Source organism: Microbacterium cucumeris (genome assembly GCF_058349845.2).
In genome coordinates, this window is record NZ_JBYRIZ020000002.1 from 446,121 (window position 1) to 501,313 (window position 55,193).

Below are 55,193 nucleotides of genomic sequence, written 5' to 3' on the forward strand. Positions count from 1 at the left end.
CGCCGAACGACGCGTGCGATGCGCCGGCGATCTCCACGAGGTCGGCGTCCGCCGGCAGCAGATGACGGGCGTCGGCGATCTTCTCCGGGGTGGACAGGCCGTCCTTGCTGCCCGCGAGGCTCAGCACCGGCACGTCCGACGCCGAGATGTCCGACGAGCAGTACGAGGCGAACAGCACCAGCGCCTCGGCATCCGGTGCCAGCTGGCAGGCACGGACGCCGCCCAGGGAGTGCCCGCCCACCGCCCAGGCGTCCACCTCCGGCGCCGCCGAGGTGAATGCGTCCAGGCCGCGCGGATCGAAGAACGCCAGGTTCAGCCACGGCCGGGTGATCACGACGGTGACGTCATCCTCGGCGACGATGCCCTGCAGGATCGCGGCATAGGCCCAGGGGTCGACCTTCGCGCCGGGGATGAACACCAGCCCGACGTCGCCTGCGCCGTCCGCGGGGGAGAGCACGATGCCCTCCGGAGCGTCCTCGACCACGATGTCCGGGTTCTCCCGCACCGCGGCGAGCGGCTCGGGCTCGGCCGCCATGACGCCGACCTGGCTCCAGACGAGGATGCCGACGACGCCGAGCACGAGGAGGGCCACCAGCCCCCACAGGATCCCGATGACGACCTTCCGGCCGCGACTTCTCCGCACCCTCCTACGCTATCGGCCCGGTCCAGTGCGGATGCCGCGCTGCCGTGCCGCGACTGCGTCGCGCACGGCCTGGAAGAGCGGATGCCCTGGCTCTAGCCCGGTGACGGACGTCGTGAAGGCCTCCGGGTCCTCTTCGGCCAGTCGCCGCTGCAGCTCGACGGACTGCTCGTCCTCGGGATCCTCGAAGGCCAGCGCCGCAGCGACGGCGGCGACGAGGGCGCCCGTGGCCAGACCACGCTCCGCCGCGGCGGCGGCCGGTCCGATGAACCGTTCGTTCCGGGACAGCTTGCGCAGCGGCTGGCGTCCCACGCGCTGCACCGTGTCGATGAGTTCGGGGTTGCGGAAGCGGTCCAGGATCGTCGCGCGGTACGCGGCGAGCTCGGTCGGATCGAGCCCGTGCACGGCGGAGAGCATGGCCGAGGTCTCCTCGAGCGCCTCGCCGACGGCCGAGGAGACCGCGGGATCCGTGAGGGCGTCCGAGATCCGCTCGTGGCCGGCCAGCGCACCGAGGTATGCCGTGGCGGCGTGCCCCGTGTTCACCGTGAACAGCTTGCGCTCGATGTAAGGAGCGAGGTCGTCGACGAAATGCGCGCCAGGGATGCTCGGCCGATCCGCGCCGAAGGGACCCGCCTCGATCGCCCACTCGAAGTACGGCTCGACCGTCACATCGATCCCGGCGCCCTCCGGCTGCGCCGGGACGATACGGTCCACGGCCGTGTTCGCGAACGCCGCGCGGGCCGTGATCGCGGCGGGGTCCTCTCCGGCCTCTTCGGCGAGGCGTTCGATCTCGCCGCGCAGCTGGTCGGTCGCCCCGATCGCGTTCTCGCAGGCCATCACGGCCAGCGGCGCGGCATCCGGCGATCGTCTTCGCAGTCCCTCGAGGATCACGGGGGCGATGAAGCGCAGCACCGTGGGACCGACGGCGCACGTGACGACGTCGGCGGTCGCCACCGCGGCGATGACGGATTCCGGGTCCGTCCGGCTGTTGACAGCTCGGAATCCGGTCACGATCCGGTTGACACCGCCGGGACCGGCCTCGCGGACGGTGTATCGGTCGGCCGCGTTCAAGGCGTCCACGAGGGCCTCGGCGACGTCCGAGAAGACGACCTCGTACCCGCCCTCGTGCAGCAGCAGCCCCACGAAGCCGCGCCCGATGTTGCCGGCGCCGAAGTGGACGGCGGTGCTCATTCCTCGTTCACCTCCGCCAGCAGCGCGTACAGATCCTCCGGCGTCTGCGCGGCCGAGAGCCGGGCGACGTCGTCCTCCTCCGAGAACAGGATCGCGATGCGGGACAGGATCTCCAGGTGCTCGTCGCCGACGCCGGCGATCCCGATCACGAACGTGACCGGGTCCCCGGCCCAGTCGACCCCGCCGTCGTAGCGCACGACCGACAGCGCCGACGCCAGGATCGCGTCCTTCGCGTCATTGGTGCCGTGCGGGATCGCCAGGCCGTTGCCCATGAACGTCGACACGGTCTGCTCGCGCTGACGCATCGCGTCGAGATAGGCGGGGGTCACGGCTCCCGCCGCCACGAGCAGGTCGGTCGCCTCATGGAGGGCCGCGTCCTGGGTAGCCGTGCCGGCGTGGATGCGGACACGCTCCGGGGTGAGAACGCCCATCATGATTCCTTTCGCTGGTCGCGGACCATCTCCACGACCTCGTCGTACTTCGGCGAGTTCATGAAGTTGTCCACGGAGATGTGGATCGACTCGGGGGACTTGGCCTGCGCGCGATCGGTCAGCTGCTGCTGGGTGATCACGACGTCGGCGGTGCCGTCGAGGTTCGCGATGGCCTGGTTGACCACGGTGATGCCGTCGATGCCGGCCTTCTTGAACTTGTTGCGCAGCACGCTCGCTCCCATGGCGGACGAGCCCATGCCGGCGTCGCACGCGAACACGATGTCGGTGATCGTGCGCGTGGTCACGGTGCCGCCGTCGGCGGCACCGCCCGTCTCAGCCTGGGTCTCCAGCTTGTCCACGACCTCCTCGGCCGCGGCGACGGACGCGGCATCGCCGCTGACCCGCAGGGCGTCCATGGCGGCGGACTTGCGGCCCTTGTTCGCCTCGGTCTGCGCGATCGCGGCTCCGAAGGTGTCCGCCTCGGCGAGCAGGTCGCGCTTGCGCGAGGCGCGCAGGATGACGGCGGTGATGAGGAACGTCACGGTCGCAGCCAGGAGGACGGACAGGTACACCACGAGGAGGTTCGCGACGCCGCCAGCAGCGGGGCTGACCGCTGCGGCGGTGACGGCGATGATGCTGCCGGGAGCCGCCGGGAAGGCGAGGCCGCCGCCGAGGATCATGTTCGTGGTGACGCCCGTGGCGCCGCCGGCGATCAGGGCGAGGATCGTCATCGGCTTGCTCAGCGCATACGGGAAGTAGATCTCGTGGATGCCGCCGAAGAACTGGATGATCGCGGCTCCGGGCGCCGAGGCCTTCGCCGCGCCGATGCCGAAGAACGTGAAGGCGAGGAGCAGTCCGATGCCCGGACCAGGGTTGGCCTCGATGAGGAACAGGATCGACTTGCCGGTCTCCTGAGCCTGCTCGATCCCGAGGGGTGTGAACACGCCGTGATTGATGGCGTTGTTCAGGAACAGCACCTTGGCCGGCTCGACGATGATCGACACGAGCGGAAGGAGGTTGTAGGCGACGAGCCATCCGACCGCCAATCCGAGGACGTCGCTGACCCACAGGATGGCCGGACCGAACACGAAGAATCCGAGGATCGCGAGGAGCATGCCCAGGATGCCGGCGGAGAAGTTGTTGATGAGCATCTCGAAGCCCGGCTTGATCTTGCCGTCCCAGATCCTGTCCATCCACTTCGTCATGAGTGCCGCGAACGGCCCCATGATCATCGCGCCCAGGAACATCGGGATGTTCGTGCCGACGATCACGCCCATCGTCGCGATCGAGGCGACGACGCCGCCGCGTTCGCCGTAGACCATACGACCGCCCGTGTTGGCGATGAGCAGCGGCAGCAGATAGGTGATCGAGGGACCGACGAGTCCGACGAACTGGTTGAAGGGATCGCCGTTGTCGTCGAGCGCCACGGCTGTCATCGCACCGGGCCAGTTGATGGCGTCAGCATCGCCGAAGCCTCCGAGCAGTGGTGCGACAGGAGTCCACCACCCCAACCAGCCCACCGCGATGAAGAGCATCGTGATGAAGCCCCAGGCGATGAAGGCGGCGATGTTCGGCATGATCATGCCGGACAGGAACGTGCCGAAGCGCTGAACGCCCACGCGGAGTCCGCTCTGCTTCGGTGTCGGTGACGTCGTCGTCATGATGTCGTCTCTTTCTGCTGTGTGTTCGGGTGGGGGGTGAGGTCTTCGGCCGCCGCGGCGACGGCGGCGCGAGCGCCGGCGGCGTCGTCGGCAGTGAGCGCCATCTCGGCGAGGCGGCGCGCGTCGTCGAGAGTGCGCTGTGCGAGCGCGAGACGGACGTCGGCCAGCGCGGCGGGAGCCATCGACAGGCTGGTCGCGCCGAGGCCGACGAGGACGACGGCGAGCAGCGGGTCGGCAGCGGCTTCGCCGCAGATGCCGACCGGCTTGCCGGCGCGCGCCCCGGCGGCTCCGACCTCGCCGACCAGCCGGAGGACGGCGGGGTGCCAGGGGTCCTGGAAATCCGCGACCGAGCCGAGCAGCCGATCCGCGGCCATCGTGTACTGGGTCAGGTCGTTGGTGCCGATCGACGCGAAGTCCGCGTGGGCGAGGACGCGATCCGCGAGCAGCGCGCTCGCCGGCACCTCGACCATGACGCCGGCCGTCCTGAGGCCGTACTCGCGGGCGAGGTCGGTGAAGTAGCGGGTCTCCTCGACGGTCGTGACCATGGGAGCCATGACCCAGAGGTCGGCGCCGGTGTCGGCATCCGCCTCGGCGAGGGCGGTCAACTGTTCGCGCAGGATGTCCTCGCTCGCGCGCAGCGCGCGCAGTCCGCGCAGACCGAGCGCCGGATTCTCCTCGTGCGCGTCGTTGAGGAAGGCGAGTGGCTTGTCCGCCCCGGCGTCCAGCAGCCGCACGACGACCTTGCGGCCGTCGAACGCCGCGAGCAGCTCGCGGTACGCCTCTCGCTGCTGAGCGACAGTGGGCGCCTGCGAGGCCGACAGGAACAGGAACTCGGTGCGGAAGAGCCCGACGCCCTCCGCGCCCCGCGCCACCGCGTCGGCCGCGTCGGCCGGCTTGCCCAGGTTCGCCAGCAGCGCGATCGGGGTGCCGTCGGCGAGGGCGCCGGGGGAGGGAGGCAGCGCCTCGGCGCTGAGCCGGGCGGACGCCCGCTCCTCGGCGCGCGTGCGTTCGTCGGCGGATGGATCCGTCGTGACCGCGCTCGCCGCGGCGTCCACGATCACCGTCTCGCCGTCTGCGAGCCGAGCGGCTTCGGCGACCCCGACAACGGCGACGATGCCCTTCTCCCTGGCGAGGATCGCCGTGTGCGAGGTGGGACCGCCGTCCGAGGTGACCAGGGCCAGCACCTGATCGAGGTTCAGCAGCGCGGTGTCGGCCGGGGCCAGGTCGCGCGCCACGAGGACGAACGGGTGACCCGGGTCCGGGATGCCGGGAGCCGGCACTCCACTCAGCCGTGCGAGCACGCGCTGCGCGATGTCGTCGAGGTCGGCGGCGCGCTCCCCGAGGTACCCGCCCACGGCCTCGAGGGTCGCGCGGAACCCGGCGAACGCGTCATGCACGGCCCACTCGGCGGTGCTGCCGGTGTCGATGCGCGCATCCACCTCGTCGAGCAGGGTCGGGTCCTCGGCGATCATCGCCTGGGCCTCGAGGACCTCCTGTGCCGAGCCGCCTGCCGCTTCGGCCCTGGCGGTCAGCTCGGCTGCGACGGCGGCGATCGCCTCGCGCACGCGGACGCGCTCGGCATCCGCACCGGCACCGCTGGGGGCGTTCTCCGGAGCGGGCAGGGGCTCCGCCATCCGGACGACCGGGCCGGTGGCGACGCCGGATCCGATCCCGACACCGCGCAGGACGCCCATCAGGCCGGGTCCTCGTCGTGATCCGTCGTGAGCAGTTCGGACAGGGTGTCCAGCACCGCGTCGGCGCCGTCGCCGTCGGCCGTGAGCGTGACGTAGTCGCCGTGCTCCACGCCGAGCGCGATGACGCCGAGGATGCTCGCGGCGTTGACGGGCTTGCCCGAATCCTTGGCGATCGTGACGGGGATGCCGGCATCCTTCGCGGCCTGTGCGAAGAGCTTGGCCGGTCGGGCGTGCAGCCCGTGCGAGGATCCGATGCGGACGGTACGGGAGACGGCGGTCATGATGTTCCTTTCTCGGCGGTGAGGGCGGACCGCGCGAGCGCGAGCGTGCGCGTCCCGTCGCGGTCGGCGAAGACGTCGTCGGGCAGATGCAGGACCGGGCACCCCGCCGCTGCGCGGACGGCATCCATCCGGTCGGCCAGGTGCGGCCCGACGAGGACGAGATCGGCGGCGTGGGCCGAGACGGACGTCTCGGTACCCGCGGATGCCTGCCAGGAGAGCCCTGCGACCGAAGCCGCGCGTTGCAGGCGCTGTGCGACGAACGTGCTCGACGCACCCGCCCCGCACACCACGAGGATCCTCTTCGATGCCATGACTCCATTCTGGGAACCGGCTGAGAACCGCACCACCAGGGTTCTTTCCGCCCCCGCGGAACCGACGGCGGGGTCCTGCCGCCCGTCGCCTGCTGACATCATGGGAGGCGACGAAGCGCACTCGGGATTCGGAGGGACCATGACGCGTCAGCGCCAGGACCAGCTCCTGTCCGTTCTGCTGCGCCAGGACGGCTGGGCCACGGCGGCGAGCCTCGCCGACCAGCTGGGGGTCACGCCGCGCAGCGTCCGTTCGTACGTCGCGGCGCTGAACGCCAGGGTCGACGAGGCGGACGCCGTGGAATCCGGGCCGGCCGGGTATCGCGCCGCGGCCGGCGCCCGCGCGGCGCTGCGCGCCCGAGCGGACGAGTCCGCGCCGCGGGATCGGCTGCACGCCGTGGTCCGGCTGCTCCTGGACGAGCCCGGCGGGGTCGACCTCTACGAGACGGCGGACCGGCTGCACGTGAGCGAGGCGACGGTCGAGTCCGACCTCGCACGCGTGCGCGCTCTTCTGGAGGGCACCGAACTCGTCCTGGAACGCGAGCGCGAGACGATCCGACTGCGGGGGACGGAGGCCGCGCAGCGACGCCTGCTGAGCCGGCTCGCGCACGACGAGATGGATGCGGGATCCTTCCACCCGGAGAGCATCCGGCACGCGCTCGCGGGTGACGTCGTGGGGCCCGAGGCGGTCGCGGCCTTCAAGATCGCGCTTGTCCGGGAGCTGGGCGCGCTCGGATACTTCGTCAACGAACTGGCGATCTCGGACGTGCTGCTGCACATCGCGATCGCAGCCGACCGCGTGGCGGCGGGCAGGGCGCTGGAGACCGAGACCGGCTCCGGACCCGCGCGGGACCCGCAGGGGGAGATCGGCCGCGTGGGCGGGCAGATCACGCGCCTCGCGCACGAGCACTTCGGCGTCCGGCTCGGCGAGGGGGATGCCGCGCATCTGGCCACGCTCGTCCTGACGCGGGTCGTCGCGCCGGGGCGGGGGAGCGGGTCGGACCTCGCGCGCAGTGGAGTGGATCCTGTCGTGGAGGAAGCCGTGCGCGCCGAGGTGGCGCGGGCGGCGGGCGACTACCAGGTCGATCTGGTCGACGACGCGTTCCTGCTGCGGCTCGCCCTGCACGTGCAGAACCTCCTGCGACGCGCGAAGGAGCAGGCCTGGACGCGCAATCCTCTGACGCGGTCGTTGAAGTCCTCGTACCCGATGATCTTCGAGGTGGCCGTGTCGATCGCAAGCGGCCTGCACGACCGGCTCGACCTTCCGGTCAACGACGACGAGATCGCGTACATCGCGATGCACATCGGGGGACGACTGGAGCGCAGTCGCAAGTCCGAGTCGATCCTGACGGCCACCATCGTCTGCCCGGGGTACTACGAGCTGCACGAGCTGCTGCGCTCCAGCGTCGATCGCTCGCTGGGTTCGGCCATCGAGGTCACGCACGTCGTCACGTCCGTCGACCCGGACTGGCGTGCCTTCGACACGGATCTCGTGCTGTCCACGATCGAACCGGGGCTGCGGGGCGACCGGTTCGTGCGGGTGCAGCCGTTCCTCGGCGAGGCGGATGTGGAGCGGGTCCAGCAGGCCGCCGCGCGCCTGCGGCGAGCCCGGCGCCTCGCGCGCCTGCGGACGGAACTTGCCCGCTATCTGGACGCCAGCGCTTTCGTACACCCGCTCGAGGACGTCGGGGACGAGGCGATCATCCGGCGGCTCGGAGGGCTCCTCGTGCAGGCGGGGCTGATCGATCAGGACTACGTCGACAAGACCGTCCAGCGCGAGCGCATGTCGTCCACGGCGTTCACCGACGCCCTGGCCGTGCCGCACTCGCTGCACATGACGGCCCGTCGGACGGCGATCGCGATCGGCGTGGCGGACGGCTCGGTGGCGTGGGGGGACGGACGCGTCCAGGTGGTCGCGCTCGCCGCCTTCAGCGAGAGCGATCGCGCCGCGTTCCAGACGGTGTTCGAGCAGCTCGTCGAGGTCTTCAGCGAGCGCGAGAGCGTGCAGCGGCTGGTGCGCCGCGGGACGACCTTCGAGTCGTTCCTCGATGAACTCGTCGCCGTGATCGACGGCTGAGGCGCGTCAGCGCGGCGCGAGGACCTCGGCCATCGCGTCCAGGACGGCGTCGGCGTCGGGCGATGCCGGCGTCTCCAGCACGACCACGTCTCCCTCGGTGAGCGCGAGGTCCATGACGGCGAGGATGCTGGCGAGCTCGACCACGGCCCCCGTGGCGGTCGCGAGCGTGACCGGAGCCGGGTGCGCCATCGCGAGGCGGGCGAGCTCGGCGACCGGCCGCGCGTGCGCACCGCCGAGCGTGCTGATCGTCACCTGGCGCAGGGGCATGCAGCGATGCTATCCGCACTCACCCGGCCAGGGCGAGGACGCCCCTGACCAGGGTGACGGCGATCCCCGCCCACGCGCAGGACAGCATCATGGCGCGTGCCACCCGCACCGGGACGACGCGGGTCAACGCGGCGCCGGCGACGATGCCCACCGCCGTGCAGGTGCTCAGGACGAGCATCTCGCCGGCCGGCTCGGCGGGGAGGCCGCGCAGGAGCACCGACACCGCGCCGTATCCGAGGAACACCACCTGGGCGCTCGCGGCGAACCGCCGCTGCTCCCATCGGTCGCCCAGCGCGTAGGCCGCCAGAGCGGGTCCGGACAGCCCGCTGGAGGCGTGCAGGAACCCCGCCGTCGCCCCGGCGTACAGCGCGCCCCTGCGACCCTTCAGCACGGCCGCGGCAGGACCGCCGAACCGCGGCGTCAGCAGGGCGATGATCCCCAGTCCCGCGATGAGGAGCAGCAGTGCCGCCTCCGGAAGAACACGCGTCACGAGCACTCCGAACGGCGCAGCCGCGATCCCGGCGCCGAGCAGCCAGAGCGTGCGCGGCCAGTCGATCAGTCGCCAGCCCGAGGGCACGGCGACGAGCGCCGCCACGACCGAGAGCAGCACGGCCACGGTGACGCCCTCGACCGCGCCGTAGATCAGGACGGCCGGACCGATGAGCACCAGGACGAAGGCGAGACCGGTGAGACGCTGGATCACGGCGGCCACGGCCGCGGCCGCGCCGGCGAACAGGAGGATCATCGGGACGTGCGGCTCAGGAACGCTCCTCCAGCAGCGCGCGCACGCCGGACTCGATCGTCGCAACGGCTGCGGTCGCGGCATCCGTAGAGTCCCCCTGCGCGTCGATGTACACCTTCAGCTTCGGCTCCGTACCGCTGGGGCGCACGATGACACGACCGCCTCCGGCGAGGCGGTAGCGCAGCACGTCCCCGGCGGGCTGCCCGGGCGCTGCGACCAGCAGATCCTCGGCGGAAGCGACCGCAGCGTCGCCGACGGCGGTCGGCGGCACCTGCCGGAGGGACGCCATCACGGCCGTGATGACGGAGAGGTCCTCGACGCGCACCGAGACCTGCCCGCTGGCGAAGTGGCCGTACGTCTCGCCCAGTTCGGCCAACAGCGTCGCGAGGCTCTCGCCGCGCTCCCGTGCCTCCGCGGCGAGGCCGAGCACCGCCACGGCGGCCGAGATGCCGTCCTTGTCGCGCACGGTCCCGGGATTCACCAGGTACCCGAGGGCCTCCTCGTATCCGAACACGATGCCGGGCGCGCGGGAGATCCACTTGAACCCAGTGAGCGTCTCGGCGAAGCCCAGACCGTGCCGTTCGGCGATCACGCCGAGACCGGGGGAGGAGACGAGGGAGCAGGCCAGTGCCGCCCCGGGCGTCCCCTCGGCGGCGCGCGCCGCGCGGGCGCCGAGCAGAAGGCCGACCTCGTTCCCGCTGAGACGCCGCCAGCCGCCGTCGGCGTCCGGGTCGGGGATCGCGACGGCGAGCCGGTCCGCATCCGGGTCGTTGGCGAGGATGAGCTCGGCACCGGTCGAACGGGCGATGTCGAACGCGAGATCCATCGCGCCCGGTTCCTCGGGGTTGGGGAACGCGACCGTGCGGAACGTCGGATCGGGATGCTGCTGCGCACGCACGACGGTCGGTCGCGGGTATCCGGCTGCCGTGACGATCTTCTCGACCGTCTCCCATCCGACCCCGTGCATGGCGGTGTACACCCACCGCAGTCCGCGCGCGCCCTCTCCGGCGGGCGCGACGGCGGCGGTGGCGGCCACGTACGCCTCGACGACCTGCTCGTCCGCGATCTCGTAGGCGTCCGAACGGGGAAGGCTCCCGACGTCCCCGGCGTCGGCCACCTGCTGGATGTGCCGTGCGATCTCGGCATCCGCGGGCGACACGATCTGCGAGCCCTGGTCCGCGCCCCCGAGATAGACCTTGTAGCCGTTGTCGTTCGGCGGGTTGTGGCTGGCGGTCACCATGACGCCCGCATCGGCGCCGAGATGACGCACGGCGAACGCGAGCACGGGCGTCGGCAGCAACCTCGGCAGCAGGATCGCCCGGAGTCCGGCGCCGGCGAACAGCTCGGCGGAGTCCTGCGCGAACCGGCGCGAGTTGCGGCGCCCGTCGTAGCCGATCACGACGGTGGGAACTGCGCCGCCGGCGCGTTCGAGCAGGTATGCCGCGAAGCCCGCAGCGGCCTGCGCCACGAGCACGCGGTTCATCCGGTTGCTCCCGGCTCCGAGAGCGCCGCGCAGACCCGCGGTGCCGAACGCCAGGCGTGCGCCGAAGCGATCGGCGAGGTCGGCCAGAGCCGCGGGGTTCCCGCCCGCGGCGAGCGTGATGATACCGGCGAGCTCGTCCCTCGTCTCGGCATCCGGATCCTGGCGCAGCCAGGCGCGCGCCGTGGTCAGCAGCGCGTCGCTCACAGCGCCTCGACCACCTTGGCCAGCAGGGCGGAGATCACCGGCTCCGCCTCGCGACCGGCCTCGATGACCTCGGCATGACTGAGCGGGGTCTTCTGGATGCCCGCGGCGAGGTTCGTGATCAGGGAGAATCCGAGGATCTCCATGCCCGCCTCGCGAGCGGCGATCGCCTCGAGCGCGGTCGACATCCCGACGATGTGGCCGCCGATGTGCTTCGCCATCTGCACTTCGGCCGGGGTCTCGTAGTGGGGTCCGCGGAACTGGGTGTACACGCCCTCGTCGAGCGTCGGGTCGACCGAGCGCGCGATGTCGCGGAGCCGCTTCGCGTACAGGTCGGTGAGATCGATGAAGGTCGCGCCCTCCAGCGGCGAGTCCGCCGTCAGGTTGATGTGGTCGCTGATGAGGACGGGCTGGCCGGGCTTCCACGTCTCGCGCACACCGCCCGCGCCGTTGGTGAGCACCATGATCGAAGCGCCCGTGGCGGCGGCGGTGCGGACGCTGTGGACGACGCGTCGCACGCCGTGCCCCTCGTAGTAGTGCGTGCGCGCGCCGATCACGAGCACGTTCTTGCCGCCGGGTGTGCGGATCGAGCGCAGCGTTCCGACGTGCCCCTCGAGAGCGGGCTTCGAGAACCCGGTGACCTCGGTGGCCGGGATCGTGGCGACGGTCTCGCCGATCAGGTCTGCGGCCTTCCCCCAGCCGCTGCCGAGGGTGAGGGCGATGTCGTGCTTCTCGACGCCGGTGATGCGCGCGATGTCTGCGGCCGCTGCGGCTGCGACCTCGAACGGGTTCGCGTTCGGGTCGTCGAGGGGGTGGTGCTGAATGTCGGTCATGGATCCACTCTAGGAAGCGGATGGCACCGGGGCCAGGATTGCGGACGAATGCTCCGGGAAGAGCGGCGGCACGGGGTGCGGAGTGAGGAGGACTGCCCAGGGAAAGGCGGACGGCGCTCGGGTGCGGAGTGAGGAAGAATAGGGTCATGTCCTCAACTCCCTTCGAGCGCACTCAGCGCGTCGCCGTCCTCGGCGGCGGCCCCGGCGGATACGAGGCGGCTCTGGCCGCCGCCCAGCTCGGAGCCGAGGTGACCCTGGTCGAGCGCGTCGGCGTCGGCGGGTCGGCGGTGCTGACGGACGTCGTGCCCTCCAAGAGCCTCATCGCGACGGCGGACGCCGCGGTCGCGATCTCGGAGGCCAGCGACCTCGGCGTGCAGTTCTTCGCGAAGGGGGAGCACGGCAAGCCGCTCAAGCCCGAGATCGCGATCAATCTCGCCGCCGTCAACAAGCGACTCCTCGCGCTCGCCGCGCAGCAGTCCGAGGACATGCGCTCGTCGCTCCTCGAGGCCGGCGTGCGCATCCTGTCCGGGCACGGACGACTCGAGGGCACGAACGCGATCATCGTCGCGACGGGTCCGGACGGCACGGACTTCGACCGCGTCGAGGCGGACACCATCGTGGTCGCCGTCGGCGCGTCGCCGCGCGAGCTGGATTCGGCCAGGCCCGACGGCAAGCGCATCCTCACGTGGACGCAGCTCTATGACATGAAGGCGCTGCCTGAGCACCTCGTCGTCGTCGGCTCCGGTGTCACCGGCGCGGAGTTCGCCTCGGCGTACATGAACCTCGGCGCGAAGGTGACGCTGGTGTCCAGCCGCGAGCAGGTGCTTCCCGGCGAGGACCAGGACGCGGCACGCGTGCTGGAGAAGGTCTTCAAGCGCGGCGGGATGCAGGTGCTTTCCAAAGCGCGCGCCGAGAAGGTGGAGAAGACGGATTCCGGCGTGCTCGTGACGCTGTCCGACGGGCGCACTGTCGAGGGAAGCCACTGCCTCATGGCGGTCGGGTCGATCCCCAACACGGCATCCATCGGTCTCGAGGAGGCCGGCGTCGAGCTCAGCGAGGGCGGCCACATCCGCGTCAACCGCGTGGCACGCACCTCGGTGCCGAACATCTACGCGGTCGGCGACTGCACGAACTTCTTCCCGCTGGCCTCCGTCGCCTCGATGCAGGGACGCACGGCGGTTTTCCACGCGCTCGGCGACATCGTGATCCCGCTCGAGCAGATCAAGATCACGTCGAACATCTTCACGGCACCGGAGATCGCGACGGTGGGCTACTCCGAGAAGGACGTCGAGGACGGCGTCGCCGACGGCATGGTCTACAAGCTCCCGCTCGCCGCGAACCCGCGCGCGAAGATGATGGGCATCAAGGACGGTTTCGTGAAACTCATCGCCCGCAAGGGATCGGGGACGGTCATCGGCGGCGTGATCGTGGGGCCGAAGGCGTCCGAGCTGATCTATCCCATCGCCGTGGCGGTGGAGCGGCGGCTCACCGTCGATCAGGTCTCGCGCGTGTTCGCGGCGTACCCGTCGCTGTCGTCGAGCATCACGGATGCCTCACGGGCGATGCACCTCGTCAACATCTCCTAGCATCTCCGGACAGACGGGAAGGGCGCCTCACCGCGGTGAGGCGCCCTTCCCGTCTACGTGCGCGTCAGCTGATGGTCAGCAGCTGGTGCCCGGCCGAGACGGTGGCTCCGGCGTCCGCGTTGATGTTGCCGATGACGCCGTCCTTGTGCGCCTGAAGGGGCTGCTCCATCTTCATCGCCTCGAGAACGACGACCAGATCGCCCTTGACGACCTGCTGACCGTCCTCGACGGCGACCTTGACGACGGTCGCCTGCATGGGCGACTTCACGGCGTCGCCGGATGCTCCGGCGGAGACGGAGGTGGCGTGGCTGCGCCGGGACGGGGGGACGGCGGCGGGGCGTCCGGCGGTCCCGGCGGCGACGGCCACGCGGTCGGGCAGGCTCACCTCGAGACGCTTGCCGGCGACCTCGACGACCACGGTGTGGCGCGCGGCTGCGGCTGCCGGAGCCTCGAGCTCTCCGTCCCAGGCGGGGATGTCGTTGACGAACTCGGTCTCGATCCACCGCGTGTACACGCCGAACCGGCCGTCCTCGGCGGTGAAGGCGGGGTCGCGGACGACCTTGCGGTGGAACGGCAGGACGGTCGGAAGGCCCGCGACCTCGAATTCATCCAGAGCGCGCCGCGCGCGCTCCAGCGCCTCGGCGCGGTCCTTGCCGGTCACGATGATCTTCGCCAGCAGCGAGTCGAACGCGCCGGAGACGGCGTCGCCGGCGGTGACGCCGGAGTCGAGGCGGATGCCGGGACCGCCGAAGGTCTTGAACACGTGGATCGGACCGGGCTGGGGGAGGAAGCCGCGTCCCGGGTCCTCGCCGTTGATGCGGAACTCGAACGAGTGCCCCTGCGGAGCCGGGTCGTCGTAGTCGATCGTGCCGCCGGCGGCGATCCGGAACTGCTCCCGGACCAGGTCGATGCCGGTGACCTCCTCGGAGACCGGGTGCTCGACCTGCAGGCGCGTGTTCACCTCGAGGAACGAGACCGTGCCGTCCGCGCCGATGAGGAACTCGCAGGTGCCGGCGCCGACATAGCCGACCTCCTTGAGGATGGCCTTGGACGCCGCGTAGAGCTGACGGTTCTGCTCCTCGGTGAGGAACGGCGCCGGGGCCTCCTCGACGAGCTTCTGGTGACGGCGCTGCAGCGAGCAGTCGCGCGTCGAGATCACGACGACGTTGCCGGCGGCGTCCGCCAGGCACTGCGTCTCGACGTGGCGGGGCTTGTCGAGGTACTTCTCCACGAAGCACTCCCCGCGGCCGAACGCCGCGACGGCCTCGCGCGTCGCGGACTCGAACAGCTCGGCGACCTCGTCCAGTTCACGGGCGACCTTCAGGCCGCGGCCGCCGCCGCCGTACGCCGCCTTGATGGCGATCGGAAGACCGTGCTCCTGCGCGAAGGCGACGACCTCGTCCGCTCCGCCGACCGGGCCGGGGGTGCCGGGGGCGAGCGGCGCCCCGACCTTCTCGGCGACGTGCCGGGCGGTGACCTTGTCGCCCAGCGCCTCGATCGCTTCGGGGGACGGCCCGATCCAGATCAGGCCGGCGTTGATGACGGCGCGGGCGAACTCGGCGTTCTCGGCGAGGAAGCCGTATCCGGGATGCACGGCGTCGGCGCCGGAGCGGCGGGCGATCGAGAGGATCTTCTCGATCTGCAGGTACGTCTCGGCGCTCGTCGCTCCGCCGAGGGCGTAGGCCTCGTCGGCGAGCCGGGTGTGCAGGGCCTCGCGGTCCTGATCGGCGTAGACGGCGACCGAGGAGATCCCCGAATCGCGAGCGGCGCGGATGATGCGTACGGCGATCTCTCCGCGGTTGGCGATGAGCACCTTCTCGATGGGCATGACTGCCAGCCTAGCGAGAACGAAGCCGTCGCCTTTGACGACCCTCCACAAGAAAATCCCGAGATCGTGTCGGAGAGCCTACGAGCGCTCCGTCCAGAGGTCCGTCCAGGTCACGCCGAGATCCGAGGCGAGTCGTCTCAGGGTCGACAGAGACATGCCGACCACCGTGGACGGGTCGCCGTTCACCCGCGTGATGAACGCGCCTCCCAGGCTGTCCACGGTGAACGCTCCGGCCACGTGCAGCGGCTCGCCGGAGGCGACGTAGGCCGCGATCTCCGCGTCGGAGATCTCGGCGGCGAAAGACACGGATGCCTCGGCCACCGCCGTGGCCTCCTGCGGGTCTGTGCCGGGCGACACGCGGTGCACGGAATGGCCGGAGTACAGAACGCCGGTCTCGCCGCGCATCTCGTGCCAGCGCCGAGTCGCCTCCTCCGGCGTGTAGGGCTTGCCGTACACGCGCCCGCCGAGCGCGAACATCGAGTCGCCGCCGATCACGAGCCCGTCGAAGTCCGGATGCTCGGCCGCGAGACGCCGCACCACATCGGCCGCCTTGGCCCTGGCCAGCAGCAGCACCAGCTCGCCGGGCGGAAGGTCTCCGCCGCGCGCCTGAGCCGCGGCCGCCGCCACGGCGTCCTCGTCCACCTCCGGGCCGATCGTGAGCGGCTCGATGCCGGCCTGGCGCAGCAGCATGAGACGAGCGGGAGAGGTGGAGGCGAGGCAGACGCGCATGCACTCACGCTAGCCTGCGGCGTGGGATCCTGGGGAGATGACCTCCTCCGGCGACGCTCTGCTCGACCTCGACATCACGGGAATCGCCCACGGCGGCACCTTCGTCGCCCGTCACGAGGGACGAGTCGTGTTCGTGTCGGATGCCGTGCCGGGGGAGCGCGTGCGGGCGCGGCTGAGCGACGCGCCGTCGGATGGCGCGACCGACACGCGTCGCTTCTGGCGGGCGGAGACGGTCGAGGTGCTCCAGGCGTCCCCGCATCGGCGCGCGCACGTGTGGCCGGAGGCGGACGTGTCGCGCGACCCCGCCCAGCGCCCCGGCGGTGCCGACCTCGGTCACATCGAGCCGGCCCACCAGCGGGCGCTCAAGAGACAGGTTCTGGCCGAGGCCCTTGACCGCTTCGCGGGAGCGGGCATCGAGGCGCCCGAGGTGGCTGCCCTCGCCGAAGGCGACGACACCGGCTGGCGGACGCGGGTGACGCTGCACGTGGACGACGACGGCGTCGCCGGACCCTTCGCGGCCCGCAGCCATCGGGTCGTCCCCGTCTCATCGCATCCGCTGGCGCGCCCGGCGGTCGCGGAGGCCGCCGCCCGGATCGGCGCGGCGCGCGCGGGGCGGATCGAGCTCGTCGAGCCGGCCGACGGCGACGTGCGCGTGCTGCCGCTGCCCGAGGGGACGCGGCGCGGTGAACCGGAGGTGCTCACCGAACGGGTGCGAGATCGGTCGTTCGCGGTCGATGCGACCGGCTTCTGGCAGGTGCATCACAGCGCGGCATCCGCCCTCGACGAGGTGGTCCGCGCGCTGCTGGCCGGCCGGGTCGATCCGGATGCGACGCACCTGGACCTCTACGGCGGCGTCGGGCTGTTCGCGGCGAGCCTCGCCGATTCGGGAGCGCGCGACATCGTCACGGTGGAGTCCGATCGCCGCGCGACGGAGCACGCCGCGCGGAACCTCGCACCGCTCGAGGTCACCGCGGTGACCGCGCGCGTCGACCGCTTCCTGGGCGCACCGGTGCGCGAGACACGCCGCGTGCGAGGCCGTCGTCCTTCGCGACGTGCCCCCGAGACGGCTCTGCTGGATCCGCAGACGAGGGTGGGTGCCGTCGTGCTCGACCCGCCGCGCTCCGGAGCGGGGCGGGGGGTCGTGGAGGCTGTCGCCGCGCTGGAACCGGACGCCGTCGTGTACGTCGCCTGCGATCCGGTCGCCCTGGCGCGCGATCTCGGCACCTTCCGGGAGCACGGATGGGAGCCCGCTCTGCTGCGCGCCCTCGATCTGTTCCCGAACACGCATCACTTCGAGGTCGTCGCGCTGCTGTCGCGGTGACGGAGTCGGTGCGCTGATCGATAGGCTGACGGGATGAGCACGGTCGCCCTCATCGATGATCACGAGTCCGTCCGCCTCGGGCTCGAGGCCGCGTGCGGTCGTGATCGTTCGCAGACCGTGGTGTTCTCCGGGAGCACGGTCGGGTCGTATCTGGACTGGCGCCGTACGAGCGCAGCCCCGCCCGCGGACGTCGTGGTGCTGGATCTGACCCTGGGTGATGGCACGACGGTCACCGAGAACGTGACCGCTCTCGTGGGCGACGGCGCCAGTGTCGTGATCCACAGCGTGGCCGACCGGCCTGCCGCGGTTCGGGAGGCGCTCGCGGCGGGAGCGGCCGGCGTGATCAGCAAGTCGTCCGCGCTGGACGACGTGCTGGACGCGATCCGCACGGTCGCGCGCGGCGAGGCCCTTAACAACGTCGAGTGGGCCAGCGCCGTCGACGGCGACCGCGAGTTCGCCGATGCGCAGCTGTCCTCCCGCGAGCGGGAGGTGCTCCGGCTGTATGCGACGGGTCTTCCTCTGAAGGTCGTGGCGGAGCGTCTCGGCGTCGCCTATTCGACCGCGAAGGAGAACATCACCCGCGTCCGGGTGAAGTACGTCGAGGTCGGACGTCCCGCCCCGACCAAGGTGGACCTGCTGCGTCGCGCGATAGAGGACGGCATCGTCCCGGCGGACGGAACGGCGAGTGTCGGCTGAGCCGCTGAGCATCCGCGACGCCTGGACCCAGATCCCGTCGCCGGGGTCGGCGGAGACCGAGTTCGAGCGCTTCACGGGCAAGCGCATGGAGCGCATCCTGCAGACCGTCGTCGCCATCGGTTCCCTCGTGACGGGCGCGCAGGCGCTGCTCGCGGCGCTGTCCGGGGTGGGGGTGATGGATGCTGCGCACGTGGCGATGATCCTCGTCGTGTTCGCGCCCCTGTCGGCGATGCTCGTGTGCTGCGTTCTCGGGCGCGGTGTGCGCGCGGCGTCCGCGGCCTTCGCGTTCCTCTACGTCGGTGCGCTGATCGCCTGGCCGTTCGTGGTCGACCCCGCCGACGATGCGTCGACGCAGCAGCCGTGGATCTTCTTCCTGGTGAACGTCGGCGTCGTGGCGGCGATGCTCGCGTTCTCGCTGCGGATGCAGTACGTCTGGGCGATCGGGGTTCCGCTCGGGTACGGTTTCGTGCGGCTCATGCAGGGCGGTTTCGAACGCGAGTTCTGGATCACGACCGCTTTCGACGTGTCGTTCACGATCATCCTCGGACTCGTCCTGGTCTCACTGGGGTGGATGTTCCGCGCGGTGGCCGCCGGTGTCGACGACGTGCGCGGTCGTGCGGTGGCCGCGTACGCGCACGCGGCCGCCGCGGCGGCGGCCGAGGAGGAGCGCGTGGCCGTCGCGGCTCTCATGCACGACAGCGTGCTGGCGGCGCTCATCGCTGCCGAGCGGGCCGAGAGTCCGCGCGCACGGGATCTCGCCGTCGGGATGGCGCGTGAGGCGCTCACCCGCCTGGCGAACACCGAGGCCGCCGTACTCGAGGAGGGCAGCGACGACCCGGTCGGTTCTGCGCAGATCGTGGCGGAGCTGCGACGAGCCCTGTCCGAGACCGGGGCCGATGCCGTGGTCGAGGAGCACGGCGGCGTCGGACTGATCCCCGGTCGCGCCGCGCGGGCCCTGGTGCTGGCAGCCAGGCAGGCGATCGGCAACTCGGTCGCCCACGCGCGCGGGCGCGGCCTGCACATCGTCGCGCTGGCGCACGGAGACGAAGGGATCACGGTCACCGTCAGCGACGCGGGGCCCGGGTTCGATCCGGACGCGGTCGGCGCGGATCGCCTCGGCATCCGCGCGTCGATCATGGCGCGCATGGCGGCCGTGGCCGGGACGGCGCGCATCGAGTCGGGGGAGTCCGGCACCGTGGTGGAACTGAGCTGGGAGCGCGAATGAGGCTCACCGTCCGTGCTGTGGCGACCGGTCTCGCCCTCGGTTTCGCGGTGTACTTCGCGGCCAGGGCCGTGTGGTGGGTCGAGACGCCCGCGCAGCCGCTGCTCGTGATCGCCGCCATCGTCGGGTACCTGGCGGTCGTCGTCATCGCGGTTCTCGCGGATGCCGGGCGAGAGGTCCGGATGCCCATGTGGGTGGGGGTGCTCGCGCTCGTCGCCGCCTTCGCGATCCCGGCGTCCGTCAGCATCGCGTTCGAACCCGGGATGCGCGCCGCACCGTTCGCGACCTGGTACATCGGTGCTCTGGGGCTGCTGGCCGTGGTCTGCATCGTCCGTCGTCGCTACGTGATCGGCTGGGTGGTCCTGGGAGAGCTCGCCATCGCGTCCTCGTCCTTCCTCGGGGTGTTCGTCGCGCTGGAGCTGGGCCTCGTCGGCTCGATCATGTGGGTCGTCGTCGCGCAGCTGCTCGTGCTGTTCTGGGATCGTGCCGTGGCCGACACCGAACGGCTCGCGGGCATCCAGCGGGCGGTCTCCGCCTGGCACGCCACGCAGCAGGTGCGGCAGAAGGAGCGCCGCCTGCGCACGCAGTTCGCCCTGGCGGTCGCCGGGCCTGTGCTGTCCCGGACGGTCGCCGCGCACGGAATGCTGACGGAGGAGGAGCGTCTGAGCGCCCGTCTGGCCGAGGGGCGGCTGCGCGACGAACTGCGCGGGGCGAGCCTGCTCAACGACGCGGTGCGTGCCGCGATCGAGGCGGCCCGGCGGCGCGGGGTGGCGGTGACCGTCTTCGACGAGGGCGGCCTGGACGGCGTCGCCGAGACGCGACGCGGTGAGATCCGCGACGAGCTGGCCGTCGTGCTCGCCGAGGCGACGGCGGGACGCGTGATCATCCGCGCAGCGCACGACCCCGCGATCGCGGTGACCGTCGTGGGCAGGGCGGGAGCGGGGGACTCTTCGGACGAGGACTCGGTCGCCCTCTGGCACGAGATCCCACGGGAGCGGACAACCTGAAGCCACGCTCACTTCGGAGGCGAGGTGAGGAGAAGGGCGAGGGGCGGCGAAGCCGCCCGCCCCTCGCCATGTGCGGCCCAGTTACCCGAAAACTGTCCGCTGTGGGCCGGTCGGCGTCTGCCTACCCTGGGGCAGAGAGACCGGCCGAACGCGTAGCGTCCCCTACAGTCTTGCGGGCCGCAAGAAGTCTGTCTGTAGGTATTTCGGGGGACAAGGATTTCCTCGCCTCACCTCCCGCGATCGGCGTCGGATGCGTGAAGATGGAGCGATGAGCGTGCTGCGGCGAGGGACGAACCTGCCGAGGATGGGCGACTTCAACCAGTCCGTCATCCTCGAGGCGATCCGCCGCTCCGGCGAGGGCTTCAGCCGCATCGAGCTCGTCGAGGCCACGGGGCTGTCCGCCCAGACCGTCACCAACATCACGCGCCGGCTGCTCGACGAGGGGCTGATCGAGGAGGCGGGGCGCACGATCAACGGTCCCGGCAAGCCGCGCACCACGCTGCGGCTCGTCCCGCGCAGCCGGCTGTCCCTGGGGGTGCACCTCGATCCAGCGGTGACGACGACCGTCCTGCTGGATCTCAGCGGAGCGGTGATCGCGCGCAGCATCCGTCGCACCCCGGCGAACGATCCTCTGCACGTGATCGCTGCGATGGCGGAGGCGATCGAAGGTCTCATCGTGCGCTCCGGCGTCGACCGCGACGCGATCGCCGGGGTGGGCGTCGCCGCGCCCGGTCCGTTGGATGCCGAACGGGGAACGGTGATCGACCCGCCGAAGCTGCACCAGTGGCACCGGGTGCCGTTGCGCTCGGCGCTGGCCGATGCGGTCGGGCTTCCCGTGGCGCTGGAGAAGGACACCACCGCTGCGGCGTTCGCGGAGATCTGGACCGGCGACGATCCGCCGGACGTGTCGCTGCTGTTCGTGTACCTCGGCACCGGCATCGGCACCGCGCTGGTGCTCGACGGCGACGTGGTGCGCGGACGCTCGCGCAACGTCGGGGAGGTCGGGCACATCATCGTGGACCCGGACGGTCCGCTCTGCGGGTGCGGCAAGCGCGGCTGCGTCGAGGTCGTGTGCACGCCCCAGGCGATCGTCGAGCGCGCTGAGCGCGCGGGCGTGCTCGCCGACGATCGCGTCGGCAGCGACGCCGAGTCGGTCGACGAGCGGTTCGGGCAGCTGTGCGAGCGGGCCCGGCGCGGAGACGCCGCGGCTCTGGGAGTACTGGTGCGCGCGGCCGAGCACCTGTCCGTGCTCATCTCGGCGCTGACGAACATGCTCGACGTCGACCGGGTCGTGCTGGGCGGCCCGTTCTGGGAGCGAGTCGCGTGGGTGCACCTGCGGGAGCTGCCCGTGCTGCTGGATCGGCAGAGTGCGACCAGGGCGGTGCGGGCTCTGCCGGTGGCGGGGTCCGTCGTCGGCGACGACGTGGGAGCGGTCGGCGCCGCCTGCGTGATCCTCGCGGACGTGCTGTCGCCTCGCGCCTCCACACTGCTGCTGGAGGGCGGCGCCACCGCGTGACAGCACGCGCGCCGAAACGCTTGACAGGATTATTCCAGTCGATTTAATATTTGGCGCATCCCTCGTCAGCCCTCCTCGGGAGCCCGTCGATCCATGCACGAGAACTCCGCCCTGGTCGAAGCGCGTGTCCGCCGCTTCGTCGACGAGCGACTCCGCGGCGCGGTCTACCGCCGGTTCCTTCCGCTGAGGCTCGAGAGCTGGGATGCCCCCGGAGAGCCGGTGCCGTTCTCCGAGGCCGTGGCGCAGACGTTCCGTCCCTTCGCGGTGGGCGAGGCGTGGGGACGACCGTGGGGGACGATGTGGCTGCGCGTGAGCGGCACGGCGCCCGAGACGGCGGACGGTGAGAGCGCGGAGCTCGTCTTCGACCTCGGGTTCAGTGCGGCGCAGCCCGGTTTCCAGGCCGAGGGGACCGCGTACCGGCCGGACGGGACGATCATCAAGGCCGTGGAGCCGCGCAACGCGCATGTGCCGCTCGAGGCGGCACCGGGGGAGCCGTTCGAGCTGTACCTCGAGGCGGCTGCCAATCCGGACGTCGGAGAGGGCTTCGTGCACTTCCGTCCGACGCCGCTGGGGGAGTGGGACACCGCCGGAGACGACCCCCACTACGTGTTCCGCCAGGCCGACGTCGGCGTGCGGGACGTGACCGTCTGGGAGCTGGTGCAGGACGCGGAGGTCCTGCTGGGGCTGTGGGGGCAGTTGCCGGAGCAGTCTCCGCGCCGCGCTGGTGTGCTGCGGGCGCTCGAGCGGATGGCCGACGTCATGGATCCGGACGACGTGGCGGGAACCGCCGCCGATGGGCGCGCCGCGCTCGCCGAGGCGCTGCGTCTGCCGGCATCCGCGTCCGCGCATCGCGTGCATGCCGTGGGCCACGCCCACATCGACTCGGCCTGGTTGTGGCCGGTGCGCGAGACGCAGCGCAAGGTCGCGCGGACGTTCTCGAACGTGCTGTCCTTGCAGGAGGAGGACCCGGACTTCGTGTTCGCGGCGTCCTCGGCGCAGCAATACGTCTGGATGAAGCGCTTCCAGCCCGAACTCTACGAGCGGATCCGTCGGGCCGTCGCAGCGGGGCGGTTCGTGCCGGCCGGGGGAATGTGGGTCGAGTCGGACACGAACCTTCCCGGCGGTGAGGCGCTGGCACGCCAGTTCGTGCGGGGCAAGAGGTTCTTCCTGGAGGAGTTCGGCGTCGAGCCGCAGGACGTGTGGCTTCCCGATTCGTTCGGTTATTCGGCGGCGCTGCCGCAGATCGCGAAGGCGGCGGGCTCGCCGTGGATGCTGACGCAGAAGCTGTCCTGGAACGAGACCAACACGATGCCCCACCACACGTTCTGGTGGGAGGGGCTGGACGGCACGCGGATCTTCACGCACTTCCCGCCGGTCGACACCTACAGTGCGATGCTCAGCGGTTCGGAACTGGCGCGAGCGGAGCGGCAGTTCGCCGACAAGGGATTCGCGAACACGTCGCTCGTCCCGTTCGGGTACGGCGACGGAGGCGGCGGTCCGAACCGAGAGATGCTCGCGGCCGCCGCGCGGCTGCGCTCTCTCGAGGGGTCGCCGACCGTGGAGCTGTCGTCTCCCGAGCGCTTCTTCGAGGCGGCTCAGGCCGAGTATCGGGATCCGCCGGTGTGGACGGGGGAGCTCTACCTCGAGTTCCACCGCGGCACGTACACGTCGCAGGCGCGAACGAAGCGGGGAAATCGGCGCAGCGAGCACGCGTTGCGCGAGGCGGAGCTGTGGGCGACCGCGGCTGCGCTGCGCGGTGCGGCGTACCCGTACGACGAGCTGGAGGCGGCGTGGGAGACCGTGCTGCTCCAGCAGTTCCATGACATCCTCCCCGGCAGCTCGATCGGCTGGGTGCACCGGGAGGCAGAACGTCGCTACGCCGAGGTGCTGGCCTCGACGGAGCGCATCATCGCGCAAGCTCTGGGGGTGGTCGCCGGGGAGGGGGCGACTCCGCTTGTCGCGAATGCGGGACCCTATGCGTGGGAGGGAGCGGCGGCGTCGGGGATCGCTGTCGCGGGAGAGGGTGATCCGGCACCCGCAACGGCCGTGCGGACGGCGAGCGGATTCGAGCTGTCGAACGAGCACGTGCGCGTGCTCGTGGACGGTTCGGGTCTGCTGACGTCACTCGTCGTCCGCGCGACTGGCCGTGAGGCGATCGCGCCAGGAGGCAAAGGGAACCTCCTCAGCGTGCATCGCGACACACCGACGCGGTGGGATGCGTGGGACATCGATGAGCACTATCGCCGTCACGGGGCCGACGTGACGGCGGTGGAGTCGATCGAGGTCGTTCCGCATCCCACCGCCGCTGTCGTCTGCGTGGTCCGTGGATGGGGGGCATCGCGGATCACGCAGACCCTCACGCTCGCGGCGGGGGCGCGAGCGCTGGACATCGAGACCGTGGTGGACTGGCACGAGCGGCAGAAGCTGCTCAAGCTGGCCTTCCCGCTGGACGTGCATGCGGATCGAGCCACGAGCGAGATCCAGTTCGGTCATGTGCACAGGCCGACGCATGCGAACACCTCGTGGGACGCGGCGCGCTTCGAGACGGTCGCGCATCGGTGGGTGCACGTGGGGGAGGCCGGGTTCGGGGTCGCGATCGCCAACGACGCGACCTACGGGCACGACATCACGCGGGTGCCGCGCGAGGGCGGCGGCACGGCGACCTCGGTTCGCCTGTCGCTGCTGCGTGCGCCGCTGTTCCCGGATCCGGAGGCGGATCAGGGCGAGCACACCTTCCGCGTCAGCATCCGTCCCGACTCGGGCATCGCGGATGCCGTGCGGGAGGGGTACCGACTGAATGTTCCTCCGCGTGCGGTGTCGGGCGCGGGAGCGGTCGATCCGCTCGTCATCGTCTCCTCGGACGCCGTCGTCGTCGAGGCGGTCAAGCTGGCCGAGGATCGCAGCGGGGACGTGATCGTGCGGTTGTACGAGGCGCACGGCGGGCGCGCGGTCGCGACAGTCTCACCGTCCTTCGGTTTCGCGTCGGTCGTCGAGACGGATCTGCTGGAGCGTGAGGTCGAGCCGTCGGCCGTGGCCGGTTCGAGACGGGATGCCGTCGAGCTCTCGCTGCGCCCGTTCCAGCTGGTGACGTTGCGGTTCCGTTCGCCGCATCTCGTCGGCTGAGCGCCGTGCGGTGCCCGCTGGCCCCTGCTCGTTGAGCGTGCCACAGCTCTTCGCTCGTTGAGCGTGCCACAGCTCTTCGCTCGTTGAGCGTGCCACAGCTCTTCGCTCGTTGAGCGTGCCACCGCTCCTCGCTCGTTGAGCGCGCCCCACCCCTCGCTCGTTGAGCGCGCGGAGCGAGTCGAAACGCGGTCGAGTCGAGCAGCGCTCGCCTGCGCTCCCGTCCCTGAGCGAGCTCAGCCCGCGAAACGTCCCCAGGGGATGTCGCGTCGCAAGGGCTTGCGCAGCGACCGCTGCGTCCGCTGCCACGCCGAGACGTGCGGCTCCTCAGCCACGGCGTCGGCGGCTTCCTGGGCGTACGCGTCGCCGAGGACGGCGATGAGGGCCGCGAGCTCCTCCTCGGTGGGGTGGCCGCGCACGATGTCCATCGCGGGGGCCTGCTGCTGCTCGGTCACAGCGGGATGTTCCCGTGCTTCTTGGGCGGAAGCTCCGCGCGCTTGCCGCGCAGGGCGCGCAGGGCCTTGGCGATCGACACCCGGGTGTTGGCCGGCTCGATGACGCCGTCGATCTCCCCGCGCTCGGCGGCGAGGAACGGGCTGGTCACACTGTACGTGTACTCGTTGGCGAGGCGGGTGCGGACGGCGGCGACGTCCTCGCCGTTCTCCTCGGCCTTCTTGATCTCCCCGCGATACAGGATGTTGACCGCTCCCTGGCCGCCCATGACCGCGATCTCGGCGGTCGGCCAGGCGAGGTTGACGTCGGCTCCCAGCTGCTTGGAGCCCATCACGATGTACGCGCCGCCGTACGCCTTGCGCAGGATGACGGTGACGAGCGGCACGGTCGCCTCCGCGTAGGCGTAGATGAGCTTGGCGCCGCGGCGGATCACGCCGGTCCATTCCTGGTCAGTGCCGGGGAGGTACCCGGGAACGTCGACGAGGGTGACGATCGGGATCGAGAACGCGTCGCAGAAGCGGACGAAGCGACTGGCCTTCTCGCCGGCCTCGATGTTCAGCGTGCCCGCCATCTGCGAGGGCTGGTTGGCGATGATGCCGACCGAGCGTCCTTCGACGCGTCCGAATCCGATCACGATGTTCGGCGCGAACAGCGGCTGGACCTCGATGAAGTCACCGGCATCCACCACGTGCTCGATCACGGTGTGGATGTCGTAGGGCTGGTTGGGGGAGTCCGGGATGATCGCGTTCAGGGTGCGGTCGGCATCCGTGGTCTCCCACTCGAAGTCGCTCTCGTACCCGGGGATCTCTGCCATGTTGTTGTCCGGCAGGAAGCCGAGGAGTGTGCGCGCGTAGTCGATCGCGTCGTCCTCGTCCTCGGCGAGGTAGTGCGCGACGCCGGATCGGGTGTTGTGGGTGAGGGCGCCCCCGAGCTCCTCCATGCCGACGTCTTCGCCGGTGACCGTCTTGATCACGTCGGGGCCGGTGACGAACATCTGGCTGGTCTTGTCGACCATGATGACGAAGTCGGTGAGGGCCGGGCCGTACACGGCTCCGCCGGCGGCCGGGCCCATGATGATCGAGATCTGCGGGATGACGCCGGACGAGCGGGTGTTGAGGCGGAAGATCTCGCCGTACTTGCTCAGGGCGAGCACGCCCTCCTGGATGCGCGCCCCTCCGGAGTCCAGGATGCCGATGATCGGCATGCCTCCGGCGAGGGCGAACTCCATGATCTTGATGATCTTGTCGCCCGAGACCTCGCCGAGCGAGCCGCCGAAGGTGGTGAAGTCCTGGGAGTAGACGGCCACGGTGCGACCGTGGATCGTGCCGATGCCCGTGACGACGGAGTCGCCGTAGGGACGGTTGCGGTCCATGCCGAAAGAGGTGGTGCGGTGGCGCACGTACTCGTCGAACTCGACGAAGCTGCCCGGATCGACGAGCAGTTCGATGCGCTCGCGGGCGGTCATCTTGCCCTTGGCGTGCTGCTTGTCCTTCGCCTTCGTCTCGGCGTCCACCACGGCTTCGTGATAGCGGGCTCGGAGGTCGGCGATCTTGCCGGCGGTCGTGGAGAGGTCAGGCGTGTCCGTCACGGATTCCACCCTAGCGGCGCGATGCGGGTCGACGTTGGATGCCTCGCACAACGGGTCGGCGGATCCTTTGGGGGATCCGTGTGAGCCGGTCGCGTGCTCGGATGCACGGTCGTGCTCTCGATCATTCCTCTCGATCTCATGATGCGGCCTGCACACCAGGTGGCGGGGCGAGGTCCGCCCACGTGTAGCCGAGCGCGAGGCGAGGTTTCAGGATGGCGGGCGGTTCGCCGCGCGGAGAGTGCAGCAGGAAGTCCTCGACACCGTCGCGGGTGATGCGCCATTCGCCATGGTGCAACTGCATGTGATGGAAGCGGCAGAGCAAGATGCCGCGGTCGATGTCGGTGCTTCCGCCGTCGGCCCACTCGTCGATGTGGTGCGCTTCGCAGTAGGACGGAGGTCTGTCGCAACCGCGCCAGCGGCATCCGCCGTCGCGAACCGCGAGTGCGAGCCGTTGCGCGGAGGTGAAGAGGCGTTCGATCCGACCGAGACGCAGGGGGTCTCCGCGTCGGTCGACGGTGACGGCGATCCGGCCTGCGTTACACGCCAGTTGCTCAGCGGCGGCCGCGGGAACGGCGACACCCTCGTCCTCGAGAAGCGCCTGCGGGCTGTCGACCACCGAGACGATGCGCACGCCGGCCTGTCGGGAGCCGAACACGGTCTTGGCGTCGGCGAGGGTTCCGGCGCGGATGAGGTCGAGGAACAGATCGTAGGCGAGTTGCTCGTCGGTGCGCGGATCAGCGGCGATCGCGTCGGCGCGCATCCGCTCCTCATCCTCCACGAAGCGCACCCCCGCCTCGGCGCGGACGGAACACGGACTTCGACACGGACTCCACCCAGGCGGCGCCCTCGTCGTCGAACACGATGTGGGCGTGAAGTCGGCCGTCCTGGTCGCGGTAGTCGCGCCACGAGCGGGCATTGTAGCGCGCGGCGAACCGTTCGGCGGCGCCCTCGGGGTCGAGTCTGTCGCGGATCGTGCGCGCAGCGCGGCCGAGCTCCTCGACGGTGCGGTGCGAGGCTTCGTCGACGAGTTGCGCGGCGGCGACCGACCAGGCCTGCGTGATCGACGCGGTCCTCAATGCGGTGGCGTCCCCTGCGAGATCGGCCTCGGTGCCTTCGCCCACATCGTCGCCGATCACAGCGATCCGGTCATCTCCGACCGGCGGCTCGCCGAGGCATCTTCGGATCACGTCATGCTGGGCAGAGTTGATCGCCCCGGTGACAAGCGCATCATCGATCGGGGTGTGCCAGTCAGGTGCGGTGGGGACGATCGGTGTCGGATCGGCGCTGGGATCGGTTCCCTGCCCGACGGCCGCCGCGTGCTCGAACAGCGCTTCGCCGACGCGCACCGTGCGCGCGGCCTCGCGTTGGGTGCTCCCGGTGATCTCCTGGATCAGGGTGGTCGAGGTGCGATGCCCGTGGGATTGTGCAAGCCCGTCATGTCCGTTCTCGCGACGGGAACGAGCCGCGATCGCACCCGTGAGGAGGAGGCGCAACCGCTCGGCTTCGCGGACGACGGTGTCGGCCTGCCGCAGAGCCTCGACGAGCGTGTCGCCCGGCATCCGCTCGAGAACAGCGCGGACGTCGGAGTCGCCGGCACTCGGACCGACCCTATCCCGCAGCGCGGGAATCAGAGTCGCGACCTCGTTGAAAAGTGCCATGCTTCATGGTCGCATTGGCCTCGGACATTGGGATATCCGACCGAATACGGGGAGGGGATCAACTCGACGCGCGTGTGGGTCTGCGCCGATTGTCCTGGCATCTAAGCCCAAGCATGAACACGCATGTGAGATCGCGGCATCGGCTGGATGCTGGAGGGATGAAAGCGCCCCGGTCTCGCGCATCCGAGCATGTCGGAATGCTCATCCGCGACCTGCGCGCCAAGGCCGGCATCGCCCGCGCTCGTCTTGCCGATCGTGCCGACATGGACGTCTCGCACCTCGCCCGCAACGAGGCAGGAGACGGCGATCCGACTCTCTTCGTGCTCATCCAGCTCGCCACCGCGCTTGACGTCGCACCCGAGACCTTCGTGAAGGGCCTCACATCGGCCGATCTTCCCGAGAACCTCAAGCCGTACTCCGAAGCCGACTTCCGTCGCGAGCTGCGCCGACGCGGTGGCGCCTGAGTCCTGCATCCGGACCGGCGCCGCTCACACCACGAACCGCCACACGTACTCCAGCCCGTCCTGTTGCCGAAACCAGGCCACGGTCACGACGACCTCTTCGAGATCGGCCGTGCACAGGCAGAGTTTGACGCGCTCGCCGGGGAGCACCTGCCCCCACAGCTGCGTGCGCTCCTGGCCGTCGGCGTCGGCGTGGAAGACGCGCACGAAGTCGGCGGGATCACGACCCTCGTTCGTCACGCCGGGATGGGCCGCATCTGTCCTGTCGACGGTCCAGGGCACGCGATAGGCGAGGGGAGGCGGAAGCTCGGCGGGTCCGATCGGTCGCAACATGGGACAGAAGCTAGGAACGGCGTCCGACGCTCAGAACCCGTGATCGGAGTGATGCCTCAGACCCTGTGTACAACCAACCGCCGGCCACTGCCTGTGCAGGGCAGAACCTCGTGCACGTCGCGCCCATCCGACAGACTGAGCAGGTGAGTGCGTATCGGAGACCCATCGTGGAGGAACAGTTCTTCCGCGATCCCGACGGTCGTGTCATCGACTTCGGGAACCGGTGGCCCGATTCGCCCCCGGAGGAGACGTACTCGGTCGAGACGCACCTGGAGCGCTTCGCCCCGATCCATGCCGTCGCCGATGCGCTGATCGCACATCTTCGCGACACGTATGACGTCGAGATCTCTGAAGGCGACGCGATCGCGTCGGATCTGCTCCGTCCTGCCCACTTCGGTGCGGTGCGTGCCGTCCGGGTGCGGCCGAACCATCCGTCGGGTGCCTCCCTGACCTTCATCTACACGGCGCACCCGGGCCTTGTGGTGCACGCGGGACTGCTGCACGACTTCCCGTTTCCGGTCTGCGGGTGCGACGCCTGCGACTCCACCTGGCACGCAGAGGTCGATCAGCTGGAGCGCATGGTCCTCGCGGTCGTGACCGGCCATTACCGAGAGGGAGTCGAGGGTCAGTGGGTCGCATACGCGCTCACGTTCCCCGACGGTGCGTCGTCGGGACGATCCCTCGCGCCGGACCTCCCTGAGGATTGCCTCAAGGAGGCAGGGCCCATCCTCCGTGCCCTGCCCGCCGGATGGGCTGCCTGGCCGCCGGCGACGCCCTAGCGACCCGGGTCGCCCTCGATCGCCGACTCCTTGGCGTCCGTCTTCGGATGCCTGGCCCGGCCGATCTCGGCCATCCGCCGCCCGGCCCATCCCACGCCGCGAGCGGTCGTCCCCGCCGCAGCGGCGATCGCGGATCCGGCGTACCGGGCGCCGCGTGCGACCCGGGTCTCGATCCGCTCGGCTCCGGTCACCGGCTCCAACTCCGCGGGCAACTCGAAGGGAGCCGCGCCGAACGCACGTCGCGACGTGACCAGCACGCGCCGCCCGAGGATGTTGTTGCCCGCTCCGCCGATCACCGCACCGATCCCGAACGGAAGCGCCTTGCCGAGGAACGACGCTCCGCCCGCCGCGGCGAACTGCTTCAGGAACATGCTCTTCAGCCGGTCCACGATGGGTCCGACGGCGGCGCGCGGCAGCGACTTGGTGACGAGCTCTCCCCAGTACGCCGAGCGTGAGACGCCGCGCCCCGCAGCCTGTCCGGCGAGCTGTGAGATCAGATCCACGCCCTCCTTGCCCATCATGAGCGTCATCACGAGCGCCCGCGCGCGATCGGGGTCCTGGACGGGGATTCCGTGAACCTCGGCGACGGACTGCGCGAACAGCGCCGTAGATTCCACGAAGCCGAGCGTTTCCACCCCGGACAGCGCCAACGTCACGCCGGTCCCGATGCCCGGCACGACCGCGGTCGCACCGACCGTCGCCCCTCCGGCGGTGACCGCCGCGAGATACCTCTGCTCGAGCATCCGCACGATCTGCGCCGGCGTCGCCTCCGGGTTGCGCAACCGGATGCTGCGGATGTGCGCGAGCACCAGAGGACGCTGGATCGCGAGCACCCGGTCGATGCCGCGGATCGCGAAGGGATGCTCGGACGATCCGGCCGGCGGCACGCCCTTGTCCCACGGAGCGTCGTCCGGGAGGGAGTGGATCTTGTGCACCTTGTCGGCCATGACCCGATCCTAGGGACGCAGGCCGCGAGAACGCCGAAAGCCCGGCGCCGAGGCGGCCGGGCTTTCGATGAGACTTTCTCAGACGAAGAGGTTCGCGCGCTCCAGGTCCTCGGCGAAGTCCACCTCGACGGCGTACAGGTCCGAGATGTCCATCGGCTCGAGCAGCAGTCCGTCCTCGGCGATCGCGAGTTCGAGACCGCGCTCGAAGTAGTCCTGGTCCTCGACGCGCTGCAGCTGGCGCATGAACGCCTTCTTGTGCGCGGAGGAGATGTAGTTGATTCCGACGGCCTCGCCGATGCCGCCGACGACCGTCTTGGACAACTGGTCGATGTAGCCCTCGGCCGTGACCGTGTACTTCACCTCTTCGTCGCTGACCTTCGAGGTGTTCACGGTGACGAAGGACTGGTCGCGCTCGATGTACTCGACCGCGCGGCCCAGGATGCGCGGGTCGAAGACGACGTCGCCGTTCATCCAGAGCACGCCGCCCTTGCCGGTGGCGCCGAGAGCGCGCAGCAGGCTCTTGGACGTGTTCGTCTCGTCGTAGCGCTCGTTGTGCACGTAGTTCACGTTCGGGAATGCCTCGACGATCGTCTCGGCGCGGTAGCCGACGACGGCCGTGATGCGGGCATCGCTGCCGAACGCGGCACGGATGTTCTCGTGCTGCTGCTGCATGATCGTGCGGCCGTCGCTCAGCTCGGTCAACGGCTTGGGGAGTGCACGTCCGAGGCGCGAGCCCATGCCGGCTGCGAGGATAACGGTCTGAAGAGTCACGAAAGCTCCTAAAAGAATCTGTGTTCACGGCCGGTTCACCGACCAGACACCTCTTCGTGCCGACCTCATGCTAGCCATGGCACCTGGAAAGGCCCTGGTCCGTGCCGCGGCCGTTGCCATTTCGTGATCGAGTGCACACCTATTATTCAGGTAGCCGAGGGCCTGCGCTCGGATCCTGCGGAATGTTGCGCCGGAACCGGGCAAAGTCCGTCCCCGTTGATACCGTAAGACGGTGACTCCTTCCCCTGACGACCAGCTGGACGAGACGACCGCCACGGCTCAGGCCAAGAAGGCGCGTCCGGCGCGCACACCCGCAAAGGATGCTGCGGCGCGGACCGCGGCCGTGAAGGCGAGGGCGGCCGGGACGAAGTCCACCTCCGCGAAGCCGGCCGCGGCGAAGAGTTCGGCCGCGAAGGCTTCCGCGGCGAAGACGGCGGCGGCCAAGGCAGCGGCGGCGAAGACGACAGCCGCGAAGGCCGCTGCGAAGACGACGGCCGCGAAGACTTCGGCCGCGAAGACCGCGGCAGCCAAGGCAGCGGCGGCGAAAGCAGCGGCGGCGAAGACCGCGAAGGAGGCGGAGGCAGCAGCACAGCCGGATGCCGCGGCCGGCTCTGACCAGGACGCGACCGGACCGCGGACTCCTGCCCGCACGCCGAACAAGCGCCCGGCTGCCAAGCGCGCGGCTCCTCGCAAGAGCCGCTCCGGCGCATCGCGGGCCGTCGCGGCCGAGTCCGCGGCAACGGTCGTCGAGGCCGTCGCGCCTCCGGCACCCCGGGAAGACTCGCCGAGCCCCGCGGACGCGAGCGCTCCCGCGAACCCCGTGGCCGAGACGAGCCCCGCCGACGCCGCACCGCCGTCTTCCGCACCTGAAGGGAGCCCGGCGTCCACGGTGGGCGAGGAGGCTCTTGAGACCGACATCGCGCAGGCCGCGCCGTCTGTGGGGGAGTCGGAGATCTCCAGCGAGTCCGCCGCGTCCTCGGCCGAGGAGGCGTCCGGCGCCGCCGGACCCGACGATCCGGCCGATCCGCCGGTCGTCCAGGCCGCGGACGAGCCGGCCACTACTGAGGCAGCCGCGCCTGCCGCCGATCCGGTCGGCGACGTCGTCTCTGTCGATACCTCTCCGGACTCCGACTCGTCGGAGTCCGGAACCGTATCCGTCGGCGAGGAGTCCGCGACCGCGATCTCCGACGAGGAGCCTCCCACGGCGTCCTCCGACGGAACCTCCGTGTCCGGAGGCTCCGACGCGCTCGCCACCGCGGCAGCGGCTGACGAGGCGTTCGCCGACGTCGAGAGCCCGACGTCCGCGGACGCCCTCCGCGTGCGCGGCCTCATCAAGGACTTCGGCGACCAGCGCGCCGTCAACGCGATCGATCTGACGGTGCCGGCCGGTTCCTTCTACGGGATCGTCGGCCCCAACGGCGCGGGAAAGACGACGACCCTCTCCATCATCGCCGGGCTGCTGCGCGCCGACGGCGGCACCGTTCACGTCTCGGGCATCGACCAGAAGGCCGATCCGCTCGGCGCGAAGCGCGTCATGGGCGTCCTCCCGGATCGCCTGCGCACCTTCGACCGCCTCACCGGCCGTCAGCTTCTGCATTACTACGGGCTGCTGCGCGGCCTCGACTCGGATGTCATCGAGAAGCGCTCCGCGGATCTCGCGCGCGCCTTCGACCTCACCGGCGCGCTGAGCCGGGTCGTGTCGGACTACTCCGCCGGCATGACGAAGAAGATCATGCTCGCCGGGGCCATGATCCACTCGCCGCGCGTGCTCGTGCTCGACGAACCCTTCGAGGCCGTCGACCCGGTCTCGTCGGGCGTCATCCTCGACATCCTGCGCGCCTACGTGGCTCACGGCGGAACGGTCATCCTCTCGAGTCACGGCATGGACCTCGTCGAGCGGGTCTGCTCGCGTGTCGCGATCATCGTCGGCGGCGACGTGCTCGCCGAAGGCACGATCGACGACGTGCGCGCCGGCCAGACCCTCGAGTCCCGGTTCGTGGAGCTCGCGGGATCGACCAGCGAGGTGGAGGGGCTGGAGTGGTTGCACACGTTCTCCGACTGAGGGTCGCCCTGCTGTTCGGCTCCCTCCGCGGCGCTCGCGCTTCCCGGACGCTGTTCGGACTGGTCGGCCTGACCATCGCCACCGTCGTCGTCTGCATCGCCGTGCTCAGCCTCGCGGAGGCCGAGACCGCTGTGGCGCGCACGGTCATCGTGCTCGGCGCGGCAGCCGTGTTCCTCGCGTTCCTCGTCGGGCCGATGCTCACCGGAGCCGTGGACCAGCTCGATCCGCGACGGTTCGCGGTGTTCGGCGTCGACGAGCGCAGCATGCCGTGGGTGCTGGCGCTCGCTTCGCTCATCAGCGTGCCCACGTTCGCCCTCATCGCGGTCACCGCATGCGTCTCGATCGTCGGCGTCCGGCTCGGCGTCCCCTGGCCTGCGGCCGTGTTCGCCGGTGTCCTGGGCGTCCTGACGGCGGTGCTGGCCGCCCGCGTCGGCATGGCGATCAGCGCCATCTGGCTGCCGGAGCGCCGCTCGCGCGAACTGACGGCCCTGTTCACCCTGGCCGTCGTCGTGGTCGCGTTCCCGGTCGCGATCTTCCTCGCATCGCTGGAATGGGAAGGTCGCGTGCCCGCCGCGGTCGCCACGGCGACGGGCATCGTCGGCGCCACTCCGCTCGCCGCCCCGGTGGGCCTCCTGTTCGCCCTGGCCGCGGAAGACGCCGCCGCCGCGTGGATCAGCGGCGTCGTCGCTGTCCTCACCCTCGCCGGCCTCGCCGCCATCTGGGCAGGGCTCGTCCGGCACCAGCTGACCACGACCGAGCGTCCGATCGCTGCGCGGGAGCGCACCGGACTCGGCTGGTTCGGGCTGCTGCCCTCGACCCCCTTCGGCGCGATCGCCGCCCGCAGCCTCGTCTACTGGCTGCGGGACCGCCGCTACATCGTCAACATCGTCGTGGTGCCGATCGCGGGCGTCCTGACGGTGTTCCCTCTGCTGGTCGCCGGCGTGCCCTTCGCCGTCGCGGTGCTCATCCCGGTGCCGGTCATGGCGCTGTTCCTCGGCTGGCTTCCGCACAACGACATCGCCTACGACTCGACCGCCTTCTGGGTCCACGTCGCCTCGGGGGTGCGCGGGCTTCCCGACCGCCTCGGCCGGCTGGTGCCGATCTTCCTGGTGTCGCTCCCCATCCTCGCGATCGCCGTCCCGGTCACCCTCGCCCTCACCGGCCACTGGAGTCTGCTGCTGCCGTTCACCGGCCTGGCGGCCTGTCTGTTCCTCGCCGGCCTCGGCCTCTCCAGCGTGGTCTCGGTGATCGCCCCGTATGCCGTGTCGCGGCCCGGCGACAGCCCTTTCCAGCAGCCGCAGCGCTCGGTGTCGCGAGGCGCCTTCGGCCAGGCCGGAGTCTTCCTCGGAACGCTGCTCGTGTCGATTCCGACGATCTGGCTGTTCGCCCTCACGGTCGCCGGGAGCGAGGCGCACGCCCCCGCCGCGTTCTGGACCGGGATCGGGACGGGCGTCGGCATCCTGCTCCTGGGCGCCGTCATCGGCGGGCGGATCTTCGAGCGCAGCGGCGAGCGCCTGATGGAGTTCGTCGAGACCGCGTGATCGACGCCCGCGCGAGCGGGCACGCGACTAGAATCGGCGCATGAGCACTCCCCTGGACAGCCCCGATCAGGGCGGCGTGGCAACGCTTGATCGCGAACTCGAAGAACTCCTCAAGGAAGAGAACGTCGAGCCGGGCGACCACGAGCGCTTCAGCCACTACGTGAAGAAGGACAAGATCCTCGAGTCCGCGATCACCGGGAAGCCGGTGCGCGCCCTGTGCGGCAAGAAGTGGACACCGGGACGCGACCCCGAGAAGTTCCCGATCTGCCCCACCTGCAAGGAGATCTACGAGTCGATGGTCGGCTGAACGTCAGTCCGCGTCGACGAGCACGGTGGGGATCGCCGGATCCGACTTGCTGAGCGCCAGCGCACGCACGGGCAGCTCTTCGCGCACCCGGAGATGATGGGCGCGGGCGGATGCCGTGCCCTCCGGCCCCTCGTAGGAGCTGTCGATCTCGCCGTTGTCCACGAACGTCACCTGCAGGGGTCGGGCGTCCGGATGCTCGGAGGGGGTGTCCAGCTCCTCGAAACCGTCGGACACGACGATCGTCTCGGCGACCGCGACACCGTCGGACAGCGTGCGGAACGCCGCCTTCCGGCCGCCCTGGGATCCCTTGTCCGCTGAGGCCTTGGCGACCGAGACCCAGCCGCCGTCGGCATCCTGCCTGGCGACGAGCTTGTAGACCATGCTGGCGGTCGGGTATCCCGAGCCGGTCACGACCGAGGTCCCCACGCCGTACGCATCCACCGGTGACGCGGCCAGAGCCGCGATGGCGTGTTCGTCGAGATCGCTCGTGACGGTGATGCGCGTGCCCGTGGCGCCGAGCTCGTCGAGCTGAGCGCGCACGGCCGCAGCGACGATCGGCAGGTCGCCCGAATCGATCCGGACGCCGCCGAGACCCGTGCCGGCGACCCGGACAGCCGTCTCGACGCCCGTGCGGATGTCATAGGTGTCCACGAGCAGCGTCGTGTCGGTGCCGAGGCTCGCGATCTGCGCGCGGAACGCCTCCTCCTCGCTCTCGTGCAGCAGCGTCCAGGAATGCGCCGCCGTGCCCATGGTCGGGATGCCCCATCGGCGCCCGGCCTCGAGATTGCTCGTGGCGCCGAAGCCCGCGATGTACGCGGCGCGGGCGGCGGCCACGGCGGACTGCTCGGCCGCCCGGCGCGAACCCATCTCCGCCAGCGGGCGTTCGCCGGCGGCGATGCTCATCCGCGACGCGGCCGTGGCCACCGCGGAGTCGTGGTTGAGCACGCTCAGCGCGAGCGTCTCCAGCACGACGGCGTCCGCGAACGACCCCTCCACGGTCAGAAGGGGGGAGCCGGGGAAGTAGAGCTCACCCTCGCGATAGCCGCTGATGGAGCCGGTGAACCGGTAATCCTCCAGATAGGCGATCGTCGCGGCATCCACCATCTGCTCGTCGCGCAGGAAGCGCAGCTCGTCCTCGCCGAATCGGAAGTCCCGCAGCAGCGACAGCAGACGTCCGGTGCCGGCGACCACGCCGAAGCGCCTGCCGCCGGAGAGGCGGCGGGAGAACAGCTCGAAGACGCACGGCCGGGAGGCGGTGCCGTCGCGCAGCGCCGCGCTCAGCATGGTCAGTTCGTATCGGTCGGTGAGCAGCGCCGTCGACGAGGTCATGCGCTCAGCATAGTGAGCGCGGCGGCGCATCCCGCCCGACGGCGCGGGTAGGCTGGTGAGTCATGAACGACGCACCCATCGGAATCTTCGACTCGGGCGTCGGCGGGCTCACGGTGGCGAGGGCGATCCGCGCACAGCTGCCGCGGGAGTCCTTCGTCTACATCGGCGACACCGCGCACTCCCCGTACGGTCCCAAACCCATCGCGGACGTGCGCCGCTATTCGCTCGAGGTCCTCGACACGCTCGTCGACCAGGGCGTGAAGATGCTCGTGATCGCGTGCAACACGGCCTCCGCGGCGGTCCTGCGCGATGCGCGGGAACGCTACGACGTCCCGGTCGTCGAGGTCATCGGGCCGGCCGTGCGCAGGGCCGTGTCGACCACGCGCAACGGACGCGTCGGCGTGATCGGGACCGTCGGCACGATCGGATCGCGCGCCTATCAGGACATGCTCGAGGTCAACGAGCGCCTCGACGTCTTCACGGCGGCCTGCCCGCGCTTCGTCGAGTTCGTCGAGGCGGGCATCACCGGTACACCCGAAGTTCTCGCGACGGCGGAGGAGTACCTCGCCCCGTTGCGCGAGGCGGACGTCGACACCCTCGTGCTGGGCTGCACGCACTATCCGTTCCTGCGCGGTGCGATCGGCTACGTCATGGGGGAGGGGGTGTCGCTGGTCTCCAGCGACGACGAGACCGCCGCGGACGTGTACCGTCACCTCGTGCGCGACGATCTGCTGGCGCCGCCGGATGCCGTCGCCACCTCGGTCTACGAGGCCACCGGCGACTCGGCCGAGGACTTCACCGCGCTCGCGAACCGGCTGATGGGACGCGAGGTGCGCGACGTGCAGCTGGTGCAGACCGGCGTCATCACGCTCCCCGAAGCACAATCCCTGGAAACCAAGGAGACTCATGTCTGACATCGTCCGCGCCGACGGCCGTTCCGCGGATCAGCTCCGCCCGATCACGATCGAGCGCGGATGGAGCGCGCAGGCCGAAGGGTCGGCCCTCATCAGCTTCGGCGGGACGAAGGTGCTGTGCACGGCATCGTTCACCAACGGCGTCCCGCGGTGGCTCACGGGGAAGGGCAAGGGCTGGGTCACCGCCGAGTACGCCATGCTCCCGCGCGCGACGAACAGCCGCAACGACCGCGAGAGCGTCAAGGGCCGCATCGGCGGACGCACGCACGAGATCTCGCGTCTGATCGGCCGGGCGCTGCGCGCCGTGGTCGACACCAAGGCGCTCGGAGAGAACACGATCGTCATCGACTGCGACGTGCTGCAGGCCGACGGCGGCACCCGCACGGCGGCGATCACGGGCGCGTACGTCGCTCTGGCGGACGCGATCGAGTGGGGCCGCGACAAGAAGTTCATCGGCAGGAACGCCAAGCCGCTGCTCGACTCCGTCGCGGCCGTCTCGGTCGGCATCGTCGACGGCGAGCCGATGCTGGACCTCGCCTACGTCGAGGACGTGCGCGCGGAGACCGACATGAACGTCGTCGTGACCGGCCGCGGGCTGTTCGTCGAAGTGCAGGGCACCGCCGAGGGGGCGCCGTTCGACAAGCGCGAACTCGATGCCCTGCTCGACCTCGGAGTCGCCGGCTGCGCCGACCTCACGGGCCATCAGCTGACGGCTCTCGCCGGGGAGTGAGCGTGCGCGTCGTCCTGGCCACCCACAATCCCCACAAGGTCGCCGAGTTCGCCCAGATCGTCGCCCGCGCGCGCCCCGATCTCGAGGTCGTCGGCTATGACGGCCCCGAACCCGTCGAGGACGGCGTCACCTTCGCCGAGAACGCGCTCATCAAGGCCCGCGCCGCGGCCGAGCACACCGGCCTCACCGCGCTCGCCGACGACTCCGGCATCTGCGTCGATGTGCTCGGGGGATCGCCGGGCGTCTTCTCGGCGTACTGGGCCGGCCAGAAGAAGGACGCCGGAGCGAACCTCGAGCTGCTGCTCGACCAGCTCGCGGACATCGCCGATCACCATCGCGCGGCGCAGTTCGTGTCGACGATCGCGCTGGTGACGCCGGACGGCGACGAGCACGTCGTCCAGGGGGTCTGGCCGGGGCGGCTCGCCCGCGCCGCCTCCGGCGAGGGCGGCTTCGGCTACGACCCGATCTTCGTTCCGGACGGACAGGAGGGCACTCCCCGCAGCGTGGGCGAGTTCACGCCCGAGGAGAAGCAGTCGCAGTCGCATCGGGCCCGGGCCTTCGAAGCCCTCATCCCGCTGCTCGAGGCGCTCTGAGCCGCCGCAGGCGGACGCGCTGTCGCAACTGAGAATCGTCACCATTCCCGACTGGCGGAATTCGCCTCTGACGGCCGATTCCGCTCGTACGCTGGAGGCATGCACGACCACGCCCACACCCCCGGGATCCGAGGAGCGAGCAGCCGGAAGCTGCTGACGATCTCGCTGTGCCTGACGGCCACGATCATGGTCGTGCAGGTCGTCGGAGCCTGGCTCACCGGATCCCTCGCCCTGCTCGCCGACGCCGCCCACATGTTCACGGACGCCTCGGCTCTCGTCATCGCGCTCATCGCCAGCGTGGTCGCAGCGCGCCCGGCCGACGACCGGCGCACGTTCGGCTACCAGCGCGCCGAGGTGTTCGGTGCGCTGATCAACGCGATCATCCTCATCGTCCTGGCAGCGATCGTCGCCGTCGAGGGCGTGTCCCGCCTGCTGCAGCCCGCCGAGACCGAGGTCGCCGGGCCCCTCATGCTCGTCGTCGCGGTCGTCGGTCTGCTCGCCAACGGCGTCGCGATGTGGCTGCTGAGCGCCGCGCAGCGCACGAGCATCAACGTGCGCGGCGCCTACCTCGAGGTCCTGGGCGACCTCATCGGATCCGCCGCGGTCATCGTGGCCGCCGTCGTCATCATCGCGACGGGGTGGATGCCCGCCGACGCGATCGCATCGCTGTTCATCGCGGCCATGATCATCCCGCGGGCGGTGACCCTGCTGCGCGAAGTGGTGTCTGTGCTGGCGGAGTCCGCCCCGAAGGGGATGACGGTCGCCGACATCCGCACCCATCTGCTGGCCATGGACGGCGTCACCGGGGTGCACGATGTGCACGTCTGGCAGCTCACGCGCGGCGCGCCGGTGTTCACGGCGCACGTGAGCGCCGATCCGCGCGTGCTCGCGACAGGCGGGTCGGCGGCACTGCTCGCATGGCTGCAGGACTGCCTGGCCGATCACTTCGACGTCGAGCACTCCACGTTCCAGATCGAGCCGTCCGATTCTTCGCACTGCGAGCAGACCCACGCGTGAGCCCTCTTAGACGCGTCCCCTAGTCTGAGGGGATGCCCGAACGCCGCCGCCTGCTCGATTTCCGTGCCCTGCGGCGGTCGGACGGAGCGCTGCTGCTCGTCCTGTTCCTGCTCGTCGACGCAGCGATCGTGGCGCTGCACCTGTCGCTGAAGGTCTTCGGCACGCCCGCGGGGGAGGCCTTCGATCTCGGCGTCGACCGCTCCTACGGCGAGATGCTGATGTACGTCAAGCTCGGCTGGATCACGGTCCTGGGCATCCTGCTGGCTCGACGACGACGGACGGCCGTGTTCGGGGCGATCGCCGCCGGCAGCCTCCTGCTCCTGCTCGAGGACGCGCTGATCCTGCACGAGCGGATCGGGTGGCATCTCAACGAGGGCGTCCTCGACGCGCTGCCCGCGCTCGCCGGACTCGGCATCCTGTCGGTCCAGTTGGGCGAGCTGCTGTGGCTCGGCGTGGTCGGCGTGACGATCGTCGTGCTGTTCGTCGTGTCGTTCCTGCGGGCCGGCCCCGTGGATCGTCGGGACGCTCTGAGCATCGCCGTGTTCTTCGTCGCCGTGGGCTTCTTCGCGCTCGTCGTGGACACCGTGCACAGCCTGTTCGCGCTCGGTTCGCCGGGCGATCTGCTCTTCACCGTGCTCGAAGACGGCGGCGAACTCATCGCGCTCACGCCCGCCGTCGCCCTGGCCTTCGCGCTCGCCGCCGAGAGCGCGAGCACACCGGACCAGGATCAGGACTCGACGACGATCTCGTCCACGCGCTTGTCCGGTCTCAGGCCCCGCCAGCGCGCGTGACGCAGGATGCCGTCCGGCGTCCAGTTCGCGAACTCCACCTCGCCGACGAGCTCGGGACGCACCCACAGCGCATCTGAGGCGTCCGGACCCGGAACGCCCTTGACCTGTCGCTTCGCCACGCGCAGCGGATCGAGACGGGACGTGAGGTCGCGCAGGATGCGATCGGTGAACCCGCTGCCGACCCGGCCGATGTAGCGCAGCGCCCCGTTCTCCGGGATCGCGAGCAGCAGCGACCCGATCGATCCTGAACGGTTCCCCTTCCCGGGACGGATGCCGGCGATGACGACCTCCTGCGTGCGCGTGTTCTTGATCTTCAGCCAGGAGCCCGAGCGCGTCCCCGGGCGGTACGTCGAACGGGCGTCCTTGACGACGACGCCCTCGAGTCCGAGATCCTGACTCGTCTGCAGCGCGGCGTCGATGTCGTCGAAGACGGGCGGCACGACGACGGGTCCGTCGGCGCTCTCGGCCAGCGTCTCCAGGAGCCGGCGGCGATCGCGCAGCGGCGTGCGGGTGAGGTCGTGCCCCTCCAGGCGGAGCAGGTCGAACAGGTGATAGGCGATCGGGGTGCGGATGACCTCGCGTTCGATCTCGCGCGGCTTCGTCAGGTGCATCCGGTTCTGAAGGCGTGTGAAGCTCGGGCGGCCGGAGGAGTCCATCGCGACGATCTCGCCGTCGACGATCGCTTCCGAGACGGCCAGGTGCGGTGCGCCGTCGGCCGTGAGCTCCGGGTAGCGGGCAGTGATGTCCGTGCCGCTGCGCGCGTACAGGCGCATCCGTCCGTCTCGCCACACGCCGAGCGCACGGATGCCGTCCCACTTGATCTCCGCCCACGCCGAGCCGAGTCCCCGTGCGAGCCCGGCGGTGCCGCGCTCGGCGAGCATCGGCTCGGGGGCGGTCGTGCTCTCGGCGACGGTCATGGTCTCGGCGACGGGTTCGGGATCGGCGACGGGTTCGGGATCGGTGGCCGTCGCCTTCGGTTGCGACGGGGGGACGTCAGCCCCGGCATCCGGAGCGTGTGATCCCTCCGCCCCGGACGCCGGGGCAACGGGATGCCGCGGTGCGGGATGCGCCGTGGCGTCCTTCATGCGGTGCAGCAGCCAGGACGACTTCTCCCCGCTGCCCTCGGTGCGGATGAGCGCCAGACGAGCCCGCCCGAGCGGACCTCGTCCGCGGAACGTGGCGATCACCTCGTCGTCCCGCCATTTCTCGATGTCGACGGTCCCGGTGTCCCAGATGCTCATGCGCCCCGCGCCGTACTGTCCGTGCGGGATGTCGCCCTGGAACTCGAGGTACTCCAGCGGGTGGGGCTCGGTCATGACGGCGAGGTGATTGCGATCGCTGCGCTCCGGGACGCCCTTCGGAACCGCCCAGCTGACGAGGACCCCGTCGCGCTCGATGCGCAGGTCGTAGTGCAGGCGTCGTGCATGGTGCTCCTGGATGACGAAACGGGGCAGCGCACCGGGCGGAGACGGTTCGACGGCGTGCAGTTCCGGCATCGGCTCCGGAGTGCGCCCGGCTGTTCGCTTGGAGAGGTAGGGGGCGAGCTGTCCCGCCGAAGCGGCATTCGCGAAGGCGGACAGGGGATCGACGCCGTCGGCGATGCGCGCCAGCACCTCGTCCAGCTCGAGGTGACGCAGAGCGGGGTCCGCCAGCTCTTCCCACGTCCGCGGCGCGGCGACCGTCGGCCGCTCCCGACCCCGCAGCGAGTAGGGCGAGATGGTCGTCTTCGATGCGTTGTTCTGACTCCAGTCCAGGAACACCTTGCCGCCGCGCGCGGCCTTCGCCATGACGCTCGTGGCGATGTCCGGATGATCGGCCTCGATCGCGCGGGCGAGCTCCCGCGCGAGAGCGGAGACCTGATCGCTCGTCTGGGTGCCGTCCAGCCGCGAATACAGGTGGATGCCCTTGCTGCCGCTGGTGACCGGCACCGGCTCGAGACCGATGTCGGTGAGGATGTCGCGTGCGAGGCCCGCCACGTGCGCGCAGGCGGCGAGGTCCGCGCCCGGTCCCGGGTCGAGATCGATCACCAGGCGGTCGGGGAGCCCTCGTCCTCCGTCCGGGGCGAAGCGCCATTGCGGCACGTGCAGCTCGATCGCGGCGATCTGCGCGAACCACACGAGGGAAGGGAGGTCCTCGATCAGCGGATAGTCCTTCGGGCCGTCCGAGTGCTCGATGCTCCGACGTGCGACCCAGTCGGGAGTGCCCTGCTCGATCTGCTTGGTGAAGAACGCATCGGCCGGGGCTTCCGCCGTACCGACGCCCTCGACCCAGCGCTTGCGCGTCACGGGTCTGCCGGACAGCAGCGGCAGCATCCGCGGCGCGACGGCCGAGTAGTAGGCGATCATCTCGCCCTTCGTCGTGCCCGTGGCCGGGTAGAGGACCTTGTCGAGGTTCGTCAGGCGCACGCGGCGACCGTCGACCTCGACGATCTGCGCGTTGCTGGGCATGCCGAAAGCGTAGCCGCAAGCCCCTGGCACCGACGGGCCATTGCAGTGTTCACTGGTGTCATGAGGTCGATCTGGAAAGGCGCCCTGACGTTCGGGCTCGTGAACGTCCCGGTGAAGGTGTACTCCGCCACCGAGGACCACGATGTGCCGCTGCATCAGGTGCACGATGAGGACGGCGGACGCATCCGCTACAAGCGGACCTGCGAGGTGTGCGGCGAGGTGGTGCCGTACCAGAACATCGATCGCGCCTACGAGGAGGACGGCCAGCGCGTCGTGCTGACGAAGGACGATCTCGACGCGCTTCCGGCGGAGCGCAGCCGCGAGATCGACGTCGTGGAGTTCGTCCCGAGCGAGCAGGTCGACCTGCTCACCCTCGACAAGGCGTACTACCTGGAACCGGACTCGAAGTCCCCGAAGGCATACGTGCTGCTGCGCAAGACCCTGGAGCAGACCGACCGGACGGCGATCGTGCGATTCACGCTGCGTCAGAAGACCCGTCTCGCGGCGCTGCGCGTGCGAGGGGACGTGCTCGTGCTGCAGACCCTGCTGTGGGCCGACGAGGTCCGCGAGGCGTCGTTCGACTCGCTGGATGAGGACGTGAAGATCTCGAAGAAGGAGCTCGAGCTCTCGGCGAGCCTCGTCGACAGCTATTCGAGCGACTTCGACCCCGAGGCGTTCGTCGACGAGTACCAGAAGGAGCTGCGCACGCTCATCGACGCGAAGATCGAGGCCGGAGACACGTTCGACGTCGCCGAGACCTTCGGTGAGGAGGGCGAGGAGGCGGCCAAGGGAGGCGAGGTCATCGACCTCATGGAGGCGCTGCGCGCCAGCGTCGAGAAGTCCCGCGCCAAGAAGCGCGACGCGGGCTGAGCCCTGGTGCGGACGTCGGCGTCAGTGCTTGCCGTCGCCGTCCAGGTCGGGAGCGCGGTCGAACACCTCGGGGTTCAGGCTGAGCTGGGCAGCCTCCGCGGCATCCGTGTCGGGGTCGCCGCCGGCGGCCAGTTCCTTGCGGACCTTCCGACGCTCCGAGAAGTAGTGCCAGAGGGTGACCAGGGCCGTCCCACCGACCGCGACGAGCAGGATGAGGTCGATGTATTCGGTGACGAGATCACGCACCCAGGGGATGTAGGCGATCAGGTAACCCACCATGGTGAGTCCGAAACCCCAGATCATGGCACCGATGAGGTTGTACAGCGAGTACCGGCGCCAGGGCATGTGTCCGACGCCGGCGGCCACGGGTGCGAAGGTGCGCACGATCGGCACGAAGCGCGCGAGGATCACCGTCAGCCCGCCGTAGCGCTCGAAGAAGGCATTCGTGCGCTCGACGTTCTTCCTGCTGAACAGTCCCGATTCCTTGCGCTCGAAGACGGCCGGTCCGCCCTTGTGGCCGATCAGATAGCCGACTTCACCGCCGACGAACGCCGCCAACGCGATCAGGAGCGACACGAACCAGATGTTGACCCCGAACACGTTGCTGGTGTGCGTGAGCAGACCGGCGATGATCAGCAGCGTGTCGCCCGGGAGGAGGAAGCCGACGAGAAGTCCGGTCTCGGCGAAGATGATGAAGCACACCACGAGCAGGGCCCAGGGCCCTGCGGCGCCGATGATCGTGGCGGGGTCGAGCCAGGGGATGAGCGCGATGTGATGCATGGTGTCCCGTCGTGCGGATCGATCGGCGGTCGAGTGCGCGTGTGCGCACTCCGTGTGCGGAAGGTGGGACTTGAGTCCCACCGGCCCCCTCCACGCGCCTCTGCGCGGCGCGCGGAGCCTCCGGGCCGGCGGGGCCCGGCGCTGCAAGGAGCCGGTCTACTGCGTGAGCGCCGACGCCGCGGCCCTTCGGACCACGGCCTCGCCGCTCGTGCGGAAGGTGGGACTTGAACCCACACGCCCGAGGGCACAGGAACCTAAATCCTGCGTGTCTGCCAGTTTCACCACTCCCGCGCTGAGCGTTGCCAGTCTAGCCGCGGCACCGGGATCCGCGCTGGCGGGTCAGCCGCCGCGATCCGTTCGGGGTTTCCGGAATCATCCGCCCAGCAGAGCGGCGATCTCGTGGAACCCGCGGTCGCGGGCGTGATCGAGCGCCGTGCGGCCCTCCGCGTCCCGGATTCCGGGATCGGCTCCGGCCTCGAGCAGCAGGCGCACGATCTCCTGCTGGGCGGCACCGCCGTCCCCGAACACCACGGCCTCGAGCAGCGCCGTCCACCCGTTGAGGTTCACGCGGTCCAGGTCGATGTCCAGCTGCACCGCCCGGCGGACGTAGTCGACGTGACCGCGTTCGGATGCCGGATGGACGGGCGTTCCGCCGCGCCGGTTCGGGATGGTGAGATCCGGTCGGCCGGGGAGCAGCGCCTCCAGCATCGCGACGCTGCCGGTGACGCCGGTCATTACCCAGGGTGTGTCCCGCCGGGCGTCGAGGGCGTCCGGATCGGCGCCCATCGCCACGAGGAGTCGGGCGAGCGCGACGTGATCCGCGAGCACGGCCTGCATGAGCGGGGTGCGCTGGTCGGCGTCCCGGGTCTCGAGGTCGGCACCGGCACGGATCGCGAGGGCTGCGGCATCCGCGTCCCCGGCCTCGGCGGCTGCCCGCAGAGCCCCGTCCGGATCGGTCGGTTCCGGCGATGACAACGCCCGCTCGAGCGTGCGCCGGGCGGTGTCGTGTCCGCGCTGCTCGGCCATCTCCAGCGGGGTGAGACCCTCCGACTCGGACGCGCGATCGAGCTGCGCGCCGCCGGCCACCAGAGCGCGCACGGTCAGGGCGTACTCGGCGGTGTCGTCGCCGAGCCAGATCGCCTCGTGGAGGGCCTGGTACCCGATCCGGTTCACGTGGTCGCGGTCGATGCCCGCCTGCAGCAGTGCTCCGACGACATAGCCGTGCCCGCGCTCCGCGGCGCGGATCAGGCCCGTCCCGTTCCAGCTGTCGGTGGCGGTGATGTCGGCGCCTTCGGCGAGAGCCAGATGCAGCAGGTCGAGGTGACCCTCGCTGGTCGCGACGAGGAACGCGGACTGCTGCGTGTCGTCCTGCGCGTTCACGTCGGCGCCGTCGGCGATCAGCCGGGTCGCGCGTTCGACGTCGTCCGCCCACGCCGCGTCGATGAGCGCTTCGTCGATCGGACGGAGAGCTGGCGGTGGCGACATCTCGCCGACAGGGGTCGAGTCCGCCTCCGGGGCCTGCGTTGTGCACGCGACGAGTGCGACGGAAGCGGTCGCGGCGATGGCGAGCAGGAACGGGGTGCGGCGCATGAGGACCTCCGGGATCGGCGTCCATCGATCGTGGCGCTCCAGCGATCGCGGCGCATCGTCCGCTCGGCGCCGGCTCGATGGCCGATCGGATGATGCGCTGCCCGAGCCTGTGGATAACTTCCGAGGCCGCCGACGGATTCCTGACAGGATGCTCGCGTGAGCCAGCCAGCATCCGTCGTCGCCGAGCGCGTGCGGCGGCGACTGCGCGCCGAGCGCACCGATCCGTCCGTGGACCCGGTCGAGGCTCGTCGTGTCGCGCAGGCCGAGGTGCGCCGGCATAACGATCTCGCGCTGTCCCGCGGCGAGGCCATGGTGGACGACGAGAGCGCGCTGGTGCGCGAGGTGCTCGCGTCCGTGCACGGCTACGGACCGCTCCAGCCTCTTCTCGATGACGACGCGATCGAGGAGATCTGGATCAACGGTGCGGATCGGGTGCATGTCGCCCGTGGCGGCATCGCCGAGCGGGTGCCGGTGCGGCTGTCCGACGCCGAGATCCGCGACCTGGTCGAGCGGATGCTGCAGACCACCGGGCGCCGCGTCGACGTCAGTCAGCCGTTCGTGGACGCCTCGCTGCCGGACGGTTCGCGCCTGCACGTGGCGATCGCCGACGTGGTCCGAGGCGGCTGGGCGGTGAACATCAGGAAGTTCCTGCCTCGGTACCGGACGCTGGATGCGCTCGTCGCCCAGGGGATGATGCCGCCGGACGTCGCGGATCTGCTCCGTCAGACGATGCGCACCGGCCGGAGCGTCCTGGTATCCGGCGCGACGCATGCCGGCAAGACGACGCTCCTCGGCGCTCTGCTGGCGTCGTGCGCCGACGAGCAGCGCATCATCACGGCGGAGGAGACGTTCGAGCTCGCGGTGGACGGCCCCGATGTGATCGCCCTCCAGGGGCGGCAGGCCGGCCTCGAGGGCGTCGGGGAGATCACGCTGCGACGGCTCGTCAAGGAGGCACTGCGCATGCGGCCGGATCGGCTCGTGATCGGCGAGGTGCGCGATGCCGAGGCGCTCGACCTCGTGCTGGCGCTCAACACGGGTGTGCCCGGTGCAGCCACGATCCACGCCAATTCGGCGGCGGAGGCACTCGAAAAGCTCAGCATCCTGCCGCTTCTGGCCGGACGCAACATCGACCGCTCCTTCATCGCTCCCGCAATCGCGTCGTCGATCGCCTTCGTCGTGCACTGCGCGCGGGATGCCGGCGGCGAGCGGCGCGTCACCGAGGTCCTCGCACCCACCGGAGAGGTCGTCGAAGGGCGGATCCTCACCCGGGCCGTGCTGCGCGCGGAGGTGCACACATGACCCTGCTGCTCGGAGTCGCGCTCGCCGCGGGACTGCTGCTGTGCGCGTCGCCGTGGCTGTGGCCGCCGCGGGACCGCCCGGCGGAACCCGCCCCGCGCCGCGGAGCGCTGACCCGCCTGCTCGAGGAGGCCGGTCTCGGCGGTGTGCGGGCGCGGACCCTCGGGATCGTCATGCTGGCCGCCGCCGTGGTCGCGGCCAGCGCTGTGTGGTTGCTGACCGGGCTCGCCGCCCTCGCGCTCGTCGCTGCCGCGGCCGCCGCCGCGGCGCCGGTCGCCTACCTGCGGGGTAGACGTCTGCGCCTGCGCAAGGCGCGGCGGCAGCTGTGGCCTGACGTGTGCGATCTGCTCATCGCCGCGATCCGGGTGGGGCTGTCGCTCCCGGACGCCGTGGCGGGCCTCGCGGAGTCCGCGCCGGTCGCCGTGCGACCCGCCTTCGCCGTGTTCGCGCGCGACCTGCGCGCGACCGGCCGCTTCGAGACGAGCCTCGACCGACTGAAGGCCACGCTCGCCGACCCCATCGCCGATCGGATCATCGAGACGCTGCGGATGGCGCGCCAGGTGGGTGGAACCGATCTGACGGGGGTGCTGAGGGCGCTGTCGTCCTCGGTGAGGGCGGACGCGGCTCTGCGCGGAGAGGTCGAGGCGAAGCAGTCCTGGATCCACGGCGCCGCCGTCCTCGGGGCCGTGGCGCCGTGGGTGATCCTCGCCCTGCTGGCGATGCGTCCGGAGGGCGCCGAGGCGTACGGCACGCCCGAGGGCGTGCTCGTCATCGTCAGCGGGGCCGTCGTCACGGTCGTCGCGTTCCGCATCATGATCCGGATCGGACGCCTGCCCGAACCCAAGCGGTGGTTCGGATGACCGCGATCACCGACATCGCGATCGCGGTTCTGCTCGGCGGCCTGCTCGCCGCCGGCATCCTGTTCGTGCTGGCGTCCCTGCCGCGGTGGCGTGCCGCGTCGTTGAGCGTGCGGATCGCGCCCTACGTGCGCGACGTCGTGCCGGATGCGCTCCTGCCGCGCGGGATCCTGCCGAGCGCCGGTGCGCTCTCCGCCAGCGGCCGATCGGCATGGGACCGTGCGCGCGACGCGTTCGATCGCCTGCTGGGCGGGGGAGACGCCCTGCGGATGCGGCTCGCGCAGGCCGGCAGCCCTCTCGAGCCCGGCGCCTTCCGCGGTCGGCAGCTCGGCTGGGGTCTCGCGGGGGCCGCGGCGGGCGCTCTCGTCGTCATCGCGCTCGCTGTGAGCGGCCGGATGACGGCGCCGGCGGCACTCCTTCCCGTGCTGGGCGGGGCCGCCGCGGCGATCGGCTACGACATGCTGCTCACCACGCGTGCCCGGGCCCGGATGACCCGGCTCAGCGAAGAACTGCCGACCACTCTCGAGTTCCTCGCGCTGTGCCTGTCGGCGGGGGAGGGGCTTCTCGACGCGATCCGGCGCCTCGCCGGCGTCGGCTCGGGGGAGCTCACCGAGGAGCTGCGCCACGTCGTCCTCGCGGTCAACACGGGCTCGCCGCTCGCCGACGCGCTCGGCGAGATGTCCGCCCGGCTGCAGCTGCCCGGACTGTCGCGCGCGGTCGATCAGGTGATCGCTGCTCTGGAGCACGGGGCGCCGCTGGCCGCCGTCCTCCACGCGCAGGCGGCGGATGCCCGCGAGGACGCGAAGCGCGGACTGATCGAGCAGGCCGGCCGCAAGGAGATCCTCATGCTCCTGCCCCTCGTCTTCCTGATCCTTCCCCTGTCCGTCCTGTTCGCGATCTTCCCCGGCCTCTTCATCCTCCGGCTCGGCCTCGGCTGAGCCGCGACCCATCCGATACGAAAGGAACCGACATGACCCGATTGCGACAGTGGCGCGCCCGACTGGATGCACAGGCCCGCGCGCTCGTCGAGGACGAGACCGGCGACGTGCCCGGCTGGGTGCTCGTGACCTTGATGACCGCGGGCCTCGTGGTGCTCATCTGGGCGGTCGCCGGCCCGGCGCTCACCTCGCTGTTCGAACAGGCGATCGCCCGGGTCTCCGGAATCTGAGCCGTGTCCTGGCGGGTCGTGCGCGATGAGCGCGGGTCGAGTCCGGTCGAGTTCGTTCTCGTCGGCTCCCTCCTCACCGTGCTCACGCTCGCCGTGCTGCAGCTGGGCCTGGCGATGTACGTCCGGAACGTCGTGCACGACGCGGCCGCCGAGGGCGCGCACTATGCCGCGCTCGCCGACACCGGTCCGGAGGCCGGCGCCGCGCGCGCCGCCTCGGTCATCACGACCGCGGTGGGAAGCGACTACGCCGAGGACATCACCGTGTCCCGGCGCTCGGAGTCCGGACACGAGGCCGTGGTCGTGCGCGTGCGCACCACGCTGCCGGTGCTCGGGCTGATCGGAATCCCGTTCGGGCTGGAGGTGGAGGCGGATGCGCCGCTGGAATCGCTGGGCGAGGGACGATGAGGGCTCGGCCGCGCTCGAGTTCATCGTCGTCGGCGTGATCCTGCTCGTCCCGCTGGTGTACCTCGTGCTGACGCTCGGTGCCGTGCAGGAGCAGACCCTGGGCGTCGAAGCGGCGGCCCGTCACTCCGCCCGTGCGATGGGCCAGGCCCCGGATGCTGGAACGGCCGCAGCTCGCAGCGAAGCGATTCTGACGAGCGTGGTCGAGGAGTACGGCATGGATCCGGCATCCGTGCAGGTGTCGATCTCGTGCCGGCCGGCATCCGCGGAGTGCCCGGCGCCGGGCGCGACCGTGATCGTGACGGTCGCGACGCGGGTGTCCCTGCCGTTCGTCCCGCCCGTTCTCGGCCTCGACACGATCGCGTCGATCCCTGTCGAGGCGCAGGCGGCGCAGAAGATGTCGCGGTTGTGGGGCTCCGGGTGAGGCGCGTGCGTGCGATCGCGGCGGACGAGGACGGCAGCATCCTGCCGTTGATCCTGGGATACGTCGTGCTGGCGATCGCCGTGGTGTTCGCGTGCGTGTGCGCGACCGACCTGTACATCGCGCAGAAGCGCCTGGACTCGCTGGCGGATGCCGCGGCGCTCGCGGGCTCCGACGGCTTCACGCTCGTCGTCGAGGGAGAGGACGTCCGCGCCGAGCTCACCGGCGACGGGGTCCTCGAGCAGGCGGAGGCCGTCGTCGCGGCGATGCCCGGCGGGGCGAGGCTCGTCTCCGCCGATGCGCCGGACGGCGTCACGGCCAGGGTGACGGTCGCGGGCACGTGGCATCCGCCGCTGTTCTCGCCCTTCGTCCCCGACGGCGTCGAGCTGCAGGCGACCGCGACGAGCCGCACCGCCCTGCAGTAGTTTCAGTCCCGCTGCCGTGGGCTGAACCGGGGGATCCAGCGCAGGAACCCGAGGGCACCGACCAGCCCGACCACGCCCATGAGCCCGGTCGCGACCGACAGGGACGCCACGGCCGTCACGCCCGACACGATGAGCGGAGCGACGGCGCCCCCGGCATCCGTCAGCGTCCGCCAGGACCCGAGGAACGCCGCGGGCTCGGTCTTGGGGGCGACATCGGCTCCCAGGGTCAGCAGGATGCCGCTGGACAGCCCGTTGCCGACGCCCAGCACGGCCGCCAGCATCCCGAACCACAGCACAGCGGCGTCGCCGTCGTGCGTGAACGACAGCACGAGGAATCCGCTGCCCATCAGCACCATCGCGGGCATGGCCGCCCACAGCCTCCCGAACCGGTCCATGACCTGCCCGCTCGCGTAGAACAGCGCGAAGTCGATCGCCCCGGAGACGCCGACGACGAGAGCGATGGTCTGGGCATCCAGGCCGAGCGACACGCCCCACAGCGGCAGCACGACCTGCCGGGCCGAGCGGACGGCCGACAGGGATGCCGCGGCCAGCCCGAGCCGGCCGAGCACCCCGCGGTGGTGCCACATCGTGCGGAACACCCCGGCCCGCTCGATCGTCGGAATCGATCCCGAGACGGCCTCGCCGGTGTCCTCCGCGAGCGTGCCGTTCGCGACCGGCGTCGTCTTCTCCGGATCCGGCCCGAACAGCACGAGGAAGACCATCACCGCGAGGCACGCGAGGAAGAACCAGATGGCGGCGACCTCGTCCGCGAAGATCTGCAGCAGGGCCGCCGTGACGAACGGACCGATGAACACGCCCAGACGGAAGCTGCCACCCAGCAGCGACAGGGCTCGGGCCCGGAAGTTGACGGGCACACGTGTCGTCATGAAGGCGTGCCGCGCGAGCCCGAACGCGGCAGCGCAGAACCCGAGCAGGAACACGGCCGCGGCGAACACACCGAGCGAGGGCGACAGGATCATCCCGATCACCGCGACCATCGACACCAGCCCGGCGATCACCATCGTGAACCGTTCGCCGATGCGGGCCACAGCCCAGCCGGCCGGGAGGTTGCCGCACAGCTGGCCGACCACGAGGGCCGAGGCGACCAGCGCGGCCGAGGCGACGTCCGCCCCCATGTTCGCCGCGATCACCGGGATCAGCGGGATCACGGCGCCTTCGCCGAGGGAGAAGAGGATCGTCGGCAGGTACACCATCGGCCCGAACCGCCTCAGGACCGTGGACGCGCTGCTCATCGCCGCCACTCTACTCGCGCCCTGCCCGGCGGCCCTTCGCCGCGGCGCGAAGCAGGATAGGCTGAGGTGTCATGCTCGAACTCGATCTCTCCGCCGAAATCCAGGCGCTCAGGCAAACCTTCGGCGACATCAGCGAGGTCGTCGATGTCTCCCGTCTCCGCGAGGACATCGCGCGGCTCAGTGAAGAGGCGGGTGCGCCGGATCTCTGGGACGACACCGAGCGCGCTCAGAAGGTGACCAGCGCCCTCAGTCACCGCCAGTCCGAGCTCGCGCGCATCACCGGCATCGCGCAGCGCCTCGACGATCTCGAGGTCCTCGTGGATCTCGCCAACGAGATGGGCGACGAGGACTCCGCGCTCGAGGCGCGCAACGAGCTCTCCGCGCTCACCGAGATCATCAACCAGCTCGAGGTGCAGACACTGCTGGACGGCGAGTACGACGAGCGCGCGGCGATCATCACCATCCGCTCCGGTGCGGGAGGAGACGACGCCACCGACTTCGCCGAGATGCTCCTGCGCATGTACCTGCGCTGGGCCGAGCAGCACAAGTATCCGGTCAAGGTCATGGACACGTCCTACGCCGAGGGCGCCGGGATCAAGTCGGCCACCTTCGAGGTCGACGCCCCGTACGCGTTCGGCACGCTCTCGGTCGAGGCCGGCACTCACCGCCTCGCCCGCATCAGCCCGTTCGGGTCCGCCGACAAGCGCCAGACCTCCTTCGCCGCCGTCGAGGTCATCCCGCTCATGGAGGAGGCCACCGAGGTCGACATCCCCGAGGCGGACATCCGCGTCGACGTGTTCCGTTCCTCGGGCCCCGGCGGCCAGTCGGTCAACACGACCGACTCCGCCGTGCGCATCACGCACCTTCCGACGGGCATCGTCGTGTCGATGCAGAACGAGAAGTCGCAGATCCAGAACCGCGCCGCCGCCATGCGCGTGCTCCAGACCCGCCTGCTGCTGCTGCAGAAGGAGGAGGAGGCGGCCAAGAAGAAGGAGCTCGCCGGCAACATCACGGCGAGCTGGGGCGACCAGATGCGCTCGTACTTCCTCTACGGTCAGCAGCTCGTGAAGGACCTGCGCACCGGCTACGAGTCCGGAAACCCCGCCTCGGTGTTCGACGGGGACCTGGACGGCTTCATCTCGGCGGGCATCCGCTGGCGCAAGCGCAAGGATGACGACGACTGACGCGTCGCCGACGAAGCGGCCCCCGGTGATCCACCGGGGGCCGCCGTCGTCTCAGGGCGCTGCTACTGCACCGCCACGAACACCTCGTCCGCGAACATCCCCGGCGTGACGCGGAGCAGTCCGTCATCTCCCACCGGCACCTCGAGGACGATGTTCCCGGTCGCCGAGGCATCCGTGTACAGCTCCTGCAGACCGATCGCGGGCTCCGGCGGCACCGCCAGAGAGTCGGCGCTCGAGATCACCTCTCCGGTGCTCGTGACGTAGTCGATCATCGCCATGAGCGCGTAGCCGGACTCGTCTCCGGTGTAGGTCACGGTGGCGTTCACGACGGCGTAGGCGTAGCCCTCTGCAGGCTGCTCGTTGAACTGGTTGGCAGCGAGGACGTCCGCCGTCGCGTCCAGCGCGACGCTGTTGATGACCACGTCGTACTCGTCGCCCGAGATCGTGCTGCCCAGGGCGGCCGGGTTCTCACGGCTTCCGACCTCGTCGGAGTCGCCCGCGTCGGTGTCATCCGTGTCGGCGTCGTCGGCATCGTCGACGGGACCCTCCGTGACGGACGAGTCGGTGAACTCGTCGAACGCCTCCTGCGCGGTCGCGAACAGCAGGCTGAAGAACACGATCGCCCCCACGATCGCGCCGACGACGGCGAGGATCAGACCCGTGATCGCAGGCCATTTCGCGCCCTTGAGGAAGAGGGCGACGATCGACAGGATGAGCCCGATCGGCAGAAGCACCCAACCGACGACGAGTGCACCGGGGATGCACGCGAAGATGAATCCGATCACGGAGACGGCCAGCGCGATCCACGCGAGCACGTGCGGCTTCTTCTTCGGAGCGGTTTCCGCAGGCGCCGCGGCGGGGTAGGCCTGCGCGGGTGCGGCGGCCGGGGCCGCGGGCGCGGCGTACGGCGGCAGGCCGCCGTCGGGCGAAGCCGGGATCGTCGGCGGCGCGAACGCCGGCGCGTCGGCCGGCTGAGCCGGCGCCGCAGCCGCGGGCGTCAGCCCGGCATCCGTGCCCGTGGCGGTCTCGGCAGCCGGAGCGAAGTGCTCCGTCCACTGCGTGCCGTCCCACCAGCGCTGACGGCCCGAACCGTCGTCGTACCAGCCTGCAGGGGTGCTCATGTCTCCTCGAGTTCTCGCGCCGGTTGCTGTGCGCGGCACGGACGCGGGGCTCGCCCCTCCCGGGCGCCCTCCCTCATCTATACCAGTCCTATGAGACATCTGTGAGTGCGGGCGAGCGCGCCCCGGGAGGGGTGTCGCTCGCGGGGCGCGCGCTCCTCGCGCTTAGGCTCGTAGCGCCATGATTCGGTTCGAGAACGTCACCAAACGCTATCGGGGCACCAAACGCCCTGCCCTGTCGGGGGTCGACTTCGAAGTGCAGCGCGGGGAGTTC

At 70.6% G+C, this 55,193-nt stretch carries 54 protein-coding genes and 1 tRNA gene (2 of these 55 cut by a window edge); 28 read left to right on the top strand and 27 right to left on the bottom strand.

Going from position 1 to position 55,193, the window contains the following annotated elements:
• The 7 genes in view from AC3RXZ_RS08700 to AC3RXZ_RS08730 are tightly spaced (at most 9 nt apart) and all read right to left on the bottom strand, a layout consistent with a single transcriptional unit that may run on beyond the window.
• Positions 1–643 carry the 5' portion of an alpha/beta hydrolase gene (locus tag AC3RXZ_RS08700; protein WP_491493755.1) on the bottom strand. 107 nt of this gene lie to the left of the window's left edge, so the window shows 643 of its 750 coding nt (coding positions 1–643); it begins with the start codon at positions 641–643; the stop codon falls past the left edge of the window.
• 9 nt (positions 644–652) lie between these two features.
• Positions 653–1,831, bottom strand: a complete 1,179-nt coding sequence (locus AC3RXZ_RS08705; RefSeq protein WP_243232454.1) for a mannitol-1-phosphate 5-dehydrogenase — start codon at positions 1,829–1,831, stop codon at positions 653–655.
• Positions 1,828–2,262: a PTS mannitol transporter subunit IIA gene (locus tag AC3RXZ_RS08710; RefSeq protein WP_491493756.1), complete on the bottom strand. Its 435-nt coding sequence runs from the start codon at positions 2,260–2,262 to the stop codon at positions 1,828–1,830. The genes AC3RXZ_RS08705 and AC3RXZ_RS08710 overlap by 4 nt, the downstream gene beginning before the upstream one ends.
• On the bottom strand, positions 2,262–3,923 hold the full coding sequence (locus AC3RXZ_RS08715; protein ID WP_243232460.1) for a PTS mannitol transporter subunit IIBC: 1,662 nt from the start codon (positions 3,921–3,923) through the stop codon (positions 2,262–2,264). The genes AC3RXZ_RS08710 and AC3RXZ_RS08715 overlap by 1 nt, the downstream gene beginning before the upstream one ends.
• Positions 3,920–5,617: a phosphoenolpyruvate--protein phosphotransferase gene (ptsP, locus tag AC3RXZ_RS08720; protein WP_491493757.1), complete on the bottom strand. Its 1,698-nt coding sequence runs from the start codon at positions 5,615–5,617 to the stop codon at positions 3,920–3,922. Before ptsP ends, AC3RXZ_RS08715 begins: the two co-directional genes overlap by 4 nt.
• Positions 5,617–5,898, bottom strand: coding sequence for an HPr family phosphocarrier protein (locus tag AC3RXZ_RS08725; RefSeq protein ID WP_243232465.1), 282 nt, complete (start codon positions 5,896–5,898; stop codon positions 5,617–5,619). The genes ptsP and AC3RXZ_RS08725 overlap by 1 nt, the downstream gene beginning before the upstream one ends.
• Positions 5,895–6,209, bottom strand: a complete 315-nt coding sequence (locus tag AC3RXZ_RS08730) for a PTS sugar transporter subunit IIB (protein WP_491493758.1) — start codon at positions 6,207–6,209, stop codon at positions 5,895–5,897. The genes AC3RXZ_RS08725 and AC3RXZ_RS08730 overlap by 4 nt, the downstream gene beginning before the upstream one ends.
• A gap of 139 nt (positions 6,210–6,348) precedes the next feature.
• Between AC3RXZ_RS08730 and AC3RXZ_RS08735 the strand changes: the two genes are divergently transcribed.
• Entirely contained in the window at positions 6,349–8,283 is a 1,935-nt protein-coding gene (locus AC3RXZ_RS08735; protein WP_243232471.1) for a BglG family transcription antiterminator, read from the top strand.
• Positions 8,284–8,289: 6 nt separating this feature from the next.
• On the opposite strand, the gene AC3RXZ_RS08740 is transcribed toward AC3RXZ_RS08735, so the two are convergent.
• Genes AC3RXZ_RS08740 through AC3RXZ_RS08755 form a run of 4 tightly spaced genes read right to left on the bottom strand, consistent with a single transcriptional unit; the run spans position 8,290 to position 11,809 of the window.
• On the bottom strand, positions 8,290–8,550 hold the full coding sequence (locus tag AC3RXZ_RS08740) for an HPr family phosphocarrier protein (RefSeq protein WP_243232474.1): 261 nt from the start codon (positions 8,548–8,550) through the stop codon (positions 8,290–8,292).
• A gap of 19 nt (positions 8,551–8,569) precedes the next feature.
• Positions 8,570–9,295 (bottom strand): TSUP family transporter, encoded by a 726-nt coding sequence (locus AC3RXZ_RS08745; RefSeq protein WP_243232477.1) that lies wholly within the window; start codon positions 9,293–9,295, stop codon positions 8,570–8,572.
• 13 nt (positions 9,296–9,308) lie between these two features.
• Positions 9,309–10,979: a phospho-sugar mutase gene (locus AC3RXZ_RS08750; protein ID WP_491493759.1), complete on the bottom strand. Its 1,671-nt coding sequence runs from the start codon at positions 10,977–10,979 to the stop codon at positions 9,309–9,311.
• A complete protein-coding gene (locus AC3RXZ_RS08755) occupies positions 10,976–11,809 on the bottom strand; it encodes a purine-nucleoside phosphorylase (protein ID WP_243232482.1) in 834 nt (277 codons plus the stop codon). The genes AC3RXZ_RS08750 and AC3RXZ_RS08755 overlap by 4 nt, the downstream gene beginning before the upstream one ends.
• 146 nt (positions 11,810–11,955) lie before the next feature.
• Between AC3RXZ_RS08755 and AC3RXZ_RS08760 the strand changes: the two genes are divergently transcribed.
• A complete protein-coding gene (locus tag AC3RXZ_RS08760) occupies positions 11,956–13,395 on the top strand; it encodes an NAD(P)H-quinone dehydrogenase (protein WP_243232484.1) in 1,440 nt (479 codons plus the stop codon).
• A gap of 64 nt (positions 13,396–13,459) precedes the next feature.
• Here AC3RXZ_RS08760 and AC3RXZ_RS08765 read toward each other — a convergent pair whose 3' ends face one another.
• Together AC3RXZ_RS08765 and AC3RXZ_RS08770 are read right to left on the bottom strand one after the other, a co-directional pair.
• On the bottom strand, positions 13,460–15,223 hold the full coding sequence (locus tag AC3RXZ_RS08765) for an acetyl/propionyl/methylcrotonyl-CoA carboxylase subunit alpha (RefSeq protein WP_491493760.1): 1,764 nt from the start codon (positions 15,221–15,223) through the stop codon (positions 13,460–13,462).
• 78 nt (positions 15,224–15,301) lie between these two features.
• Complete coding sequence (locus AC3RXZ_RS08770; RefSeq protein ID WP_491493761.1) at positions 15,302–15,952, bottom strand: Maf family protein; 651 nt, start codon at positions 15,950–15,952, stop codon at positions 15,302–15,304.
• A 37-nt stretch (positions 15,953–15,989) separates the two neighbouring features.
• On the opposite strand from AC3RXZ_RS08770, the gene AC3RXZ_RS08775 reads away from it, so the two are divergent.
• The 6 genes from AC3RXZ_RS08775 (at position 15,990) to AC3RXZ_RS08800 (ending at position 24,837) form a co-directional block, all read left to right on the top strand.
• A complete protein-coding gene (locus AC3RXZ_RS08775; protein ID WP_491493762.1) occupies positions 15,990–17,273 on the top strand; it encodes a class I SAM-dependent RNA methyltransferase in 1,284 nt (427 codons plus the stop codon).
• Between the two features lie 33 nt (positions 17,274–17,306).
• Entirely contained in the window at positions 17,307–17,969 is a 663-nt protein-coding gene (locus tag AC3RXZ_RS08780; protein ID WP_491493763.1) for a response regulator, read from the top strand.
• A complete protein-coding gene (locus AC3RXZ_RS08785) occupies positions 17,959–19,194 on the top strand; it encodes a sensor histidine kinase (protein WP_491493764.1) in 1,236 nt (411 codons plus the stop codon). The genes AC3RXZ_RS08780 and AC3RXZ_RS08785 overlap by 11 nt, the downstream gene beginning before the upstream one ends.
• The gene (locus AC3RXZ_RS08790; protein ID WP_491493765.1) at positions 19,191–20,198 is read left to right on the top strand and encodes a hypothetical protein; all 1,008 of its coding nucleotides are present in this window, start codon (positions 19,191–19,193) and stop codon (positions 20,196–20,198) included. The genes AC3RXZ_RS08785 and AC3RXZ_RS08790 overlap by 4 nt, the downstream gene beginning before the upstream one ends.
• Before the next feature lie 268 nt (positions 20,199–20,466).
• Complete coding sequence (locus tag AC3RXZ_RS08795; RefSeq protein ID WP_491493766.1) at positions 20,467–21,714, top strand: ROK family transcriptional regulator; 1,248 nt, start codon at positions 20,467–20,469, stop codon at positions 21,712–21,714.
• A 93-nt stretch (positions 21,715–21,807) separates the two neighbouring features.
• Positions 21,808–24,837 (top strand): alpha-mannosidase, encoded by a 3,030-nt coding sequence (locus AC3RXZ_RS08800; RefSeq protein ID WP_491493767.1) that lies wholly within the window; start codon positions 21,808–21,810, stop codon positions 24,835–24,837.
• Between the two features lie 233 nt (positions 24,838–25,070).
• On the opposite strand, the gene AC3RXZ_RS08805 is transcribed toward AC3RXZ_RS08800, so the two are convergent.
• From AC3RXZ_RS08805 to AC3RXZ_RS08820, 4 genes are all read right to left on the bottom strand, one after another.
• Entirely contained in the window at positions 25,071–25,289 is a 219-nt protein-coding gene (locus tag AC3RXZ_RS08805; RefSeq protein WP_308220977.1) for an acyl-CoA carboxylase subunit epsilon, read from the bottom strand.
• Complete coding sequence (locus tag AC3RXZ_RS08810) at positions 25,286–26,884, bottom strand: acyl-CoA carboxylase subunit beta (protein ID WP_243232516.1); 1,599 nt, start codon at positions 26,882–26,884, stop codon at positions 25,286–25,288. Before AC3RXZ_RS08810 ends, AC3RXZ_RS08805 begins: the two co-directional genes overlap by 4 nt.
• Positions 26,885–27,011: 127 nt before the next feature.
• Positions 27,012–27,635 (bottom strand): HNH endonuclease signature motif containing protein, encoded by a 624-nt coding sequence (locus AC3RXZ_RS08815; RefSeq protein ID WP_491493768.1) that lies wholly within the window; start codon positions 27,633–27,635, stop codon positions 27,012–27,014.
• Positions 27,636–27,642: 7 nt separating this feature from the next.
• Positions 27,643–28,533, bottom strand: coding sequence for a hypothetical protein (locus AC3RXZ_RS08820; protein ID WP_491493769.1), 891 nt, complete (start codon positions 28,531–28,533; stop codon positions 27,643–27,645).
• A 197-nt stretch (positions 28,534–28,730) separates the two neighbouring features.
• Here AC3RXZ_RS08820 and AC3RXZ_RS08825 point away from each other — a divergent pair, with 197 nt between their 5' ends.
• A complete protein-coding gene (locus AC3RXZ_RS08825) occupies positions 28,731–28,997 on the top strand; it encodes a helix-turn-helix domain-containing protein (RefSeq protein WP_243232524.1) in 267 nt (88 codons plus the stop codon).
• A gap of 24 nt (positions 28,998–29,021) precedes the next feature.
• Here AC3RXZ_RS08825 and AC3RXZ_RS08830 read toward each other — a convergent pair whose 3' ends face one another.
• Positions 29,022–29,327 carry a hypothetical protein gene (locus tag AC3RXZ_RS08830; protein WP_491493770.1) on the bottom strand — a complete coding sequence of 102 codons (306 nt, stop codon included), beginning with the start codon at positions 29,325–29,327 and terminating at the stop codon, positions 29,022–29,024.
• Positions 29,328–29,494: 167 nt separating this feature from the next.
• On the opposite strand from AC3RXZ_RS08830, the gene AC3RXZ_RS08835 reads away from it, so the two are divergent.
• The gene (locus AC3RXZ_RS08835) at positions 29,495–30,106 is read left to right on the top strand and encodes a DUF6226 family protein (protein WP_498265584.1); all 612 of its coding nucleotides are present in this window, start codon (positions 29,495–29,497) and stop codon (positions 30,104–30,106) included.
• On the opposite strand, the gene AC3RXZ_RS08840 is transcribed toward AC3RXZ_RS08835, so the two are convergent.
• Complete coding sequence (locus tag AC3RXZ_RS08840; RefSeq protein ID WP_491493772.1) at positions 30,103–31,053, bottom strand: hypothetical protein; 951 nt, start codon at positions 31,051–31,053, stop codon at positions 30,103–30,105. The genes AC3RXZ_RS08835 and AC3RXZ_RS08840 overlap by 4 nt on opposite strands.
• 78 nt (positions 31,054–31,131) lie before the next feature.
• Complete coding sequence (locus AC3RXZ_RS08845) at positions 31,132–31,824, bottom strand: phosphocholine cytidylyltransferase family protein (RefSeq protein WP_491493773.1); 693 nt, start codon at positions 31,822–31,824, stop codon at positions 31,132–31,134.
• 232 nt (positions 31,825–32,056) lie between these two features.
• On the opposite strand from AC3RXZ_RS08845, the gene AC3RXZ_RS08850 reads away from it, so the two are divergent.
• From AC3RXZ_RS08850 to AC3RXZ_RS08860, 3 genes are read left to right on the top strand one after another with little or no spacing between them, the layout of a single operon-like run.
• Positions 32,057–33,886: an ABC transporter ATP-binding protein gene (locus AC3RXZ_RS08850; RefSeq protein ID WP_491493774.1), complete on the top strand. Its 1,830-nt coding sequence runs from the start codon at positions 32,057–32,059 to the stop codon at positions 33,884–33,886.
• The gene (locus AC3RXZ_RS08855) at positions 33,862–35,427 is read left to right on the top strand and encodes a hypothetical protein (protein WP_491493775.1); all 1,566 of its coding nucleotides are present in this window, start codon (positions 33,862–33,864) and stop codon (positions 35,425–35,427) included. The genes AC3RXZ_RS08850 and AC3RXZ_RS08855 overlap by 25 nt, the downstream gene beginning before the upstream one ends.
• A 40-nt stretch (positions 35,428–35,467) precedes the next feature.
• The gene (locus AC3RXZ_RS08860) at positions 35,468–35,734 is read left to right on the top strand and encodes a DUF3039 domain-containing protein (RefSeq protein WP_147037533.1); all 267 of its coding nucleotides are present in this window, start codon (positions 35,468–35,470) and stop codon (positions 35,732–35,734) included.
• Positions 35,735–35,737: 3 nt separating this feature from the next.
• On the opposite strand, the gene AC3RXZ_RS08865 is transcribed toward AC3RXZ_RS08860, so the two are convergent.
• A complete protein-coding gene (locus tag AC3RXZ_RS08865; protein ID WP_491493776.1) occupies positions 35,738–37,093 on the bottom strand; it encodes a nicotinate phosphoribosyltransferase in 1,356 nt (451 codons plus the stop codon).
• 32 nt (positions 37,094–37,125) lie between these two features.
• Here AC3RXZ_RS08865 and murI point away from each other — a divergent pair, with 32 nt between their 5' ends.
• From murI to AC3RXZ_RS08890, 5 genes are all read left to right on the top strand, one after another.
• Positions 37,126–37,977, top strand: a complete 852-nt coding sequence (gene murI / locus AC3RXZ_RS08870) for a glutamate racemase (RefSeq protein WP_491493777.1) — start codon at positions 37,126–37,128, stop codon at positions 37,975–37,977.
• Positions 37,970–38,707 carry a ribonuclease PH gene (gene rph / locus AC3RXZ_RS08875; protein ID WP_491493778.1) on the top strand — a complete coding sequence of 246 codons (738 nt, stop codon included), beginning with the start codon at positions 37,970–37,972 and terminating at the stop codon, positions 38,705–38,707. Before murI ends, rph begins: the two co-directional genes overlap by 8 nt.
• On the top strand, positions 38,704–39,300 hold the full coding sequence (rdgB, locus tag AC3RXZ_RS08880) for an RdgB/HAM1 family non-canonical purine NTP pyrophosphatase (protein WP_491493779.1): 597 nt from the start codon (positions 38,704–38,706) through the stop codon (positions 39,298–39,300). The genes rph and rdgB overlap by 4 nt, the downstream gene beginning before the upstream one ends.
• 99 nt (positions 39,301–39,399) lie before the next feature.
• Positions 39,400–40,317, top strand: a complete 918-nt coding sequence (locus AC3RXZ_RS08885) for a cation diffusion facilitator family transporter (RefSeq protein ID WP_491493780.1) — start codon at positions 39,400–39,402, stop codon at positions 40,315–40,317.
• Positions 40,318–40,349: 32 nt separating this feature from the next.
• Complete coding sequence (locus AC3RXZ_RS08890) at positions 40,350–41,108, top strand: DUF8692 domain-containing protein (RefSeq protein ID WP_491493781.1); 759 nt, start codon at positions 40,350–40,352, stop codon at positions 41,106–41,108.
• Here the strand turns inward: AC3RXZ_RS08890 and AC3RXZ_RS08895 are convergent.
• Positions 41,045–43,555, bottom strand: a complete 2,511-nt coding sequence (locus tag AC3RXZ_RS08895; protein WP_491493782.1) for an ATP-dependent DNA ligase — start codon at positions 43,553–43,555, stop codon at positions 41,045–41,047. The genes AC3RXZ_RS08890 and AC3RXZ_RS08895 overlap by 64 nt on opposite strands.
• A gap of 60 nt (positions 43,556–43,615) precedes the next feature.
• Here AC3RXZ_RS08895 and ku point away from each other — a divergent pair, with 60 nt between their 5' ends.
• The gene (gene ku / locus AC3RXZ_RS08900; protein ID WP_243232572.1) at positions 43,616–44,425 is read left to right on the top strand and encodes a non-homologous end joining protein Ku; all 810 of its coding nucleotides are present in this window, start codon (positions 43,616–43,618) and stop codon (positions 44,423–44,425) included.
• Positions 44,426–44,446: 21 nt separating this feature from the next.
• Here the strand turns inward: ku and AC3RXZ_RS08905 are convergent, their stop codons facing one another.
• From AC3RXZ_RS08905 to AC3RXZ_RS08915, 3 genes are all read right to left on the bottom strand, one after another.
• Positions 44,447–45,205, bottom strand: coding sequence for a DedA family protein (locus AC3RXZ_RS08905; RefSeq protein ID WP_243232577.1), 759 nt, complete (start codon positions 45,203–45,205; stop codon positions 44,447–44,449).
• Positions 45,206–45,414: 209 nt separating this feature from the next.
• Positions 45,415–45,496: transfer RNA gene (locus AC3RXZ_RS08910), tRNA-Leu, on the bottom strand.
• A gap of 81 nt (positions 45,497–45,577) precedes the next feature.
• Positions 45,578–46,795: an ankyrin repeat domain-containing protein gene (locus AC3RXZ_RS08915; RefSeq protein ID WP_491493783.1), complete on the bottom strand. Its 1,218-nt coding sequence runs from the start codon at positions 46,793–46,795 to the stop codon at positions 45,578–45,580.
• A 156-nt stretch (positions 46,796–46,951) separates the two neighbouring features.
• Between AC3RXZ_RS08915 and AC3RXZ_RS08920 the strand changes: the two genes are divergently transcribed.
• Genes AC3RXZ_RS08920 through AC3RXZ_RS08950 form a run of 7 tightly spaced genes read left to right on the top strand, consistent with a single transcriptional unit; the run spans position 46,952 to position 51,364 of the window.
• Positions 46,952–48,094, top strand: a complete 1,143-nt coding sequence (locus AC3RXZ_RS08920; RefSeq protein ID WP_491493784.1) for a TadA family conjugal transfer-associated ATPase — start codon at positions 46,952–46,954, stop codon at positions 48,092–48,094.
• Entirely contained in the window at positions 48,091–48,951 is an 861-nt protein-coding gene (locus AC3RXZ_RS08925) for a type II secretion system F family protein (protein ID WP_491493785.1), read from the top strand. Before AC3RXZ_RS08920 ends, AC3RXZ_RS08925 begins: the two co-directional genes overlap by 4 nt.
• Complete coding sequence (locus AC3RXZ_RS08930) at positions 48,948–49,886, top strand: type II secretion system F family protein (RefSeq protein WP_491493786.1); 939 nt, start codon at positions 48,948–48,950, stop codon at positions 49,884–49,886. Before AC3RXZ_RS08925 ends, AC3RXZ_RS08930 begins: the two co-directional genes overlap by 4 nt.
• A gap of 32 nt (positions 49,887–49,918) precedes the next feature.
• Positions 49,919–50,116 carry a hypothetical protein gene (locus tag AC3RXZ_RS08935; RefSeq protein WP_243232588.1) on the top strand — a complete coding sequence of 66 codons (198 nt, stop codon included), beginning with the start codon at positions 49,919–49,921 and terminating at the stop codon, positions 50,114–50,116.
• Between the two features lie 3 nt (positions 50,117–50,119).
• On the top strand, positions 50,120–50,521 hold the full coding sequence (locus AC3RXZ_RS08940) for a TadE/TadG family type IV pilus assembly protein (protein WP_243232589.1): 402 nt from the start codon (positions 50,120–50,122) through the stop codon (positions 50,519–50,521).
• Positions 50,487–50,942, top strand: coding sequence for a TadE family protein (locus AC3RXZ_RS08945; RefSeq protein ID WP_243232590.1), 456 nt, complete (start codon positions 50,487–50,489; stop codon positions 50,940–50,942). Before AC3RXZ_RS08940 ends, AC3RXZ_RS08945 begins: the two co-directional genes overlap by 35 nt.
• 5 nt (positions 50,943–50,947) lie before the next feature.
• Positions 50,948–51,364, top strand: coding sequence for a pilus assembly protein TadG-related protein (locus AC3RXZ_RS08950; RefSeq protein ID WP_491493819.1), 417 nt, complete (start codon positions 50,948–50,950; stop codon positions 51,362–51,364).
• A 2-nt stretch (positions 51,365–51,366) separates the two neighbouring features.
• On the opposite strand, the gene AC3RXZ_RS08955 is transcribed toward AC3RXZ_RS08950, so the two are convergent.
• Entirely contained in the window at positions 51,367–52,617 is a 1,251-nt protein-coding gene (locus tag AC3RXZ_RS08955) for an MFS transporter (protein ID WP_491493787.1), read from the bottom strand.
• Positions 52,618–52,688: 71 nt separating this feature from the next.
• Between AC3RXZ_RS08955 and prfB the strand changes: the two genes are divergently transcribed.
• Complete coding sequence (gene prfB / locus AC3RXZ_RS08960; protein ID WP_243232592.1) at positions 52,689–53,801, top strand: peptide chain release factor 2; 1,113 nt, start codon at positions 52,689–52,691, stop codon at positions 53,799–53,801.
• Between the two features lie 62 nt (positions 53,802–53,863).
• Here prfB and AC3RXZ_RS08965 read toward each other — a convergent pair whose 3' ends face one another.
• Positions 53,864–54,922, bottom strand: coding sequence for a DUF2510 domain-containing protein (locus tag AC3RXZ_RS08965; protein ID WP_491493788.1), 1,059 nt, complete (start codon positions 54,920–54,922; stop codon positions 53,864–53,866).
• A 178-nt stretch (positions 54,923–55,100) separates the two neighbouring features.
• Here AC3RXZ_RS08965 and ftsE point away from each other — a divergent pair, with 178 nt between their 5' ends.
• On the top strand, positions 55,101–55,193 hold the start of the coding sequence (gene ftsE / locus AC3RXZ_RS08970; RefSeq protein ID WP_243232594.1) for a cell division ATP-binding protein FtsE. The gene runs 957 nt beyond the window's last position; only the first 93 of its 1,050 coding nucleotides appear in the window; it begins with the start codon at positions 55,101–55,103; its stop codon lies beyond the right edge, outside the window.

Excerpts from the sequence above, each read along its gene's own strand:
- AC3RXZ_RS08705 (WP_243232454.1), bottom strand. The coding sequence starts at position 1,831 with ATGAGCACCGCCGTCCACTTCGGCGCCGGCAACATCGGGCGCGGCTTC.
- AC3RXZ_RS08710 (WP_491493756.1), bottom strand. The coding sequence starts at position 2,262 with ATGGGCGTTCTCACCCCGGAGCGTGTCCGCATCCACGCCGGCACGGCT.
- AC3RXZ_RS08715 (WP_243232460.1), bottom strand. The coding sequence starts at position 3,923 with ATGACGACGACGTCACCGACACCGAAGCAGAGCGGACTCCGCGTGGGC.
- ptsP (WP_491493757.1), bottom strand. The coding sequence starts at position 5,617 with ATGGGCGTCCTGCGCGGTGTCGGGATCGGATCCGGCGTCGCCACCGGC.
- AC3RXZ_RS08725 (WP_243232465.1), bottom strand. The coding sequence starts at position 5,898 with ATGACCGCCGTCTCCCGTACCGTCCGCATCGGATCCTCGCACGGGCTG.
- AC3RXZ_RS08730 (WP_491493758.1), bottom strand. The coding sequence starts at position 6,209 with ATGGCATCGAAGAGGATCCTCGTGGTGTGCGGGGCGGGTGCGTCGAGC.
- AC3RXZ_RS08735 (WP_243232471.1), top strand. The coding sequence starts at position 6,349 with ATGACGCGTCAGCGCCAGGACCAGCTCCTGTCCGTTCTGCTGCGCCAG.
- AC3RXZ_RS08740 (WP_243232474.1), bottom strand. The coding sequence starts at position 8,550 with ATGCCCCTGCGCCAGGTGACGATCAGCACGCTCGGCGGTGCGCACGCG.
- AC3RXZ_RS08745 (WP_243232477.1), bottom strand. The coding sequence starts at position 9,295 with ATGATCCTCCTGTTCGCCGGCGCGGCCGCGGCCGTGGCCGCCGTGATC.
- AC3RXZ_RS08755 (WP_243232482.1), bottom strand. The coding sequence starts at position 11,809 with ATGACCGACATTCAGCACCACCCCCTCGACGACCCGAACGCGAACCCG.
- AC3RXZ_RS08760 (WP_243232484.1), top strand. The coding sequence starts at position 11,956 with ATGTCCTCAACTCCCTTCGAGCGCACTCAGCGCGTCGCCGTCCTCGGC.
- AC3RXZ_RS08765 (WP_491493760.1), bottom strand. The coding sequence starts at position 15,223 with ATGCCCATCGAGAAGGTGCTCATCGCCAACCGCGGAGAGATCGCCGTA.
- AC3RXZ_RS08770 (WP_491493761.1), bottom strand. The coding sequence starts at position 15,952 with ATGCGCGTCTGCCTCGCCTCCACCTCTCCCGCTCGTCTCATGCTGCTG.
- AC3RXZ_RS08775 (WP_491493762.1), top strand. The coding sequence starts at position 15,990 with ATGACCTCCTCCGGCGACGCTCTGCTCGACCTCGACATCACGGGAATC.
- AC3RXZ_RS08780 (WP_491493763.1), top strand. The coding sequence starts at position 17,307 with ATGAGCACGGTCGCCCTCATCGATGATCACGAGTCCGTCCGCCTCGGG.
- AC3RXZ_RS08790 (WP_491493765.1), top strand. The coding sequence starts at position 19,191 with ATGAGGCTCACCGTCCGTGCTGTGGCGACCGGTCTCGCCCTCGGTTTC.
- AC3RXZ_RS08795 (WP_491493766.1), top strand. The coding sequence starts at position 20,467 with ATGAGCGTGCTGCGGCGAGGGACGAACCTGCCGAGGATGGGCGACTTC.
- AC3RXZ_RS08800 (WP_491493767.1), top strand. The coding sequence starts at position 21,808 with ATGCACGAGAACTCCGCCCTGGTCGAAGCGCGTGTCCGCCGCTTCGTC.
- AC3RXZ_RS08815 (WP_491493768.1), bottom strand. The coding sequence starts at position 27,635 with ATGCGCGCCGACGCGATCGCCGCTGATCCGCGCACCGACGAGCAACTC.
- AC3RXZ_RS08820 (WP_491493769.1), bottom strand. The coding sequence starts at position 28,533 with ATGGCACTTTTCAACGAGGTCGCGACTCTGATTCCCGCGCTGCGGGAT.
- AC3RXZ_RS08825 (WP_243232524.1), top strand. The coding sequence starts at position 28,731 with ATGCTCATCCGCGACCTGCGCGCCAAGGCCGGCATCGCCCGCGCTCGT.
- AC3RXZ_RS08830 (WP_491493770.1), bottom strand. The coding sequence starts at position 29,327 with ATGTTGCGACCGATCGGACCCGCCGAGCTTCCGCCTCCCCTCGCCTAT.
- AC3RXZ_RS08840 (WP_491493772.1), bottom strand. The coding sequence starts at position 31,053 with ATGGCCGACAAGGTGCACAAGATCCACTCCCTCCCGGACGACGCTCCG.
- AC3RXZ_RS08860 (WP_147037533.1), top strand. The coding sequence starts at position 35,468 with ATGAGCACTCCCCTGGACAGCCCCGATCAGGGCGGCGTGGCAACGCTT.
- AC3RXZ_RS08865 (WP_491493776.1), bottom strand. The coding sequence starts at position 37,093 with ATGCGCCGCCGCGCTCACTATGCTGAGCGCATGACCTCGTCGACGGCG.
- murI (WP_491493777.1), top strand. The coding sequence starts at position 37,126 with ATGAACGACGCACCCATCGGAATCTTCGACTCGGGCGTCGGCGGGCTC.
- rph (WP_491493778.1), top strand. The coding sequence starts at position 37,970 with ATGTCTGACATCGTCCGCGCCGACGGCCGTTCCGCGGATCAGCTCCGC.
- AC3RXZ_RS08885 (WP_491493780.1), top strand. The coding sequence starts at position 39,400 with ATGCACGACCACGCCCACACCCCCGGGATCCGAGGAGCGAGCAGCCGG.
- AC3RXZ_RS08890 (WP_491493781.1), top strand. The coding sequence starts at position 40,350 with ATGCCCGAACGCCGCCGCCTGCTCGATTTCCGTGCCCTGCGGCGGTCG.
- AC3RXZ_RS08895 (WP_491493782.1), bottom strand. The coding sequence starts at position 43,555 with ATGCCCAGCAACGCGCAGATCGTCGAGGTCGACGGTCGCCGCGTGCGC.
- ku (WP_243232572.1), top strand. The coding sequence starts at position 43,616 with ATGAGGTCGATCTGGAAAGGCGCCCTGACGTTCGGGCTCGTGAACGTC.
- AC3RXZ_RS08905 (WP_243232577.1), bottom strand. The coding sequence starts at position 45,205 with ATGCATCACATCGCGCTCATCCCCTGGCTCGACCCCGCCACGATCATC.
- AC3RXZ_RS08915 (WP_491493783.1), bottom strand. The coding sequence starts at position 46,795 with ATGCGCCGCACCCCGTTCCTGCTCGCCATCGCCGCGACCGCTTCCGTC.
- AC3RXZ_RS08925 (WP_491493785.1), top strand. The coding sequence starts at position 48,091 with ATGACCCTGCTGCTCGGAGTCGCGCTCGCCGCGGGACTGCTGCTGTGC.
- AC3RXZ_RS08930 (WP_491493786.1), top strand. The coding sequence starts at position 48,948 with ATGACCGCGATCACCGACATCGCGATCGCGGTTCTGCTCGGCGGCCTG.
- AC3RXZ_RS08935 (WP_243232588.1), top strand. The coding sequence starts at position 49,919 with ATGACCCGATTGCGACAGTGGCGCGCCCGACTGGATGCACAGGCCCGC.
- AC3RXZ_RS08945 (WP_243232590.1), top strand. The coding sequence starts at position 50,487 with ATGCGCCGCTGGAATCGCTGGGCGAGGGACGATGAGGGCTCGGCCGCG.
- AC3RXZ_RS08955 (WP_491493787.1), bottom strand. The coding sequence starts at position 52,617 with ATGAGCAGCGCGTCCACGGTCCTGAGGCGGTTCGGGCCGATGGTGTAC.
- prfB (WP_243232592.1), top strand. The coding sequence starts at position 52,689 with ATGCTCGAACTCGATCTCTCCGCCGAAATCCAGGCGCTCAGGCAAACC.
- AC3RXZ_RS08965 (WP_491493788.1), bottom strand. The coding sequence starts at position 54,922 with ATGAGCACCCCTGCAGGCTGGTACGACGACGGTTCGGGCCGTCAGCGC.